This is a genomic window from Streptomyces sp. NPDC086549 (assembly GCF_044746205.1).
Lineage (GTDB): Bacteria > Actinomycetota > Actinomycetes > Streptomycetales > Streptomycetaceae > Streptomyces.
Genome location: NZ_JBIVBS010000009.1, coordinates 223,318 through 280,988, shown reverse-complemented (window position 1 = coordinate 280,988; position 57,671 = coordinate 223,318). Strand labels below are relative to the sequence as shown.

Genomic DNA, 57,671 nt, shown 5'->3' with positions numbered 1-57,671 from the left:
GTCTCCTGAAGGGACGGTGTGACCCGATGGGTGGATGAGACCCGGCGGGTGGATGAGACTCGACGGGTGGGGGGAGATCGGAGCGGATCGACGCCGCGTCACCCTTCGAGATAACGTTATCGCGAGGATAGGAGCGCGTTGCGGGAATGTGTCAAGGGCCGGTCTGATATCGGTCCACAGTTTCGACGAGGAGTTACCGGATGAGCCGAGCACGGCGTGGGGACGAAGGGCGGCCCAAGCGTCCGACGATGGTCGACGTCGCTCGCGAGGCCGGGGTGGCCCTGCGCACCGTCTCACGGGTGGTCAACGACGACCCGACGGTGGGACCGGAGTACGTCGCCAAGGTCCAGGCCGCGATCGCGGCGCTGAACTACCGTCCGGACGAGCGCGCCCGGCAGCTGCGCACCGGCGTCACCGGAACGATCGGCGCCGCGGTACGGCGGATCGCCGAGGTCAACCCGGAGCTGGCCGCCATCGAGCGGACGGCCCGCGACTCGGGGCTGACCCTCCTGGCCGCGTCCACGGACTTCGACGAGGCCAGGGAGCGCGACATCCTGATATCCATGTGCCGGCAGCGCCTCGACGGCATCATCGTCGAGCCGTTCGGCGAGAACCACGGCTATCTGCAGCCGGAGCTGGAGGCGGGCATGCCGCTGGTGGCCATGGACCGGCCGATGAGCGGTATCTCGGTGGACTGCGTCATGTCCGACAACGCCTCCGGGATCGGCATGGCGTTCCACCACCTGCACCAGCACGGGCACCGCCGCATCGCCTACATCGGCGACAGCGAGCGCGTCTTCTCCGGCCGGGAGCGCGCCGCGGCGTTCCGCGCGGCCCTGCGGGCCCACGGCGAGGCCGTGGAAGGCCTGGTGCACCCCGGCGAGATCACCGCCGAGCGGGTGGCCGCGGCGCTGGACACGGCTCTGCGGGGCGCGGATCCGGCGACCGCCCTGGTCACCGGCAACATGGACACCACACTCACGGTGCTGCGGCACCTCGGGCCGCAGGCGGCCTCCCGGCTGGCCATGGTCGGCTTCGACGAGGTGCCGCTCGCCGATCTGCTGCAGCCCGCCCTCACCGTGATCGCCCAGGAGACCTCCAAGATCGGCCGGACCGCCGTCGAGTTGCTGCGCGCACGCATCGCCGACCCCGGCCGGCCGGTGCAGACCGTGATCGTCCCGGTCACCTTGAAGGTCCGCGGATCCGGGGAGGTGCGGGCCTGATGTCCAGGTGGCATGACTTCGTGTTGGCCTCTTGATGGACACGCAGGGCACCGGGAGTCGTTCGCGATAACGTTATTTCGGTGGGCCGGTCATTCCCTTCGAATCCGGTGCCGACCCACGATGGCCGCGGCCGCTGTGAACGCCGCGTCACTCCTGGCTGAGCTGCCGCTGAAGGCTGCGCGTGAGGTGCTCCGCCATGGCTTCGGCGGCGCGGTCGGGCTTGCGGCGGAGTATCGCGCGTACGACGCGTTCGTGTTCCGCCAGCGTGGGGTCGTCGGCGCTCCCGACGCTCCCGACGCTTCTCAGGCGAAAGACGTGCAGATGGGAGTGGAGCCGCTCCACCGCATCGGCGAGCAGCGGACGTTGCGAGGTCACCGCGACCGCGTCGTGAAAGCGCTGGTCGAGACCGGCGAAGTCGCGGTAGTCCGCGTACCGCCCCGTCGGCCCCGGGTGAGTCTGCATCTCCTCCACGAGCCGCTCGATGGAGTCGAGCTGCTCCTCGGTGGCGTTGATGGCGGCGAGCGCCGCCGCTCGCGGTTCCAGGAGGAGTCGCATTTCGAAGAGCTCCTCAAGGCCCTCGCGGGTCAGCAACTCGGTCGCCCGATACCCGGAGAGCGACCTTTTCACCACAAGTCCGTCGGACTCCAGCCGGGCCAGCGCCTCACGGACGGGCGTGGGTGAGACACCCAGGGCACGCGACAGTGCTTCGATCCCGACGCGTGCGCCGGGGGCGATCTCATGGTCCATGACCATGGCCTTGATCTGCTCGTAGACGCTGTCCGAAAGGACCTGGCGACCAGGACCGGCGGATTGGCTTCGTCCATCGGACTCCGGGGCCCTGGCGGAGGAACTGTCATGCGGTGGCATCCGTTCTCCTGCTCCTGGTGCTCCGGGGTGTCGGGACCAGAGCAGTTTAACGAGGTGAGGGCCGTACTCGGCGCCGCCGATCCCGGCGGTGCCGTCAGGCGTCGGCGGCGTCAGGCACGCGCAGCCGGTAGGCGTTCACGGCCGTGCCGCCGAATACGCCGGCCCGTTCGTCCACGCTGAGCCCGGCCGTCAGAGCGCGGGCCGCATCGAGTACCTCCGCGTAGTCGGCGGCCACGGTGCACACGGGCCAGTCGGAGCCGTACATGACCCGGTCCGGCCCGAAGGCGCCGAGGACCGTCTCGGCGAAAGGACGCAGGTCGTCGACCGTCCAACCGCACCAGTCGGCCTCCGTGACGAGGCCGGACAGCTTGCAGAAGGTGTTGGGCTCGGCCGCCAGGGCTCGCAGTTCCGAAGCCCACGGTTCGAGCACGCCCGTCGCGATGGCGGGTTTGCCGACGTGATCCAGCACGAACCTGAGGCCCGGCAGACGGCGGGCCGCGGCGGTGGCCGCGGGCAGCTGGTGCGGGAGGATGACGAGGTCGTAGGCCAGGCCGGCGTCGGCCACCGCGGACAGCCCCCGCAGGACATCCTCCCGTACCAGCCACCGCGGATCGGGTTCCGACTGCACCTGGTGCCGGATGCCCGCCAGCCGGCCGCCACCGGGCAGTTCACGCAGCCGGGCCAGCGTGTCCACCACATCGGGAGCTGTCAGGTCGGTCCATCCGACCACCCCGGCGACCAGCGCGTCGGAGGCCGCCTGCGCCAGCATCTCGGGGGTCTCCTCCGGGACCGTCAGGGTCTGGACCATCACGGTCGCGCCGACTCCGGCCCGCTCGGCCTGCGGACGCAGATCCGACAGCGAGAAGGACCTGCGCAGCGGTGCGAGTTCGGGACCGGTGATCCAGCCCTGGTCCCGTACGGCCAGGTCCCACACATGGTGGTGGGCGTCGACGAGTGGCGTGTCGCTCATGCGGTTCTCTTCTCCATATCCCTCTCCCTCTCCTTCTCCGATCCGTCCTCGGTGATCAGGGCGTCACGGCATGAGGAACACCTGCTCCATCGAGGCCCACCACTCCCCCGGTGCCGCCTCCTCCACCGGCTGCTGGCAGGGTGCGGTGAGCCGCCACCAGGCCTGCGTCGCCTCGTCGGCGGCCATGCGGGCCATGTCCGCGGCCAGATCGTCACCGTGGTACTCGAAGTAGCCGAACAGCAGGTCGCCCAACAGGTGGATCGAGTAGTTCCGGACGTGGCAGTCCCGCAGTGTGTCCAGCACCGGCTGGGGTACGTCGCGGTGCAGCTCGCGATACGTCTCCAGCTGCTCCGGACGGACCCTGATCACCTGCGCCACGCGCCTCATACGATCTCCTCCTTCGCGGCCTCTGCCGAGAGCGCACGGTCGTGGATGATACGGATGATCCGGCCGCTCATCCGGTCGTAGTCGCGGTCGTTGTCGACCTCGCCGCGGATGCGGTGGTCGGCCATGACGAGCACACGGTCCGCCAGTGTGATCATCTCGGTGAGGTCGCTGCTGATCAGCAGGATCGGCAGGCCTCCGTGGGCCAGCTCCCAGAGGAGTTCATGGAAGCCGTGTTTGGTACGTACGTCGACACCCACGGTCGGCTCGTCGACGATCAGCAGCCGGGTGTCGGCCGCGAGCCATTTCGCCAGGCTCACCTTCTGCTGGTTGCCCCCGGACAGTTCACCGGCATTCTGCTCCAGCCCCGAGACACGGATGCCGAGGCGTTCGACAAGGTCCTGGGCCTCGTTCCGTTCCTCGGCGGCGGAGATGAACCCGAGGACCTTGGCAAGCTTCTTCCACACGGTGACCGTGATGTTCCGGTGGATGGGCTGTTCGAGGAAGACGCCTTCTTCCTTGCGGTTCTCGGTCAGGTAGCCGATGCCGAACTCGTGCAGCGCCTGGCGGGGGGAGGCGATCCGGGCCGACTTGCCGTGCACCCTGATCTCGCCGCCCGTCACCCGGTCGAGGCCCAGTACGGCCTTGACCAGTTCGCTGCGTCCGGCGCCGACCAGTCCGTAGAGGCCGACGATCTCTCCGGGCCGTACCTCCAGGGAGATGTCCTGGTGGCCGTCGGCGGTGGAGATCCCGTCGAGCGCGAGGACCGGGGCGGCCGTACGGTCCGGGGTGCGCGGCCGCATCTCGGTCGCCGTGTGTGCGCGGCCCACCATCAGGTTCACGATGTCGTCGTGCGTGTGGTCGGCGAGCGGTGAGGACTCCAGCACGGACCTGCCGTCGCGCAGTACGGTGACGGTGTCGCAGATCGCGAAGACCTCTTCCAGCTTGTGGCTCACGAACACGACGCAGGTGTCACGAGCCGTCAGCCGCCGGACGACGTCGAAGAGGCGCTCGGCCTCCTGCGGGGACAACGAGGCGGTCGGCTCGTCGAGCAGCAGCACCTCGCTCTCGGTGTGGAGCGCCTTCGCGATCTCCACCAACTGCTGCTGGGCCACGGACAGTTCACGGACCGGCCGGAGCGGGTCGAGGTCCAGACCCAGCTCCGCCAGACAGCGCAGGGCGGGCGCGTTCATGGCCTCCCGGTCGACGAGCCCGCGGCGCGAGGGAGGGCGCTGGAGCGTGATGTTCTCGGCCACCGAGAAGTCGGGTATGAGGTTGCGCTCCTGGTGGACGACGCCGATTCCGGTGCGCGTGGCCTCCAGCGGCGAGCGCAGGTGAACCTCCTCGCCGCGCCAGGTGAGCCGGCCGCCGTCGGGCGTGTGGACGCCGGTCAGGACCTTGATGAGGGTGGACTTCCCCGCACCGTTCTCGCCGAGCAGCGCGTGCACGGATCCGGCCGTCAGGCGCAGGCCGACGCCGTCCAGGGCGCGTACTCCGGGGAAGACCTTGGCAATCTCCCGGCCTTCGAGAAGAACGTCGCTCATCGGACACCTTTCGCGTTCGGCAGGACGTCGCTCATCCGGCACCTCCCACGTGTGGCAGGGTGGCGTCGGCCTTCGGTCCCCGGCCCGCCGGTGCCGATGGAGTACTCCCCTGCCCCGTGCGTCTCTTGCCCTTCTTCTCCACATGTGACTGGTGGATCCGGCCGCCGACCACCGTGCCGAGCACGACCAGGCCGATGAGGAAGTTCACCCAGCTCGGGTCTAGCGAGAACTGGGCGCGCGCGGCGTCGATGAGCCGCATGACGAACGCCGCCAGCACCGTGCCGAACACCGCGACGGATCCACCGTTCAGCGCGACGCCTCCGATGATCGGAGCGGCGAAGCTCGGCAGCAGCCAGTCGCCGCCGACGCTGCGGTTGACGCCGGGCAGCGACGCCGTCGCGGTCACGGCGGCGACGCCGACCAGGAGGCCGGACAGCGTGTGGGCGAGCACGATCTGCCGGTCGGTGGAGATGCCCGACAGTCGCGCCGCCAGCGGGTTGCCGCCTGCCGCGAGGAGCCGACGGCCGGCGGTCGCCCGGTACAGGAACGCGGCCAGCAGGGCCGCCGCCGCGAGCGCCGTGAGGAACACCAGGGGGAGGTTGAGCGGAGCCGCCCGGCCGAGGCGCTTGAGGGTCGGTGAGTAGCCGTCGACGGTGCGCGTGCCGGCCAGCCGGTACTGGGCTCCCAGCAGGATGGTCATCGTGCCGAGCGTGACGATGAAGCCGTTGATCCGCGTCGCCACGATGAACACACCGGTCGCCAGACCGACCACCGTCGCCGCGAGTACGCCGGCCGCGACCGCGAGCGGCGCCGGGACACCGTCGTCGGCCATCAGGACGCCCATCAGACAGGCCGTGAAGCCGCCCAGGGCACCGACCGCGAGGTTGAGCTGTCCGACGCACAGAGCGACCATCTGGGCCAGTCCGATGAGGATGGGCGTGGCCAGGTACTGCAGGAAGGTCCGTACCGACGGTCCCTGGAAGAACTCGCCCGACGAGGCCACTCCCAGGGCGAGGTATCCGGCCAGTGTCACGCACAGCAATGTCATGGTCGTGGAGCGGGACAGGCGGCGCAGGGCCGCGCCGGTACGGGCTCCGCGACCGTTGGTCGTGATCACGTGGAGCGCACCACCTTGCGATAGGACACGACGGTGCGCACCCGGTCGGCCGACAGGGCCAGCAGAAGGACGCAGCCGAGGTAGATGTTCAGGCTCTCCAGGCCGACACCGAGCAGATCCAGGCCCTTGCGGATCACGCCGACCAGCGACGTGCCCAGCAGGACGCCGAGTACGGAGACGACGCCGCCGGTGAGCAGGGTGCCGCCGAGGACCGCGCCGAGGAAAGAGGGCAGCATGAAGTCCTCGCCGATGGAGGCGCGGAACGAGCCGGTGCCTACGGCGGCCATGAAGCCGGCGAGCGCGGCGAGCAGTCCGGAGAGGGTGTGCGCGAGGATCACGCGGCGGCCCGTGGGGATGCCCGACAGCTCCGCCGCCGCCGGGTTGGCACCGGTCAGCAGCAGTTCCCGGCCCATGCGGGTGCGGCTGTACAGGAAACCGAGGCCGCCCAGGGCCAGTACCGTGAACTGGGCCAGTTGCGGGACGGCCGGGGATCCGCAGACGGGACCGACGCAGATGTCGGCGAGCGAGGTGGAGCGCAGGTCCATGAGCCCGCTCGGCTGCGTGGTGAAGGCCGCGTTCTCGGTCAGCGCCGAGTAGAGCAGGGAGACCAGTCCCAGCAGGGCGAAGTCCATGGCCAGGGTGACCACGAAGGAGCTCACGCCGGTACGGGCGATGATCCAGCCGGTCAGGGCGCCGACGGCGGCGCCCGCCAACAGGCACAGGAGCAGGCCGAGTTGGAGCGGCAGGCCGAGCTGGTCGTAGCCGAGGCCCGCGAAGAGGGCGCCGAAGGCCGCCATCCGGCCGACGGCGAGGTTCATGTGTCCCACGGAGAGGACCACCATCTGGGCGAGCGCCACCACGGTCAGCGTCGAGATGTCCCGCAACAGGGGGAACAGTACGAGCCGTTCGTCGAGGAACGCCGGCCGAAGGACGCCGAACAGCGTGGCGAGAGCGAGGGTGAGCACCAGGAGACCGAGCCGCTGGTTCACCCAGAACGGCAGCCGTTGCGCGGTCCGCGGCGCGGCATCCGCCGCGTCGGCCCGGCTGTCGTTCTCCGGTGTCACGGCGGGTGCCTTCATGCCACCCTCCTGTCGTCGATGGCGTCCATGTCCCAGTCGATCCCGATGCCCGGCACGTCCGGCGCCACCGCCCGTCCGTCACGGACCGTCAGTTCGGTACGGGTCACCGCCCTCAGCTGCGGGATGTACTCGACGAACATGCCGTTGGGCACCGCGGCGGCCAGGCTGACGTGCAGTTCCATCAGGAAGTGCGGGCAGACCATGGCGTTGTGGCTCTCCGCCGTGTGCGCGACCTTCAGCCAGGGTGTGATGCCGCCGATGCGCGCGGCGTCGACCTGGATGACGGAGGCGGCGCCCGACTCCAGGTACGAGCGGAACTGCATGGCGGAGTACAGGGACTCGCCGACGGCGACGGGAATCCTGGTCGCGGCCGCCAGGCGGGCGTGTCCGCTGACGTCATCGGCCGGGAGGGGCTCTTCGAGCCAGTACGGGCCGTGGGGTTCGAGGGCGGTCGCGAGGCGGAGTGCCGAGGAGATGGTCTGTGACTGGTTGGCGTCGGTCATGATGTGCATCGACGGGCCGACGGCCTCGCGGACGGCACGCAGCCGCTCGGCGTCCTCTGCCACGTGCGGCTTCCCCACCTTGATCTTGACGCCCGCCCATCCGGCCTTCTGTGCCTCCAGTGCCGAGCGGACCAGGTCGTCGGTGCTCAGGTGGAGCCAGCCGCCTTCGGTGTCGTAGAGCGGGACCTCCTGGCGGTGGCCGCCGGCCAGCCGCCACAGCGGTTCGCCGGCGCGCTTGCACCGCAGGTCCCACAGCGCGGTGTCCACGGCGGCGAGGGCGAGGGAGGTGATGGCTCCGGTGGTGGTGGCCCGCGTCGTGGCGAACAGCCTCTGCCACAGTGCTTCGACGTTACGGGCGTCCGCTCCGACGAGGAGAGGCAGCAGGTGCTCCCGGAGCAGGGCCAGGACGGACGACCCGCCGGTGCCGATCGTGTAGGCGTAGCCGGTTCCCCGCAGGCCGTCCGAGGTGGTGATCTCGACGAGGATCGTCTCCTGCTTGACGAAGGCCTGCACGGCGTCCGTGCGGTCCTTCTCCACCGCGATGTCGGCGAGCAGTGCCGTGGCGTTCGTGATGATGGTCATCGTGCGAGGTCCGCTTTCCGTAGTGCCGTCGGCGGTCACTTGCAGACGAGGAACGTGTCTGCGAACTGCTTCTTGAGCTGCTCGGTCTTCGCCTTCCTGGCCGAGTCGTAGGTGCCCACGTTCGCTTTGGTGACCACGAACGAGCCGGAGTCGATGATCTGGCCCGGGTCGCGCATGGTGCACTGGTGCGTCTGCAGCAGCGCCAGCGCCCAGGTCCCCACCTCGGCCTGACCCACGGGGTTCTGCACCACGGTGGCGGTGACGGAGCCGTCCTTGATCGCGCTGAGGATCTTGGCGTCGTCGTCGATGGCGACGACCTTGGCCCTGGATCCGGAGCTCTTCACCGCGTCGGCGGCGGCGACGGCGGGGTTGTAGGCGGTGGTGACGATGCCCTGGATCTGGTTGCCCTTGGCCGCGAGCAGGTCGGAGACCGCCTTCTGCGCGGTCTGCAGGTCCTTGTCGACGTCGGTGATGGTCTGCAGCAGTTTCACCTTGCCGCCGGACTCCTTCACCGCCCTGGTCACGCCCTTGATGCGCAGCTGCGTGTTGGCGTCCACGTTGTTGCCGGTGAGGTGGACGAGCGTGCCCTTGCCGCCCATGGCGTCGATCGCGGTCCTGGCCGCCTTGTAGGCGGCGACCTCCACGTCCGTGGAGAGGCAGAAGTCGGCCTTGTCGGTGCCGCCGGCCGGGCAGGAGGCGAGCGAAGCCACGGCGAAACCCTGTGACTTGAGGTCCGCGAAGGTGGTGTTGATGTCGGTGGGCGAGACCCCGAAGACGCCGAACGCGTTGTAACCGCGGGCCGCCAGCGTGGAGAGCAGGTTGTCCTGCTTCTGTTGGTCCCACTCGGAGGTCTCGTCGAAGGTCACGTCCCCGAGGCCGTACTTCTTCTTCGCTACGGCTCCAGCCGCCTTCCACGGCTGGAAGTACGGGTGGGCGCCGCCGGGCACGAGGGCCACCTTGGTGCCCGACCCATCGGCCAACTCGGCAGTGCCTGTTCCGGACTTGCCGGACGCGGGCGCCTGGGACCGAGTGCCGGGGGACGCACCGGAGGACTTGATGGTGCAGGCCGCCGAGCCCGCCATGAGCACAGCGACTGCGACGGCACCTGACAGAACGGAACGGGTCGGGGGACGCATCTCCACACTCCCCAGAATCAAATAGGAAATTGGTAGGGCGATGTTCAGTCAGACACCGCCCCCCGTCAACCCCCTGAACCACACGATCGATGACGTCCGCCCTGACACACCAGCCAAAACAGTCAGTTAACGGGCGGTCAGGCGTGCACTGAAGGCTCTGGAATCCGGTCACGCCGATCCGTCGGCCGGCCGTCATTCACTCGGATCAGGTCCGAAATCGTATAGGAAATTGTCGTCTCAGAGAGGGCCGGTACCGTCGGCCGATACGTCGTCGACCCTGATCAGGTGCAGGGACGTGCTGGACCAGTCACCTGCCGGCAGCTCGGGCCTGATCCCGTACCCGGCCAGCACGGACGCGTGATGCACGACGCCGGTGGCGGCGTCCCGGTAGCGCGCGGCGGGATCCAGGCCGGCGAGCCTGAGGGCGGGACGCGGCGTGCCGTGGCGCGGTGCCCTCTGCCACACCAGCACGAAGGCCTCCCGGCGGTCCGCGGAGGTGTACTGCACGGCGGTCGGCCCGTCGTCGACGGGACCGCGAAGCCGGTACTGGGTGCCGTGCTGGACGATGTGACGGACCTTCTTGTACTCCGCCACCAGCTCCGCGCCCTCGGCGAGTTCCTCCGGTGCCCAGCGCGCGAGGTCGCCGCCCACCGCCAGGACCCCCGCCATCGCGACGTGGAAGCGGTAACGCAACGGCACCGAACGGCCGGTGAGCTGGTTGGGCACATCCGTCACCCAGGCCGCCATCGCCCGGGCCGGGTAGATCTGGCTGAAGCCGTGCTGGATGGAGACCCGGTCCGCCGCGTCGGTGTTGTCGGACGGCCACGCCTGGTCCGTGCGGGAGAGGATGCCCAGGTCGACGCGGCCGCCGCCACCGCTGCACGTCTCGATGCGCAGCCCGGGGTGGTCCGCGCGCAGCCGGTCGATGACGCCGTAGAGATTGTGCACGTACCGCGTCCACAGCAGGTCCTGCCCGTCCTCGCGGGCAGGCCAGCCGGCCTCGCTGAAGGCACGGTTCATGTCCCACTTGAGGAAGTCGATCCCGTTGTCGGCGACCAACCGGGTCAGCCATCCGTACGCCCACTCGGCGACGTCGTCACGCGCGAAGTTGAGCACCAGCTGGTTGCGCAGTTCGGTGCGGGTGCGGTGCGGGAAGTGCAACACCCAGTCGGGGTGCGCCCGGTAGAGGTCGCTGTCCGGGTTGGCCATCTCGGGCTCCACCCACAGGCCGAAGCGCATGCCGAGCCGGTGGACCTCCTCGACGAGCGGGCCCAGCCCCTGCGGGAACCGCTCGGCGGCCGGGGTCCAGTCACCCAGTCCGGCGGTGTCGTCGCGGCGGCCCCCGAACCAGCCGTCGTCGACGACGTAGAGTTCCACCCCGAGCTTCGCGGCCCGGAACGCGAGCTCCCGCTGACCGGCCTCGTCCACCTCGAATCCGGTGGCCTCCCAGGAGTTGAACAGCACGGGGCGCGTCTCGTCCGGGTACGGGAGCACATGGTTCCGGACGTACCGGTGCCAGCCGCGGCTCGCCGCGCCGAAGCCGCCGTCGGTGTACAGGGCCGCGAAGCGCGGGGTCGCGTACTCCTCCCCGGGACCGAGTGGCAGTTCCGTTCCGTCGTGCCCCGCTCCGCCCGTGAAGGACGTCCGCCCGTCGGGCGTGCGCTGCACCACGAGGCGCCAGCTTCCGCTCCAGGCCAGGGCCGCGCTCCACACCTCGCCCCGGTCCTCGGTCGCCTCGCCTGCGTCCAGCATCAGCCACGGGTTCGCGTGGTGGCTGGTGATGCCGCGCCGGCTGGTGAGCACGGTCTCGCCGTGCGGCACCGGCTCCCGGTGCAGCAGGTCCTCCGCCGACCACTGGCCCGTGACATGACTGATCCGGTAGTCGTCGCGCAGCGGCAGGGTCCAGGCGGCCGAGTCCGCGCGCAGCAGCGCCATCGGCTGCCGCCCGGTGTTGCGCAGCACGGTCCAGCGCTCGATCACGTCCGTGCTGTCGTGGACTCGGTAGTGGAGCGTGACCGCCAGCGGGTAGTGACGGTCACGGAACTCAAGGGCGAGTTCCCTGGTTCCGGGCGCCGGCTCGCTGATCCGGTGGCCCAGGTGTGCCCACTCGAAGGCCCGGGTGCCGTCGGCGAACCGCACCCGCAGGGACGGCGCCCCGTACCGGGCCCCGCCGTCGACCGGCAACTCCTCGCCGGCCGGGGAGCGGCCCTCGAAGCTGCTGACCTCTTCTGCCGGGAGAGGTACGAGCTGACCGGCTGCGGCAAGGGTCAGCCGAGGTCCCCAGGCGAGGTGACAGGGCGCTCCCGTGGGGTCGATCCACAGCGCGTACGACGTGCGTGCAGTGGAGAGCAGCCAGACACCTGAGGTGGGGTCGAAGGAGATGACAGACATGGATCCTCACGTTTGGAGAGCGCCACACAGGAGCAGGGTGCAGCCAACCCTGCCTTTGATCAGGTGTCAACGCCCGCCTGCCGTCTGCGTTTCACAGGTTCGTCATGGTCAACTCATGCTCTTGGAAAGGAGTTTGCTTTATTTATTGACAGCGAAAAAGAACCTCCCTAAGTTTCCGGCCATGTGTCCGGCCCCCTCTCGTGAGGCGGCCCCGGCGATGACGCCGGCCGCTTCCCTGGTACTCCCCACCGTGCTCTCCCACGGTCCGCTCACTCGGACCGAGGTGGCGCGGCGCACCAGGCTCTTCCCCGCCGACGCCATCAAGGCGGTCGGTCCGCTGACGGAGCTCGGCCATCGGGTCGAGGGTGTGGAGACGGTTCACCAGCGGGCTCACCATCGTCTTGGGCAGGGGCTGAACCGCCGGCCCGACCCCCCGGTGACCTGCCACCCGGCCGCCTCTCCCCGGCGTCCCGTCCGGTAAGACGCCGATCCCCTGCCCGGAACAACGCCCGTCCCCCACCGGGTACCACCGCACGATTTTGCTCACCCCATCCCCAGGAGGCGACCCATGCGGTCATCCCCTTACAGAGCCCTGCGCGGAGCCCTCCCCGGCTTCCCGCGCCGTACCGTCAGAGCGATGATGGTCCTGGCCGTCACGGCCGGACTCGCCGCAGCGGTCCCGGCCGCCGCCACCCAGGCCATGGCCGTCGGCTCCAAGTCCACGACCACAGCCGTCACCTCGGCCGCGACCACGGCGGACGCCGGCTCCGGCATCGCGGCCAAGCCGTACATGGGCTGGTCCAGCTGGAGCATGCAGTCCTCCAAGTACCCGGGCCTGAACCCGGACGGCGACTACAGCTACCTCACCGAGGCGAACGTCCTGAAGCAGACGGACGCCCTCGCCACCACGCTGAAGAAGTACGGGTACGACCACGTCAACATCGATGCCGGTTGGTGGATGGACCGCAACTGGACGTCCGAGTTCGACCGGTACGGCCGGCAGACGCCCGACCCGGTCCGGTTCCCCGACGGGATGAAGTCGGTCGCCGACCACATCCACGCCAAGGGCCTCAAGGCCGGCATCTACCTGCCCGTCGGCCTGGAGAAGGGCGCGTACGGCGAAGGCAAGGTGCCGATCTGGAACGCTCCCGGCTGCACCACCGCGGACGTCGTCTACTCGGACCTGCGCACCACCAACGGCTGGGACAGCGCCTACAAGCTGAACTTCGACAACCCCTGCGCACAGAAGTACATCGACTCACAGGCCCAGATGCTCGCGGGCTGGGGCTACGACTTCCTGAAGCTGGACGGAGTGGGTCCGGGCTCGTTCAAGTCCGGTGACAACTACAACAACGTCGCGGACGTCGCCGCCTGGCACAAGGCCATCGGGACCACCGGGCGCCCGATCCATCTGGAGATCTCCTGGTCGCTCGACATCGGACACGCCGCCGACTGGAAGAAGTACTCCAACGGCTGGCGCATCGACACCGACGTCGAGTGCTACTGCAACACCCTGGTCACCTGGGAGAACTCGGTCAACGACCGGTGGAACGACGCCCCGGCGTGGAGCGGCAAGGCAGGCCCTGGCGGCTGGAACGACCTCGACTCGATCGACGTCGGCAACGGGGCGATGGACGGCCTCACCAAGGCCGAGCGGCAGAGCTACATGACGCTGTGGGCCATCAACAAGTCGCCGCTGTTCACCGGTGACGACCTCACCAAGCTGGACAGCTACGGTCTCTCCCTGCTGACCAACCAGGAAGTCATCGCCGTCGACCAGAGCAGCTCGCCCGTCGCCCGTCCCGTCACCCCGATGGGTGACGAGCAGGTCTGGGGATCCAGGAACCCCGACGGCACTTACACCGTGGCACTGTTCAACCTCGGCGACTCGTCGGCCTCCGTCACCGCCGACTGGGCATCCTTCGGCTTCACCGGCGCGGCCTCCGTACGCGACCTGTGGAACCACAAGAACCTCGGGACGTACAAGAACAAGATCTCCGCGACGCTGCCCGCACACGGCTCACGGCTGTTCACCGTCAAGCCCGGCGGCGCCTCACTGACAACCGCCGGTTACGAGGCCGAGTCCGCGAACAACACCCTGACCGGCAACGCCTCCGTTGCCACATGCGACTCCTGCTCCGGCGGCAAGAAGGTCGGCAACCTCTACCTCGACAGCAAGCTGGGGTTCAACGACATCACGGTACGGAAGGACGGCATCTACACCGTCAACATCCACTACGTCAGCGGCGACCCCCGCTCGGTGACCGTCTACTCCAACAGCGGTAACGGCACCCACCTCAAATTCCCCTCCACGGGCGACTGGAGCACGGTCGAGACCGTCAGCGTCCAGTTGGCCCTGAAGGCGGGCTCCAACACCATCACGTTCGACAGCGGCTGGGACTACTCGCCTGACATCGACAGGATCGACGTCCCCAAGTCCGCCTGACCCTCGGCGGGGCCCGGCAGCGACACGACCGGGCCCCGCACCCGGGAACCGCCCCCGCCCCCACACACACGGTCCCGCAGCGTCCGGGCGTGCCCACGCCCGCCGCATTCGCCCCGACATCGCCCGACGGCCCGCATCCGTCGTTCCCGCATCCGTCGTTCCCGCATCCGTCGTTCCCGCATCCGTCGTTCCCGCATCCGTCGTTCCCGCATGCGCCGTTCCCCGGACATGGAGTGCACAACGTGGACACCCAGCACACCGAATCAGGCGACAACCACCCGAGCCGCAGGGGCTTCCTCGCCCTCGCCGCCACGGCCGGCACGGCCGCCGCCCTCGGCGGTCTGCCCGCATTCACCGCCTCGGCGGCCCCCCTCCGCCCCACTTCCTCACCCCTGCTGTCCGCGGCCGCCGCCGCGAAGAACCAGCTGTGGTGGCAGGCTCCCGCCTCCCCCAACTCGATGATCCGGCAAGGTCTGCCGGTCGGGAACGGGCGTCTCGGAGCGCTCGCGAGCAACGACCCCTCCAGCGAACTGCTGACGATCACCGACGCCACCCTGTGGACCGGTGGCCTCAACGACACCCTGGAGAGCGACGGCCAGTTCCCCTACGGCCGGGACGACTTCGGCTCGCTGACCCTGCTGGCCAAGCTCACCGTCGACATCCCCGAGCACGACCTGGGCTCCGTCGACAACTACCGTCGCACCCTCGACCTGGCCCAGGGCCTCGTCAGCACTTCGTACGAGCTGTCCGGCGTCACCTACCAGCGGCAGCTCTTCGCCAGCCGCCCCGACGACGTCATCGTCCTGTACTTCTCCCAGCAGGGCGGCGGCACCTACACCGGTACCGTATCCCTCACCGGCACCCACGGCGAGTCCACCACCGCCAACCGCTCGGGGCGCTACGCGTCGTTCGGCGCCTCCTTCGCCAACGGGCTGAAGTACGGCGCCGCCGTCACGGCCCGCAGCAGCAGCGGCACCGTCGCCGTCGCCGGCACGTCGATCTCCTTCAGCAACTGCAAGGACCTCACCGTCGTCCTCAGCGGCGGCACCAACTACGCACCCGACGCTGCCGCCAAGTTCCGCGACCCGTCCGTAGACCCGGAGCGCCTGGCCCGGACCAAGGTCCTGAGCGCTGCCGGCCACTCCGCGAGCACGCTGCTGCACACCCATGTCGCCGACTTCCGCCCGGTGTTCGAGCAGCTGGACATCACCCTCGGTACGTCGTCCACGGCCCAACGCAGGCTCGACACCTGGCACCGGCTGCAGGCGCGCTACCGGGACAACGTCCCCGACCCGGAACTGGAGGCCGCCTACTTGCAGTTCGGCCGCTACCTGATGATCTCCGGGTCGCGGGGCAGCCTGCCGATGGGTCTCCAGGGCCCGTGGCTGGACGGCAACGATCCGGACTGGATGGGCGACTACCACACCGACATCAACGTCCAGATGAACTACTGGATGGCCGACCGAACGGGCTTGTCCAACTGTTTCGGCGCCTTCGCGGACTACTGCCTCGCGCAGCTGTCGTCATGGACGGACGTCACGCAGCGGCTGTTCAACACCCCCGCCAACAGGTTCCGCAACTCCAGCGGAAAGGTCGCCGGTTGGACCGTGGCCTTCTCCACCAACCCTTACGGCGGCAGCGGCTGGTGGTGGCACCCGGCCGCCAACGCCTGGCTGTGCCAGAACCTGTTCGAGCACTACGAGTTCACCCAGGACCGCGCCTACCTCGAAAGGATCTATCCCCTCATCAAGGGCGCCGTGGAGTTCTGGGAGGCACGCCTCATCACCACGACCGTCACCGATGCCTCCGGAGCCTCGCGCGAGGTCCTCATCGACGACAGCGACTGGTCCCCCGAGCACGGCCCGCAGGACGCCAAGGGCATCACCTACGTCCAGGAATCGGTGTGGAACCTCTTCGGCAACTACCACACCGCGACCCGGGTACTGGGCAAGGACACCTCCTACGGTGCGACCATCGACGGCCTGCGCAAACGCCTGTACCTGCCCGTGGTCAGCCCCAAGACCGGCTGGCTGGAGGAGTGGATGTCGCCCGACAACCTCGGCGAGACCACGCACCGTCACCTCTCCCCGCTCTTCGGCCTCTTCCCCGGCGACCGGATCCGCCCGGACGACTCCACGCCGAAGGACATCCTCGCGGGCGCCACCGCCCTCCTCACCGCCCGCGGCATGAACAGCTACGGCTGGTCCAACGCCTGGCGCAGCCTGTGCTGGGCCCGGCTGAAGAACGCGGAGAAGGCCTACCAGCTCGTCGTCAACAACCTGAAGCCTTCGTCGGGCGGCAGCAACGGCAGCGCGCCGAACCTCTTCGACATCATGGACATGGGGGAGGGCCGCGGCATCTTCCAGATCGACGCGAACTTCGGCACCCCCTCCGCGATGGTCGAAATGCTGGTCTACTCGCGGCCGGGGCACGTCGAACTGCTGCCCGCCCTGCCCGCCGCGTGGGCGGCATCCGGCTCGATATCCGGCGTCGGCGTCCGCGGTGGCTTCGTCGCCGACCTCAGGTGGAGGAACGGCAAGGTCACGCAGGTGACGCTGCGGAGTATCGGCGGCCGTGACACGACCGTCTTCGCGGGCGGCGCCTCACGGAGGGTCAGCCTCAGGCCCGGTGAGTCCGTCACCCTGGGCAACCTCGGCTGACGCCGATCCGGCAACCGCTCGGTGGGCCGAGCCCGCCGCGGACGACGAGAAGAGTGGAGAGCGAGAAGAGTGGAGAGATCGACGATGTCCCCGGAGAAGGAAGGCACGACGGCGGGTCGCCGACCGCGTCGCAGGTCCCTGCCCTCCGTGCTCGGCGCGCTGACCGGCATGGTCCTGACGGTCGTTCCGTTGAGCACCGCGAACGTGGCGAGCGCCGCCGTGTCCTCGTCGCAGAGCAAGGGCACACGGGTCAGCGCCTGGTCGCCCGGCATGACGACCGGCGGCCCGTCCTTCGACAACCAGACCATCCGGATGGTGGTGCACAGCAGCGTCGCCGGCTCGGGCGCACGCATCACCCTGTCCAACCGGTACAGCACCACCCCGCTCGACGTCAGCGCCGTGGACGTGGCCGTCCAGGCGAGCGGCGGAGAGGCGACGCGCGGCACCACTCGTAACGTCGCCTTCGGCGGCTTGCACCACGTCACGATCCCCGCCGGATCGGAGGCGGTCAGCGACGTCGTCCCGATCTCGGTCAGCGCCGGGGAGAACCTGCTCGTCAGCCTCTACGTGCCCGACACGACGGGAATGTCGACCTGGCACTCCGACGCGTTCGACACCAGCTACATCGCCTCCGGCAACCACACCGGTGACGACAGTGCCGCCGCGTTCGGCACCACCACGACCTCCTGGTACTTCCTGGCAGGGCTGGACGTCGTGTCGCCGACGGCGAGGGGCACCGTAGTCGCCTTCGGCGACTCCATCACGGACGGCTACCACTCCTCGACCGGCACCTACACCCGGTGGCCCGACTTTCTCGGCCGCCGACTGGGCTCCGGACCGGGCCCGCAGAGGCTGAGCGTCGTCGACTCCGGCATAGGCGGCAACCGGGTCCTCACGGACGTCCCCAACCTGTGGCAGGGCGTCAGCGCACTCAAGCGTTTCGGGCACGACGCCCTCGGCCGGCCGGGCGTCAAGGACGTGATCCTCTTCGAAGGAATCAACGACATCGGCAACAACGCCGGCCCCGACGGCCGGCCGCTGACCGCCCAGGATCTCATCAACGGCTACCGCACCCTGATCGGCGAGGCGCGTGCCGCCCACGTCAGAGTCATCGGCGCGACCCTGATGCCCGACCAGGGCAACGGCTACTTCACGCCTGCCGCCGAGGCGATCCGGCAGGACGTCAACCACTGGATCCGCACCAGCGGCGCCTTCGCCGGCGTCATCGACTTCGACCGGACCATGCGTGACCCCTCGAACCCGGCCGCCCTCAACCCGGCCTATGACTCAGGCGACCACATCCACCCCAATGACGAGGGCATGAAGGCGATGGCCGACGCGATCGACCTGCGGCTCCTTCGTACCTGACGCCCGCGGGCGTGCCAACCGCTGACCGGCATTGATGCCTACGTGTGCGGGTGCTTGACGTCGAGTGCGGAGGACATTGGCTGGGCCGCACGACAGGTTCTTGCCGGCCCTGCGCGTCCACCTGGTCCTGCCGGTGCGGGCGTCCCCCGCTACGAAAGTCTCACCGTCCCGGCCCTGGGTCAGCACGACGTCAGATGCCCCACTGCGGGAGACGCTGCCTTGTGGCGCACCGCCAAGGCAATTCGTGAGCGGAGCCCAGGGCCGGAACCCGCGGAACGGCCTACGGCCGGGAGGCGAGCGTGAAGTGGCTGTACCCGCCATCGTCCGTGGTCGCGGACGACGGCCCGTAGACCGTTCCTGTGTCCTTTCGCCGGCCACGTTCGACGACTACGTCGTAGTAGCGGTCAAGAGGGTCGCCGTCCACGGTGACGTACGAGAAGGGGACCGACACGTGCTTCGGCCAGATGGCGCCGTGGATGTCCCCCGGCTCTTCGGCCACGATCTCGGCACTCTCCGACCTCGCGTGAGGGGCGCGTACAGGCAGTGTCTGCGTCCAATGCCGGGTGAGGTTGCTGAGCGTCAGCACATAGCTCGTCGGATCGCTGGACCGTCGCACCACCGAGGCGGACATGGTGTCGCCCGCCGCCACCGGACGGTTGATGGGTTGCGCTCCTCCGCTGTCGTTCCCAGCGTCGATGACTTCCCACCATGCCCCGTGCGTGAGAATCTCGGCACCCGTGTTCGGATCCCTCTTGTTGCAGTTGGCGTCGGTACCGATCTGCACCAGACTTTCCGTGGGGCTGTGATCCAGGCCATCAAGTCCGACCCACATCGAGATGTGGTCGGGGTCGACGCTGTCGCCACAGGGAAAGGAGGGTTCGACCCAAGCCCCGGTAACGGCACTGTGCGCCGTGTTCCGTGGGCTGCTGGGTACGACATAGCCCGCCCAGTTGCCGTACGGCGAGCCGAGATACACGTCGTCAATCTGAACCCACGAGTCAGCACCTGGGGCGACGTAGCCGATGAAGACGGTGACGGAGGTGTTCGCACCCGAGTTGAACGCCACGTGCACGTACTGGTAGGCACCAGGCGTGCGGACCTTGCCGTAGTTCTCCTGGACCAGAGTCTTTCCGGCTTGATTCCGCGCGCCGAAATATCCTGTGGTGTAGTTGCCCGACGTCCGGACCCAGCCGTCCAGCACGTAGTTGGTATTCGACTTGACTGATACTCGCTGAGTGATCGCATTCCATTTGCGGCTGGATGTGCGAATGAATGCGTTGTTGTAGCCAGTTTTTCCCAGACCGAGATCCTGGTCGATTCCCTTGAAGCCTGGCCCTTCGGTAGACCAGGGACGGGAAACGGCCGAAGTGTACTGCTCCTCGAAGCCTGGATCGCTGATCGTCCCGAGCGGAGCTGCGGATGCGCGTCCCACCGGACCGGTCAGTACTGCCGCTACGACAACCAGCATCAAGGCCAGCGGCCACATGAGTTGTCCTCGAAATGGCCTGCCACGTAGTGCACCGAACACTCCTGAGCCCCCCACGCCGTCAGACACCCGGGCCGAAACAAGCACCCGTATGCCGCGAACCTAACGGCACAGAACGCCACCAAACCAGACCCATTCCTCAGCGCACAGGGGCCTCCCAAGGGCGCTTGCTCAACTACACACGCCCTCCGCGGCCGGGGTTCAGCTCAGCGCCGAACGACTCGTCATCAGGCCAGTGAAGTGGTCGACTCAGGCAGCTCGCCGCGGTGTCTGCGTGCGCTCGGGCACGAGGTCGACGTCGTGCAGTGGGATCACCCAGCCGTCTGGTTCTGCCACGTCTTCTCCTGCATGTCGCTGGACTGTCCCTGGATGTAGGTGAAGGCGCCCCGGTCCCGGTAATTGGGGTATGTGGCGCGGGTGGTGATCTGGGCCTGGCGGGAGGCGGTGACAAGTGCGGTCCCGTCAACGAGGAGTCGGTGGAGAGTGCCGAAGAAGTGTGTGGCCGGGTCGGGTTGTACGGGCCTCGCGGGCCGTGATCAGCCTTGTGATTGACTACCACCGTGCTGCCTGAAACTGTCTTTACCACTCAGGAGTTGCCGGCGAATGACCGTTTCGAGGCTTGGGCGGAGCGACTGGGGCGCACCCACGCGCCGATGCAGCTGAGCAGCGAGCGCACCGCGGACTACCGGGGTCACCAGCGCGTGATCGGGCTGGGCGACGTGACGGTGTGGCCCGCGACCTTCGACCACCTGGTCTTCCGCCGGACGCCCAGGCTCGTGCGGCAGTCCGACCCGGAGGTGTTCCACCTGTCCCTGCTGCGGCACGGTGACGGCGCGGCAAGCTGGGGCAGGCAGCAGGTGGCGTATCGGATCGACGACTTCCACGTGAATTGCTCGTCCCGGTCCTACGAGATATCCACCGGGCCCGACCCGGTCACCATCGTCGGGGTGGAGATCCCGCGCGCAGTCGTGGGTCTCCCGTCCGACCGGGCGGACCGGGTGGTCGGGCGCCGGATATCCGGCCGGGAGGGCATGGGCGCGCTGCTCGCGGGGCTGCTCGTGCAGCTGACCTCGGACACCTCCTCCTACCGGGCGGCCGACGCGGAGCGGCTGGGCACAGTCGTCACCGATCTCGTCACCGCCGTCTTCGCCCACGCCCTCGACGCGGAGCCGGCATTGCCGCCCGAGACGCACGCTCGCGCCCTGACCCTGCGCATCAAGTCCTTCATCCGGCGGAATCTGGGCGATCCGGAACTGACCCCCGCGAAGATCGCCGCGGCCCACCACATCTCGCGCAGCTACCTCTACCGCCTCTTCCAGGACGAGGCCCTGACGGTGGCCTCGTACATACGCGACCAGCGGCTGGCCAACGCCCGCCGGGACCTCACCGACCCCGGCCTTCACAGGCTACCGATCCACGCCGTGGCCGCCCGCTGGGGCTACTCCCGCCCCGGCGACTTCACCCGGGCCTTCCGCGCCGCGCACGGCATGGCACCCAGTGAGCTGCGGGACCAGGCGTTGCACCGAACAGCCATGGACTGTGCGCACACGGACGTGGACGCCGTGCGAACGACAACCCTCGGCGTACTCGAACATCATTGATCCCGGTCGCTCAACAGGCCCACGTGCCCGAAAGCGTGCCAGGGCCACAGGGGAGCCCTGACACGCCCAGAGCACAACGGTGCCTCGGTCGGCGGCGCCGGTCCGCCCGTGGACCGACGCCGCCGGCAGCCGTGTCCACGACCCGCGTGCCTGCGCCCGGCACCCCTGAAGGACCCGCGAAGCCAAGACGCTCACGAAGGCGCACGGCGACAGCCGGCTCAGCCTGTCGAGGCGGCGTCCTGTGCCGATTCGGCCTCCCGCGATCCGGCCCGCCTGACGTATTCGGTATCCCGCTTGCAGAAAGTGATCCCGATGGTCACCCTCGTAGGCGGCAAGGCGAATCGGGGCGAGGCGCCGGCCCATCCGTCCTGCGCTACCCGGTCGCGCGCGCGACCCTGAGCACGCATCGTCAACACCACAGGGAGCAGTGTGCCGCCTTTCGTCTACCGGATTACCAAGTACGACCCCGCCGATCGCGACGGACACGGCCACTACATCGGTGTTGAGAAGTCGACCAGCGACCACGGGCCGGTCGAGTCCGCCTACTTGCAGGCTGTCGCTGCCTTCGCAGCGGCCACGGGCATCGACCAACTGACCATTCGCGAGCCGCAGGTGGCCGGCTTCGCCCACTTCGGCCTGGAGCCGGCCGTGGAAGGCCACGGCCTGGGCGATCTCTTCCCACCCGATCTCAGCGGATTCCACGACGGCGCGGAGATCTCCCTCTCCGTCGGTCTCGAGCTGGTGCGGGCCATGCTCCGCGACAACGGCGCCTGGTGCCGTCTGGAAGCCGAGGACACGTTCGCCGTGCACGTCGGGTGGGACCAGTACGTCTACATCAGCAGCGACAAGCCCTGCGAGAGCGCCCTTGCACGCACCCGGGCACTCGGTCTCTTCCCGGAACGACTGCAGGCATCGCCCTACGAGGCGGACTTCGACGAGCCCGGCGTACAGCGACCGGCCGACGAGGACTTCTGGGGCCATTTGCGCTGGTCCATCGCGATGCGGCAGGCAGTCGTATTGGAGGAGGGGTACGTCGACAACGCCTCCCGCTGGCACCGCGTCACGCCGAACACCCTCGACACGGTACGCGCCGAGCTCACCCCTCGCGCCAAGTTGACTGTCTGGCCGGACCTCGCCTCCGACGTTCAGGCAGTTCTCGCCACGCTCCCCGACGAAGGCCTGGTCGAGCTCGTCTGGGAGGACGGGAACGGCGCGATCACCAGCACGATCGTCGACGAGACGGAGTCCCGGGCACTCGCCGTGCGGGTGGCGGGCGCCAGGGCCGCTGCCGCCCTGCCCTTGGACGTCGACTCGCGTCACCCACTGTGCACGGCTGTGATGCCCGACCGTGACGGCGTTCTGCGGGCCCGGTGGAGGACCGAACCGACCCCCAGCGACCGGGACTGGGCCTTTCTGAAGACTCTCCGCCGCGGCCAGATCGTCACCGGCACGGTCACGGTGATTGCCGACTTCGGCGTCACTTTCGTGGACATCGGCGGCTTCACCGCAATGATCAACATTCCAGAACTGTCCTGGAGGCGCATCAATCACCCGTCCGACGTCGTCACCGTCGGGCAGGAGATCTCGGCCGAGGTCCTCGACGTCGACATGGTGAGAGAGCGTGTGCCGCTGTCCTTGAAGGCACTGCAGGCGGACCCGATGCCGCAATTCATCCAGCAGGTCGGCCAGGTCGTGACCGGCGTCGTGACCGAACTCGTGCCGTTCGGCGCCTTCGTCCGGATCGAAGACCGAGAGGATGGCCTCGAAGGACTCGTACACAGCACCGAACTGTCCGAGGAACCCGTCGCCGACCCCGGGGACGTGGTCCAGGTCGGCGACCCTCTCGTCGTGAAGATCCTCGACGTCGACCCGAGCCGACGACGCATCACCCTCTCCCACCTGCGGGCTCTCGCGCACGAAGGGCCTTGACCCGGCACAGCGCCTGATCTTCCCCCCCTACGCTGCAGCGCCCGTGATCAGCGGTTGACGCAGGTGTTACCCGCTGTCGGATTGAGCAGTCCGATGACGTTCACGGTGTTGCCGCAAGCGTTCACCGGGATGGTCACCGGGGCCTGTACGACGTTGCCGGACAGCAGACCGGCCGAGCCCGTCGCGGTGCCCACGGCTCCTCCCTTGCTGTTGACGGTCAGGGTCGCGGAGGCAGGGGGATTCAGGCCGACCGTGGTGACCGCTTCAGGGCCGTTGACGTAAGTTCCCGCATTGTCAGCGGTGACGTTCACCGTCACCGTGCAGGACTTCTCTCCGGCGGCCAGGTCGCCGTCGGCCAGAGCAACGGACGAGCCTCCCGCAGCCGCGGAGACCGTGCCGTTGCCGCAGGTTGTCGATGCATTCGCGTTTGAGGCCACCTGCACACCGGCAGGCAGGTTGTCGGCGAAGCCGAAGTCGTCCTTCGCCGCCAGTTCACTGGTGTTGGTCACTGTCATGGTGAGTGTCGAGGTGCCGCCCTGGTCGATCGTGGCGGGACTGAACGCCTTGTCCAGCTGCGGAGTCGCATCCAGGATCCGGATGTTGTCGAATGCGTGGTCATTGCCGTACGCATTTCCTTGCCCATTGAGCATCTTGATGCCCAACTCGGTACCGTTGAACAGTACAGCTCTGTCGCCGGCGAACGACCCAGCCATGAGCCCACTCATTCCTCCGGGATAGGGCTTGGATTTGGGGTCGGTGCAGGGATTGATGGGAGTGGTGAAGGTCGAAATATCCGGACCGCCACCAGTCAGGTAGAATTTCAGCAGAGGGTCCTCGAAACGGCAATTGTCTGCCGCTACGTCCACCGCGAAGGTGATGTAGTGATTCGGCTTCGCGATCGGGATCGGCTGCTCGGTCCGGAACTCGACCCGGTCGACGCCAGGAGCCACAGTGTCGCTGTACGCCGACACCGCGTGATTGGTCGGCGGATTCGTCCCGCCGACCTGCCCGAGCACACTGGCCATGTCCTTCAGGTACGGCACCCACCGACAACCAGTCTGATCAGCGCCGGCCTGGTTCAGGATGATGCCGTTGCACTGTCCGTGGTCGAGCCACGGTGGGTCGGCCGTGTACGTCTCGTCGAGCGGTGGAGCACCAACGTAGTCCTCGAGGAAAGTCGGGGTCTGGCCCGCGTTTTCGAAATCCTCGACGAACACTGTGACCGGGGCCTGGGGGACTCCAGGAGTACCGGGCGCGTGAAGGGTGCTCACTCCCACCGGCAGAGCCAAGGTCTGGGCTTGAGCGGCCGCCGGAGTACTCGCGACCGTAAGTGCCACCAGGGACACCGATGCAGTACGCATACACCAGGAAAGCTTCATTGCGGAAATTGCTGCCACCTCTTTCCGAAAGATAAGTCGCCTGCATTCAAGCATGCACCCGAAAGAAGAGACGACCGGCAAGCTCGGCGATTACATCCTTCACCGCATCGGTCGAGTCTGAACGAAATATGCGAGTGTATATTTAAAGTTTCATTCGATGATGCTCAAATCCGCGCCGCGTACTGAAAAAGCATTGGCCGAATGAGGCCTCACCGCATCGCCCGCTGCTACGAAAGCCATGCCGTGGTGACCGCAGCCATGCCGTGGTGACCGCGCAGGGCGCCGCGGCGACGCCCATGAACCCTGCTGGTACGACGCCCAGTTCGGGTAGGGGGAGGGGTGGGTCGGTATCAGGGTGCGGCTCGCCGCAGGGGCCGATCACACCCCCGGCCGCGTCCAGGAATAGCCGCGGACCACCCCATGTTGCCGCGGACATGACGACAAATGCGCCGCAGCCCGAGGTGCTGCGATACACCGCCTTCTCCAGCGCCCCCGACGGCGGAAATCCCGCCGGCGTCGTTCTGGACGCCAGTGCCCTGGACGACAGCGCCATGCTGGCCATCGCCGCCGACCTCGGATACTCGGAGTCCGCGTTCCTGACCGCGCCCCCGGAGGACCTCGGCGGTCAGGAGGGACGGGCGTACACCATCCGTTACTTCAGCCCCAAGGCCGAGGTGCCGTTCTGCGGGCACGCCACCGTCGCGACCGCCATCGCGCTCGCCGAACGGATAGGCCCCGGGGAGCTGGCGTTCGCCACACGCGCCGGCACCGTGCCGGTGGAGGTGGCCGAGGAGGGCGGGACGGTCAAGGCCACACTGACCAGTGTCGAGCCGCACATCGAGGAGATCGTCGACGCCGACCTCTCTGAGGCGCTCGCCGCGCTCGGCTGGCCGGCCGCCGATCTCGACCCGGCCTTCCCGCCCCGTATCGCGTTCGCCGGCGCCCGCCACCTCGTTCTCGCGGCGGCGACGCGCGCACGCCTCGCAGATCTCGCTTACGACTTCGCGCGCCTCGAAGCGCTGATGCACCGATTGGACCTGACCACGGTCCAGTTGGTGTGGCGGGAGTCGGCCACCGTCTTCCATGTCCGTGACCCGTTCCCCGTCGGCGGCGTCGTCGAGGACCCTGCAACCGGCGCAGCGGCCGCCGCGTTCGGTGCGTACGCCCGCGAACTCGGCCTCGCCCCCGAGGACGCTGTCCTCACCCTGCATCAGGGCGAGGACCTGGGCCGCCCAGGTGTACTCACGGTGACGCTGCGGGCGGGTGACGCGCGCGTTCGTGTCAGCGGCACAGGAGCTCGCATCAACTGAAGCGCCGGCCATGACGGCAGTGCAGACACAGGGCTCCGCGCAACGCTCAGCACCTCTGGGAGCAGGGGCGAGCACGCTGGAGGTTCCGTGGACGCCACTGCCCTCCCCCGCCCCGACCGGCCGTGGTCGGCACGTGAGATCTCGGTGCGGCCGAGCCCTGCGCCGGCCGCAGCCGGGATCCATGGGTGGCACTTCACGGAGGTGCCCTACTCCGATTTGGCCTCCGAGCGAGGCAACGCGGCCGGACCAACGCCGCGGCTCACCCTCGGCTGCCTGCTCGACCCGGAGCTGCTCCGCGTGGGCCGCGGAACCCGCCTGACCTTCGGCAAGGCCGGAGAAGCCACGACCAGCTCAAGGAGCTGCGCGCCAAAGCAAGCCCTCAGCAGTAACGAAGGGTGAGCTAACGCCACATACGGTTAATCGGATGCGAAAGGCTCCCCAGAACCGGAGAAATCGCCTAAGTTATTCCGATTAGGATGGATTGGACGGATGTGGATCTACAGATCCACATCCGATCATCTTCGGCCCAGCGGGATCCCAAGCGGTGAGCGGAGGCGACAGTCGGCAGTGGTGAATACCAGAGGCGGCGGCGCGGACAACACCGGCCCGTCCATACCCCACGTCCCCCATCCGCTGCACCCACCGCAGGGCCTGCGGACCGTACAGGCCGTACGGCCCTCCGAGCGACGCAGCATGCGGATGCGGCTGCTCGACGCCGTGGACGAGGACCGGCGCGATGTCGAAGTGCTGCTGACCGCGCTCCAGCAGGCGGTAGCCGAGGTGCACGGCCTGGGTGGCATGGTGCATCTCCCGGGCGGCGGCATGAGCGGCATCCTCTACCTGGTCGCCGACAGTGGCCTGCCGGAGGCGATGACCCGGCCCTGGCTGATCATCCCGGTACGGGGCACGGCGCCGCCCAGCAGGGCCGCCCGCAACGACACCATCACCTGGCAGCCCGACCTGGCCCCGCCCGACCCGGTTCCGGGCCGGGACCCCGCCGCCCTGTGGCCTGCCAGGCTCCCCACCGGCATCGGTCACCTGTCCGTCCCCATTGCGAGCGGTGGCTGGCGACGCGGCGCGCTCTCCGTCCTGTTCGCCCCGGGTGCCGAACCCGGCGCGGCGGAGCGCGCGTTTCTGAACGAGGTGGCGACCTGGATGTCCGGGAGGCTCAGGTCGTCCGGGATCCTCAATCCGTCCCCCACCCTGCTGCGGGCCCTGGAGAACGGGCCAGGACCGCGGGAGGCCGCCCCCCAGTGGGACCTGGAGGGGGTGCCCTCCGTCACGTACACCTGGGACCTGCGCACCGGCGAGCTGACCTCCGACCGGCCCGTCGAGGAGGTGCTGGCCGGCATCGATCCGGAGGTGATGAGCGGCGGCATCGAGGCATGGGCCGAACTGATCCACCCGGACGACCTGCCTGGAGCGGTAGCCGGCTTCGACACGGGCATCCAGCTGCGCGGCGGCTTCCAGAACGAGTACCGGATCCGGCGCCAGGACGGCACATACCTCTGGATCGAGGCCAGTGCCCGGACGATCACGGACGAAGAGGGGACGCCGGTCAAGGTGATCGGCACCCTCTCGGACAGCAGCGAAACACACGCCGCCGCCGAGTCGGTGGGGCAGGCGCTGCGACACATGAGCGACGGCTTCGTCTCCCTGGACAGGGACTGGCGCATCGGATTCCTCAATCAGGCCGCCGAGCGGCTCTTCGGCGCCGCGGGAGACGTGGCCGGAGCCCTGCTCTGGAACATTCCCGCGGTACGTGCCATGCCGGGGCTGGAGCCACGGTGCAGGGCCACGGTGGCCGAGGGCCAGCCGGCCGGATTCGACGTACCTGGGCCAGACGGGACGTCCTGGTACCACCTGCGGCTCGTGCCGGTACCGGAAGGCCTCACGCTCTACATCACCGACACCACCGAGCGGCATCTGCGGGAGGCCGAGCGGGCCGCCGCGGAGCGGTCGGCCGCGGAGCGGTCGGCCCTGGTGCAGCGGATCACTCGGGAACTGGCCGAGGCTGTCACGGCCCAGGATGTGATGGCGGCGGTGGCCGACGGCGTGATGACACCCCTCGGGGCCACCGGGCTCGTCATGCTCGGCGTGGTCGGCGACCGGCTGACCGTGGTGGGCTCCCGGGGATATTCGGAGCGCTTCACCCGACTGCTGGACGGGCAGTGGACGGTGAGGGACACCGCGAACCCGGTGGGGGACGCCCTGCGCACCCGCACCCCCCTCTTCATCTCCTCCCCTGAGGAGTTCCTGAAGCGTTACCCGAGGACCAAGACCCTGATCCGGGAGGGCGGCAAGCAGACGTGGGCCTTTCTGCCGCTGGCGGTATCAGGGCGCGGGATCGGTGCGGCGGTGATCTCGTTCGGCCGATCGCGGGTGCTGGGCGATGACGAACGAACGCTGCTGACCGCGCTCAGCGGACTGATCGCGCAGGCCCTGGAGCGGGCCGGACTCTACGACGAGGCGACGACCCGGGCCCGTACCCTCCAGCGCAGCCTGCTGCCGCAGGCACTGCCCGAGCTGCCCGAGGTGACGACGGCGGCGCGCTACCAGCCGGCCAAGCAGGGAGCCGACGTCGGCGGCGACTGGTACGACGTGATCCCGCTCTCCGCGGCCCGGGTGGCGCTCGTGATCGGCGACGTCATGGGGCACGGCATGGCCGAGGCCGCCACCATGGGCGCGCTCCGCACCGCCGTCCGCACCCTCTCGGAGCTGGAGCTGCCGCCCGACGAAATCCTCGGCCACCTCAACGACATCGTCGGCGAGCTGGGCACCGATGCCTTCGCAACCTGCCTGTACGGCATCTACGACCCGGTGACCCGACGTCTGTCGTACGCCAGCGCCGGTCAGCCGCCCCCGGCGGTGGCCCACCCCGACGGCACCGTCACCTTCCTGTCCATGACCCCGGACCCGCCACTGGGGGTGGCCGCTCCGCCCTTCGAAACCCTCGAGACCCTGCTGCCCGCCGACAGCCTGCTAGCCCTCTACAGCGACGGCCTGGTCGAGAGCAAGGACAGGGATGTCACCACCGGCATGAGCCGCCTCGCCGAGCTCCTCTTCCAGTCCGTGAACGCCATGCCGGCCCCACCGGCGGACGCTTCCGACCTGGACGCCCTCTGCGCCTCCCTCACCTCCGCTCTCCTGCCCGCCCACGGTGCACTGATCGACGACGCCGCCCTGCTGCTGGCCAGCACCCACCCACTGGACGCGGCGAACGTCGCCGAGTGGGCATTGCCGGAGGACCCGGTGGCGGCAGGCCAGGCCCGCGACCTGGTCCGCGCTCAGCTCGCCGACTGGGACCTGACCGACGAGGACCTGGTCATGACCACCGAACTCCTGGTCAGCGAGCTGGTCGGGAACGTCGTCCGGCACGCCTGCGGCCCCATCCGGCTACGCATGCTCCGCAGTCGCGCACTGATCTGCGAGGTCTCCGACGCCAGCCTGACCACGCCGCACATCCGCCACACCTCCGCCACCGACGAGGGCGGCCGCGGCCTGCAGCTCATCTCCGCACTCTGCCAGCGCTGGGGCACCCGCCACACCCGCACCGGCAAGTCCATCTGGACCGAACAGCCCCTCCCCACCACCTCAGTTTGACCTTTGCCCTCGCACGCCACCCAGGCGTGCTGACGACCCCGACTCCCGGACTTTTTACGACGGTAAGCACGCGGTGCAGCGCCCTGAGGATCGTGTCATCCTGGCGCGGTGCTTTTCAGTGACCACGTGAACAGTGTCGAACTCCGCCCGCTGCGGTATGAGTTCGCTGCGGTCCGGGGCAACCTTAACGACGACAACTGGCTGGTCATCGGCGGCGCGGTGACAACTCCCGAGGGCAGCTGGTCCTTTGCCGATCCATCGCTGCTGACCCACGAAGCCCGCCAGGTCACCGCTTGGCTGCGCGGGGTTGCCGCGGGGACAGTGACCATCACCCAACCCGATACCGAAGGCTATGTGTCCCCGGACACATGGTTCAACGAGCCGGTCCTGGCCTTCAGCCTCGCCGACCGAAGCGAAGCCGGGGCGGTGATTCGCCTGCACCTGTCCCTTGAGGCGAGGCCCCCATGGCAGCAGGGAGATCACAAGCCGAGCATCTACCAGTACTTCGTGAAGGTGCATGTGGATACGGCCGCGCTGCTTCACGCGGCTGACGAGTGGGATCTTGCTCTGGCCACCTTCCCCACGCGCTGATGACTGACGTCACCATGGGGAAGACTTCGGTGCTCACATTCCAGTTGGCACCCGTGCGCTCGCCTCAGCCTTCTCGCCGCGCGCACCTCTCGGTCAGAGATCCCGGCCCGGTCGAGATCCGGGCAGACGCGGCACCCTCGGCTCGGACTTTCCGACGACAGCGAGGGCCGCGCTGCCCGGGCCCCACAGCGGATCGACGATCGTCTGGGAACGGCGGCCATGGAAGCACACGGCCAGACCCCACCAACTGTCATGACGCGACACCCTTTGTGACCACCCACGGCCGGATGCGCACTCCATGCCGTGTTCGGGGCAGTCACCGCGCGCCAGGGTCGGCCGACCGCCTACGGGGCTTCATGAGGAGCATCCACGAGCGATTCGGCTGCCGAGACCGACTGGTCGTCGCGGATGGGCAGGGCCACCGTTTCATCCACCGGTCCCCGCAAGTCCACCATGAAACCGGCGTGCTCCAGCGCTTCGGCGCCCTGCGCGGTCACCATGGCGAGCGCGAGCCGCTCGGAGACGGTCTCCACGACAACGGCCTCGGTCTCGTTCACGGCCGCGGTCAACTCGGGCAGGCCCAGGCCGTTCGGCAACTCGATCCTCGTCCGGAGCACAGGACGGTTTTCCAGCGCTGCGAGAGCGAACACCGGGTGGGCAGCCGTACGCGTCCCCGCCTCCCGTGCGAACGCGCGCTCCTCGGCATCCTCGCCCACGAAGACACAGTCGTCGGCCGCCGCTCCCCCCGTGCTCGCGACCGCCTGGTCGAAGATCACGCGACTGTCCTTCGCACCCCAGTGCACAAGCGTCTCGTCCGTGAAACGGCCGGGGAACGCCTCGTGCAGCGCGGCTTCTACCCGTGCGGCGGCACCATCGCCCGGCCCGGGGTTGGAGATGATGCCCTTGCGCACCGCGTGGAGGGCGTCGAGCACGGCCATGACACGCGGTCGGGGCTGAAGTGTCAGCGAGCTGTCGGGGTGCACATGGGCATCCGCCAGGGTCGCCCCGATGTCGAAGAAGATCACAGGCATGTGAAGTGCTTCCCCACGGTGGACGCTTTCGAGTCGCAACCACCTGGGTGAAAGGACCCTACGATGCGAACTGCCACTCGGCGCTCTTCCGGCCTCCGCCCGCGATCGCCTTCCCGCTCTGCCCGGTCCGGTGGCGTCAGCGTCGTCCGACCGGAGCGGTCGTACAAGACCCGCCAGGCGACCCAAGGCTGCCTCGGCAAGGCCGCCTCCACCATCGCCCGCAGGGCTGGACAGCAGCGGCCGGGACGCGATCCGGATCCGCCCAGGGGGCAGGTGTCACGTTCCGCGGGTGCGCTGGGCGGAGGCAAGTTCCCGCATCAGACAAGGGTGTAGCGGATGGTCTGCGCATGGATCAGGCCGTCACGGAAGACGAAGGTGTCCACGCCGTCCTCAACTCGCCCGTTGGGACTGGTTGCAGACCACTCCAAGAACAGCACGTCGCCGGCGAACTGTGGCTTGAGCTGCCAGTCGGCGTCGGGCAGGTCCGCCAGCAGGGTTCCGATCACCTGCTTGACGCCTTGCCTGCCGTGCAGAACTCCGGTGGGAGTGATGAGTACGGCGTCTTCGGCGTAGTTGAGACTGATGCTGTCGAGGTCTCCTGTGCCCAGCCGCCTGCCGTGGTCGGCGAAGACCTGCTCGGGCGTGCGCGATGACGTGGAAGACGTGGCCATGGTGAGCTCCTTGGCGAGTGTTGTGGTGTGAGTGGCCCGCGATCTTCAGTACGACCCTCTCGCGAATGTGCCCTTATTGGGAGCGTTCGCAACATTTACGCGAGGGTCGGGACCTGCCGGGATCGAGCCGACGCCCTGCGGGCTCTCGCGTGCGCCGTCCGACCGACGCCCCAATAATTGCACACGACGGCAAATGCATACTACCTATACCATCGCTTGCAACTATTAGCGCCTACAACTATTGTCTTCGCGCGTAACCGCCACGCGCAACCACCTGGAAGGCCCCTTGGTTCCTCCCGGTCGCCGCACCGCGCACTCACAGCAAGGAAGATCCACGCATGACCACTTCGGTCCCCACCATCACACTCAACAACGGCGCCAGGATCCCGCAGCTCGGCTTCGGCGTCTTCCAGGTCCCCGACGCCGAGACCACCGAAGCGGTGACCTCCGCGCTCGATGCCGGCTACCGCTCCATCGACACGGCCGCGATCTACGCCAACGAGGTCGGCGTCGGCAAGGCGCTCGCGGCCTCTGACATCGAACGCGGCGAACTCTTCATCACCACCAAGCTGTGGAACGCCGACCAGGGCTACGACGCCACCCTCACCGCCTTCGACGCCAGTCTGGCCAAGCTCGGCCTGGAATACATCGACCTGTACCTGATCCACTGGCCCACCCCGGCCCGCGACCTGTACCGGGAGTCGTGGAAGGCGATCGAGAAGCTGGTGAGCGACGGCCTGGTCCGCACCGCCGGCGTCTCCAACTTCCAGCCCGCCCACCTTCGCCGGCTGCTGGAAAGCGCCTCGCTCGTCCCGGCTGTGAACCAGATCGAGCTGCACCCCGGTCTCCAGCAGAACGAGCTGCGCGCCCTGCACGCTGAGCTCGGCATCGCCACCGAGGCCTGGAGCCCGCTCGCCCAGGGCGCCGTCCTCGGCGACGACGCGATCACCAGCATCGCCGCACACCACGGCAAGTCCCCCGCTCAGGTCGTCCTGCGCTGGCACCTCCAGCTCGGCAACATCGTGATCCCCAAGTCCGTCACCCCAACCCGCATCGGGGAGAACATCGACGTCTTCGGCTTCGCTCTCACCGACGACGAGATGGCCGCCATCGCCGCGCTCGACCGCGGCCTGCGCACCGGACCCGACCCCGACACCCTCAACTGACGCCATCTGAACGGCCCATGCGGGGCGGTGGACCGCCGCCCCGCGCAGTTGCTCCGGCTCGGGCGGGCCCAGGACGGCAGGTCCTGCCCGCACGGGTCCCCGGAGTCCGGCCCATCGGCATGCCGTCCGTGCCGGGCCACCAGCCTCGTGTGTACTGTCACGCCGCTGCCCAAAGCCACCCGGGCAGCAGTTGCGGCCGGGGGCACCCGCGTCGCAGCGGCCGAAGTTCGCTGTCGGGACCGGTCACGGCAGGATGGAGTCGACGTATCCGCCGTCCACCCGAAGGGCACCACCGGTGGTGGCCGAGGCCTGGTCCGAACTGAGGTACACGACCATGTGGGCGATCTCCTCCGGTTCGATCAGGCGCTGCAGCAACGACTGCGGCCGGTGCTCACGCATAAAGACGCGCTGGGCCTTGTCCCAGGGCAGGTCGCGGTCGACGAGTTCGTAGACGAAGTCCTCGACGCCTCCCGTGTGGGTGGGGCCGGCGATCACGGAGTTCACCGTGACGCCTGTGCCGGCGGCCTGTTTGGCGAAGCCACGGCTCACCGCGAGCAGCGCGGTCTTCGACATGCCGTAGTGGATCATCTCTGCGGGGATGACGACCGCCGAGTCGCTGGCGATGTACTGGATGCGCCCCCACCCGCGTTCGGTCATTCCCGGCAGGTACAGGCGGGTCAGCCGTACGGCGGCCAGTACGTTCACCTCGAAGTAGCGCCGCCACTCCTCGTCGGTGATCTGGAGGGGGTCTTCGGCGCCGAAGATCCCCAGGTTGTTGACGAGGATGTCAACCTGCGGCAGGGCTTCTGCCGCTCGACGGGCGCCCTCTTCGCTTGTCACGTCTGCCGCGACCGGGAAGAGATCGGCCTCGGGTACCTGCCGTGCCAATCGGGCGATGCTGTCGTCCACGCGCTGCGAGGTCCGGCCGTTGACTCCCACCCGAGCCCCGGCACGGGCCAGGCCGACGGCGATCGCCGCACCGATGCCCTGTGTGGAGCCGGTGACCAGCGCCGTGCGGCCTCTCAGATCGATCTGCATCTCGTCACACCCCTTTCGTGCATGTGTCTCCGCTCAGGTACCCATGTCGGCACCACGGCACAAAGGGTTCAGGCCTTCAGCGCCTGGATGGCCGCATCGGCGAATGAGTGGAAGCGGTGTGCGCCCTGGCTCTCGTCGCGGTGGACTCACGTGTCGCCGACGGCCACGGGGCACCGGCCCGACCGGCGGCACTGCCAGGGTTTCGGGTCGATCACGCCGGCGCCGGCGCGGCGGACGCCCTCCTGGTCGGCCGCCTGGCGGATGGGGTCCTTGACCGCGTCGCGCTGATCCTGCTCGCAGTCATTGAGGTGCGGGGGACAACCGGACGCGCGCTCGACGGCATCGCTCTTGGGCCACAGGTTGTCGAGCAGTGCGGCCACGTGGTCCGCTGCGCCGGCCGGCCGCCGGTAGACGCGTTCACAGCCTGTCGCCCAGTCCCGCAGCGGGTCCTTCAGCTCTTTCGCCGGCTTGCCCGCCTCGGAGGAGGAGACCACGACCAGCATCGGGTGCAGGTGCGCGATCCGCTCCACTGCCTTCCTGCGCCATGTGTCGCACGCCTGGTGCGTCCGCTGGTTGTTGGGGTGCGGGTCGCTGTCGGATGTCTTGACAGGCGCGCTGCACAAGTGCAGTGTTCGGCAACGTTGTCATAAGCGCTGGCAACGTTGTCATCCTTCTGGTCCCCGGCCGTGCCGTTCCTTGAACTCCCCTGATCGGAGCCGTTGTTCATGTCGGATCAGCCCCCTTCGCCCACCCGTCGTGCCGTTCTGTCCGCCGGCTCCACGCTGCTCGCCGGCTTCGGGCTCGGCATGGGCCCGCTCTCCACGACGGCGGCGGCCGGAACCGGACGGCCGGGCCAGGGTGCTCTCCCGGCCGAACTCGCCGCCCACCGGCCGGTGTCGGTGTCCTCCACCGACTACGCGCCCACGCCCGCGGAGTTCGCCGTGGACGGCCTCGGCATCACCGGGGTCCGGGGCACGGGATGGCGCGCCGCGGCCGGTGACCCGCAGTGGATCTCCGTGGATCTCCAGGCCCTGTGCGAGGTCGAGTCGCTGCGGCTCGTCTTCGAGGCGACCGTGGACGACCCGCCGTTCACCGAATCACCGAACGGCAGCCCGCGGGACAACACCACCGGGCAGGAGATCCTTTCCAGTTGCGCGGTCGCCTTCGTCGTCGAGACCTCGCGCGACAACCGGTCGTGGACCTCCGTGTACCACACCGACTCCGGCACGGGCGGGGTCATGGAGGTCGCCCTGGCCGAGCCCGTGACCGCGCGCTGGGTGCGTATGACGGTGCACAAGCGCTCCAACTCCAACCCGCTGGGCCTCAACGGCCTCCAGGTCTACGGCACCTGCCGCACCCGGCGGCCCTCGGTCACCGGCTGGACGGAATGGGGCTCCCGGCACCGCACGCCCGAACCCCTCCATGTGGCCGCGGACGGCACCGTCCCGCTGGAGTCCGGCTGGGACCTGACCATGGACGACTGGGCCGGCGCGGACGGCGCCGCACTGTCCGGGACCTCGGTGGACACTAGCCGGTGGCTGCCGGCGACCGTCCCCGGCACCGTGCTGTCCTCCCTCGTGGACCAGGGGCACCTGCCCGACCCGGTGGCCGGGTTGAACAACCTCCATGTCCCCGAGGCCCTGTCTCGGCACGCCTGGTGGTACCGGCGCCAGTTCCGCCTGCCGAAGGGGATCCGCGCAGGTGCGGGCCGGCACATATGGCTGGAGTTCGACGGCGTCAACCACAAGGCCGACGTCTGGCTCAACGGCAGCCAGGTCGGTACCCTCACCTTCCCCTTCGCCCGGGCCGCCTACGACGTCACGAAACAGCTGGCCGACGGCGACCAGACTCTCGCCGTGAAGATCTCCCCGATGCCGTTCCCTGGCAGTCCCGGGGACAAGGGCGCGGCCGGACTGGCGTTCGTGGACGCGGGCGCGAACATGATGAACCGCAACTCGCCGACGTACCTGGCCGCTTCGGGCTGGGACTGGATGCCGGCGCTACGGGACCGTGCGGCCGGCATCTGGAACCACGTCCGGCTGCGCTCCACCGGCGCGGTGGTGATCGGCGACCCTCGGGTGGACACCCGGCTGCCCGACCTGCCCGACACACGCACGGCGGAGCTGACCCTCGTGGTCCCGGTGCGCAACGCCGACACCGAGGCCAGACGTGTCACCGTCACCGCCGCCTTCGGAGACGTACGGGTGACACAGACGGTGGCCGTGCCCGGGGGCGACAGCACCGATGTCACCTTCACCCCTGCCGATCACCCCCAACTGCGGCTCCACGAGCCCAGGTTGTGGTGGCCCAATGGCTACGGCGAGCCGGCCCTGCACAGCCTGACGCTCACGGCCTCCGTGGCGGGCGAGGTGAGCGACCGGCGCACGACCCGCTTCGGGATACGCCAGTTCGGCTACGAGTACGAGGTGCCGCTGACCTTCCAGTCCGGCAGCGACGCGTACGCACAGACCGTGGACTTCACACGGCAGAAGGCACGGTACATACGGATCATGTGCCGTACGCGCGCCACGAACTGGGGCTCGTCCCTGTGGAGCCTGGCCGTGCTGGACAGCTCCGTGCCGACGACAGACCTGGCCCTGCGCAGGACGGCGACCGCTTCCTCCGTCGACGACCCCGCGCACCAGCCGGTCAACGCCACCGACGGCGACGCCGGCACCCGCTGGTCCTCGGCCTACCAGGACGACCAGTGGATCCAGGTCGACCTGGACTCCTCGGTGTCGTTCGACCGCGTCGTCATCACCTGGGAACAGGCGTACGCACAGACGTACACCGTCCAGGTCTCCGACAACGGCACCGACTGGACCGACGTGCGGAGCGTCGACAACACGGCGGCCCCACTCCCGTTCCACACTGCTGGGGCCGCGAGTCTGCAGAGCGCCGGGTTCACGGCGGCGACGGCCCGGTACGTCCGGGTGTTCTGCCGTACCCGGGCGACCAGTTGGGGATCCTCGCTGTGGAGCCTGTCCGTTGTGGACAGCACCTCACCGGGCACCGACCTGGCGCTGCGCAGGACGGCCACAGCGTCCTCGGAGAGCGACGGGACCCGGGCCGGACACGCGGTGGACGGGAACGCCGACACCCGCTGGTCCTCGGCCTACGAGGACAACCAGTGGATCCAGGTCGACCTGGGCTCGTCGGTGCGGTTCGACCGGGTGCTGCTCCTGTGGGAGCAGGCCTACGCCAGGACATACACGATCCAGGTGTCCGACAACGGCTCCGACTGGACGGACGTCAAGTCCGTCGACAACTCCACCGTGCCGCTCAAAGTCACCGTCAACGGCGTCCGGGTGTTCTGCCGCGGCGGCAACTGGGGCTGGGACGAGCTGCTGCGGCGCATGCCCGCCGCGCGCATGGACGCGGCGGTGCGGATGCACCGGGACATGAACTTCACCATGATCCGCAACTGGGTGGGCAGCAGCAACCGCGAGGAGTTCTACGCCAGTTGCGACGAGCACGGGCTGCTGGTGTGGAACGACTTCCCCAACGCCTGGGCCATGGACCCGCCGGACCACCAGGCCTTCCTCGACCTGGCCCGGGACACCGTGCGACGCTACCGCATCCACCCGAGCGTGGTCGTGTGGTGTGGAGCCAACGAGGGCAATCCCCCGGGTCCGGTCGACGAGGGCATGCGGGCCGCGGTCCAGTCGCAGGCGCCCGATCTGCTCTACCAGAACAACTCGGCCGGCGGGATCGTCTCCGGCGGCGGCCCCTACGGCTGGGTGGAGCCGGAGCGCTACTACGCCGCCTCCACCTACGGCAGCGGGAGCTTCGGTTTCCACACCGAGATCGGCATGCCGGTCGTGTCCACCGCGGAGACGATGCGCCGCCTCGTGGGCGACGAGCCCGAGTGGCCCATCGGCGGGGCGTGGTACCACCACGACTGGAGCACGCGCGGGAATCAGGCACCGCAGAACTACCGGACGGCCATCGAATCGCGGCTGGGCACGGCGACGGACCTGGACGACTTCTGCCGCAAGGCGCAGTTCGTCAACTACGAGAACCACCGCGCGATGTTCGAGGCCTGGAACGCCCGGCTCTGGGACGACGCCGGCGGACTGATGCTGTGGATGTCGCACCCCGCCTGGTACAGCACGGTGTGGCAGACCTACGACTACGACTTCGACGTCAACGGCGCCTATTACGGTGCCCGCAAGGCTGCCGAGCCCGTCCACGTGCAGGCCTCCCCGGTCGACGGTCGAGTGATCGCCGTCAACCACACCCCGCAACCCATCGGCGGCGCCGCCGTGGTGGCCCGGTGGTTCGACCTGGCCGGCCACCAGCTCGTACCCGAGCAGCGCGCGTCCGTCGACATGGCGCCCTCCTCCACCACAACGGCGTTCACCGCGCACGGGCCGGACCGCCTGCCCGACTTCCACCTGCTGCGACTGCGTCTCACCGATGCGCGCGGTTCACTGCTCTCGGAGAACACGTATTGGCGCTATCGCGATCCTGAGGCCATGCAAGCGCTGAACAGGGCTCAGCGGGCGCGGATCTCCGTCGGCATCACCGAGGTGCACAGGCGTCCGGGCAGCGCACGCCACGAGGTGACCGCACAGGTGGCCAACCGTGGATCGGCGGTCGCGGCCATGCTCCGCCTCTCGCTCCTCGACGCCCGGTCCGGCCAGCGGGTGCTGCCCGCGCTCTACAGCGACAACTACTTCTGGCTGCTTCCCGGAGAGTCACGCACGATCACGGCCTCCTGGCCGGCCGACGTGGTGACGTCACGGCCGGCGTTGCGCGTCGAGGGATACAACGTGCCCGAGAGCGTGAGCCGGTCGTAATGTCGGCACAGGGCCCTGCCACGGAGCGATCCCGGCCCGGTCGATCCGGTCCCACGTCTCCTTCTGCCGGACGGTCATGGCGTGCCAGTGCAACCCGCCCGGCCGTGCCGTGGCCCGGAATACGTACGGGGCCGGCCTGAGACCGGGCCGGGAGAAGCTGCCCGTGCCGTAGCACATACCCCGTTGCTGCCGCCCAGGCCACCGCGCCGCACCACCGCTGTCCGGGGCGATGCAGCATCATCTGCCGTCGCAAGCTGCATCTGCCTCGCAAAACTGCCGGAAGTCCGCGTTCACCGTGGCGAACCCTCCCTGCCGGAGGTAGCTCTCCCGTTCCTGCTACCGGTTCACGACCTCAAAACGGATCGGGCGCCCGATGGTCTCGGCGATCAGTTCGGCCTGTCGCCGATACGACAGGATTTCGGGGCCGTTGAGGGTGTAAGCCCGTCCACGGTGCCCGTCCTCCAGCAGGGCCCGGACGGCGACGTCGGCGCTGCCTGCTCAAGTCCAGTGCCTGACGCCACCTGCCTCTGACGCTGACCACCTGGCTGGTCATCCGCGGTCTCAGTCTCGTGGCCCACGGTGTGAGGGGGGCGCAACTGAATCTCCCACGTGGCCTAACAGGGCGGAAACCGGCCGATACAGCCGTCGGACTAGCTTCGTGATTATGAAGGTGTGGACGCCAATACGGCTGACGCTCGACAGGCTCGGCACGACCGCGAAGGTCGGCTTGGGCAAGCGCAGTTCAAGACGCCGGAGCAGCCGGACGTCTCACGACCGTCGGCCGATCCCTGGCTGGCGAAGCATCAGGGGCCGTGTGGCGGTGGTCATCACCATCCCGATCTGCCTGCTGTTGACCGTGGCCGGGCTCGCCGTGCACGGCAGCGCTGAAGCCCTCAGCGACGCGCGGACGACCCGTTCCGAGGTTGGCCTCAGCCTGCGGATCCAGGCTCTCGTGCACCAACTACAGCGAGAACGCGGCCTCACCAATGGCCTGTTAGGGGGAGAGGAGGAGTTCCGCTCGCAGCTGGATGCCACCCGCGAGCGCGTTGACAGGGCGTTACGCGACATGCGCCGCGAAAGCGCCGTCGAGGAAGTCGTCCAGCAGCGCTTGCAGCATCTTGACGACATCCGGGCCGCTGCGGACACCGACACAGCGGACCGGGCGGCGACCCTGACCTTCTACACCACTGCCGTCGACGCCCTCAACGCTGTCGACCCGGTAGCGGAGAGCCCGACCGGCACCGACCGCCAACTCCGAGACGGGCTTTCGGCATTGCACGAAATGGCCACGGCCAAGGAGTCGATCGCCCTCGAACGCGGCTTCCTCAGCGGTGTGTTCGCTCAGGGTGGCTTTCACGGCCGCGAATACCTCACCTTCACCGAGATACGTGCCACCCGCGTCGCCGCCCTCGCCCGATTCCGGCACACCGCCACCGCCCCTCAGCGTGCGGCCCTGAAGAAGGCCTTCGGCACTCGGGACGCCGAACGCGCCACTGCCTCCGAGAACCGGGCGGAAGGTGCCGCCGACGGCTCCGCGCTGCGCGTGGACCCCAGCGCCTGGTGGGATGCGATGACCGCACTCGTCGACGATCTGTACGCCGTCCAGCAGTTGGTGGGTGACGACGCAAGGAACCGGGCCGACCGACTCAGCCACGACGCCGAGGTCAGCCTCACCGCCTATCTCGTTGCGGGAGCGTTCATGGCCGCCCTCGTCGCGGGCCTCGCCGCCTTTGCCTCCCGTTCCCTCACCCGCCCGCTCGGAGCGCTCGCCGAGGCCGCTCACCACGTGGCGCGACACCGGCTGCCGGCAACCGTCGCCCGTATCCAGCACTCCCCGCAGGACCATGTCGGGCTCCTCCCGCCGGCTGACGCGCCGGACAACCCCGACTCACGGCTGCTGGGTGGCGCAGCGGAGATCGCCGAGGTCGCGGCGTCCCTGCACCAGGTGGAACACACCGCCGTCCAGCTGGCTGCCCAGCAGGCCGGCCTGCGCCGGAACACCACCGAATCGCTCGCCAATCTCGGCCGCCGCAACCAGAACCTCGTGCGTCGTCAGCTCGGCCTCATCACCCGCCTGGAGCGCAAGGAACTTGACCCGGACGCCCTCGCGGAGCTCTTCGAGCTCGACCACCTCGCCACCCGTATGCGACGCAACGCGGAGAATCTTCTGGTCCTGGCCGGCCAGAATCCGCCGCGGCCCTCGGCAGCACCCGCCGACGGCCTGGAAGTCGTCCAGTCCGCCGTCGCCGAAGTCGAGCACTACCGGCGGGTCCTGATCGCGTCCGTGGAGCCCGTGCGGGTGCGCGGGCACGCCGTCGCCGACATCGCCCACCTGCTTGCCGAACTCATCGACAACGGGCTGACTTTCTCGCCACCGAACGAACCCGTCGAGGTGCACGGCTGGTACGACACCGGGGACGACACGTACTGCTTCGCTGTCGTCGACCACGGCGTCGGGATGTCCGAAGCCGACAAGGAACGTGCCAACGCCCGCCTCGCCGACGCCGGCGAGGAGGCCTTCCTCGCCGCGCCCACCCGGTTCCTCGGCCACCTCGTCGTCGGCCGACTCGCCCACCGCCTCGGTGAAGGCACCCAAGTCAACCTTTTCGACACCACCGGCGGCGGACTGTCCGCACTCCTTGCCCTCCCCGGGCGCCTGCTCGCCCCCGTGGACGGCCCGTCCACCCCGCCCATGCCCGCCAGGCCCGCTGTCTCCACCCTGCTCAACGGCTTCCGAGCAGGTGTTGCCCGTGCCGAGGCTCAAAGCACACAAGGAGCGTCATCGTGACCACCGCCGTCCAGAATTTCGGCTGGCTCATCTCGGAGTTCGTACGCACCGCCGACGGTGTCACCGATGCGGTCGCCGTCTCCTCCGACGGCCTGCTCATGGCCGCCTCGGACAGTCTCGGTCGAGATCGCGCCGATCACCTCGCCGCCGTCGTCTCCGGCATCACCAGCCTCGCCCAGAACGCGGCAACGGCACACGGCTTCCGCGGCATGAAGCTCGTCATGATCGAAATGCTCGGGGGCTTCCTCATGGTCGGACGCATCCGCGACGGCAGCTGCCTCGGCGTCCTCGCCGCCGAGGGGTGCGACATCGGCCTGGTCGGATATGAAATGGCCGTGCTGGCCGACCGCGCCGGCGAACTGCTCACCCCGCAGCTGGTACGCGAACTCAACTCCACTCCCCTGGCGCCGGCATAGCTGAAAGCACGCCCTCGCCCGCTTCCTCCCGGCCGCCGGCCCTTCGAACGCGCCACTGCCGACATCGATGAGTTGCCCCCCCCGAATGCTGCAATCCGACGTGGGAACCAAGTTCATCGCCGGCGTGATCGTTGTCATCGGCCGCTGCCTTGCTGGGCAGCGGCCGATGACGGGGCAGTCCCGGACTTCATCGCCGTCGAAATCCACGAGCCATTCGGGTGGGGTCCGGGCAGGATGTGCCCGTGAACCATGTCCAGTACGGGCTCGCCGTCAATCCGTCTCTGCCGTCCGAGCTGGTCGACCGGCTGATCGCGATCGCGGACGCCGATCTCGGCTCGGAGCTTGCCGATCGGACGGACCTCAGCCGTGCGCAGGTGATCGCGCTGGCAGCGCGGGGCGAGGAGATCGCCGTGCGGCTGGCGTACGAGGGCCGGCTGACCGCCGCTGACGTTGATCCCGTGACAGAGCCGTACGCCGCGCTCGCCCTGCTCGACGAGGGGGCCGGCCGACCGGAGTGGGCACGCCTTCTCGCAGCACATCCGATCCCCGAGCGCCGGGAGAAGCTGGCCGCCTGCCCCTCTCTGCCCTCCGATGTGGTGGAGACGCTCGCCGCCGACCCGGATGTACGGGTCGTCGCGGAGCTCGCGCTGTGGACGACGCCTGAGGTGGCCGCCCGGCTCGCGGCGCATCCGCATGCCGAGGTCCGCCGCGCGGTGGCGGCCAACGAGGCGACGCCACCGACCGTACTGGCAATGCTGATCACCGGCGAGGGGCTCCCTCCGGCTCGACGGTGTCTGGTCTGCGACCGCGAGGAGACGCCGTTCGTGCACGATCCGCACTGCCCGCGGACCGACTGCGACCTGTCCCCAGGTGCCGCCTGCGACGGCTCCCACCAGTCCACCGTGCACGAGACGCAGCACATGGCACTGCTCAACCCCGCCACACCCATCGACGCCGCCGTCCGCCTCGCCGGCCATCCCTCGATGCTGCTGCGCAGCGCACTCGCGGCCCGGCCCGACCTGCCGTCGCCGGTCTGCGGACAGCTCGCCGAGGATCCCCTCCCCGGGGTTCGGGCCGCACTGGCCGGAAATCCCGCGATCGACGACGCCCTGATCCGCGCACTGGCCGCGGACCGGGGCCACGACGTGCAGCGCAGGCTGGCACACAATCCAAATGTGCCGCTCGACGTGCTCACCCGTCTGGCGGGCGTCACCAGGATCGGCCCGACCCTGCTGCCACGGATCGCCGCCGCCTCTCCGGCAGAGATCGCGGAGCTGGCCGAGTCGCCGAATCCGACCGTGCGGATGCTCCTGGCCGCACGACGCGATCTGCCGGCCGACATCCGTGGCGCGCTGGCCGCCGACCCCGACGCCAAAGTGGTCAAGTCCGTCGCACCGCACCCGGGCCTTCCCGAAACCGAGTTGCGTGCCATGGTCGCCCGGCACGGAGTCCAAGTGGTAGCCAAGGTGGCGGCCAACCCGGACGCCTCCCCCGCCCTGTTGGAAGACCTGACCCGCCATGAACCGCCGGTGCAGAAGGTCTTCCGCGAGGTCGCCCGGCATCGCAACGCGACGGCCCCGGCATTGCTGGCCTGCCTTGCGGACAGGCGGGCCAGGACCATAGCCGCTGGTCATCCGGCTCTGCCGCCGCCGGTCATCACCGAACTGCTCACCGACAACGACTCGCAGGTGGTCGAAGCCGCCGCGGCCAACCCGTCGCTGCCACCGGCCATGATGACGGAGCTGATGCCCTGGTAGGACTCCGTTTGGGTCTTCTTGCCGGGCCTGTCCGGGAGCATGTCGGGTGTGCGGACGCGCAGGAGGTGAACGCAACCGGATGCAACGGCCTCGCGTTCAGGCGGAGGCGCCGAGGCCGGTCTCGCCGTCCACCAGGGTGAGGATGTCGGCCTCGCTGTTCCTGTCCGTCAGCAGCACATGTCGCCCGCACGGCACGGGCCGCTTCCAGGGCGCGGGACGCTGCCACAGGCGTCGGCCGTGCCGCAGGGCGACGAGCCGGCCCCCAAAGCCCCGGCCGGGCAGGCGCGCGTAGACGTGGTCGCCCGCCACGGTGAGGCAGCCGTGGTGCTCACTGCCGCCGTATCCGAGGATCCAACGCGGCAGGGGGCGCGGCAAGCCTCCATGGTCGCGGTCCGCCCGGCCGGTCCACAGCCGCCCGGCGCCGTCGACGGCGTACAGCCACCCGTCCGCCACCGCGAAGCTCTCGTCGAGGGCGAGGCCGCCTGCCCAGAGCCGGTGCCGGACGGGCCGTTGCGGTGCGGCCAGGGGCCGGACGCGCCGCACGTGCGACAGCCACGTGCCGAACCAGACCGTCTCGCCCAGGTCGACGACCCTGAGGAAGGGGGTGTTGAGCCGGCGTCTGAGCCGCTGCGCGCCCACGGACTCGCCCGTCGCCGGGGACAGCCAGTGCAGCCGGCGGTCGGTACGGGAGTGCACGAAAACCAGCGTGGGCTGCATGTCGTCGGGACGCCAGGGCGCTAGGAGCGTCGAATCACCGAGGTCGCGGCGCCACAGCAGTCGGCCTGTGCGCAGGTCGAAGCCGTGGACCTGCGCGGCCGCGTCCCGCAACGCCCAGGCGCGCACCTCACGTTCCTCGCCGCGGACGACGAGGACGGGACCGGCCGTCGGGAGCCGGCCGTGCATGACGAACGGGCGCCGCCACAGCGTGCGCCCGCTCGCGACGTCGTAACCGCTGAGCAGGTGACAGCCCGACGCTCCGCGTCCCATGTGCCGTACCACCAGGGTGCGACCATCGCTCACGTGATCGTAGTAGCTGTTGAGGGGGCGGTGGTGCAGTACGGAGCCGGACCCGGTCTCCAGAACGGTGAGCTGCGCCCTGCGCGCCTGCGGCGGTTCGCGCCACGGGATCTCGACCGCCAGCACGATCACATGGCGGTCGGTCACGGTGACGGCGGCGGGTTTCGAGGTGTAGGGGTCGTGGCCGTGGATCGGGCCGCGCCAGAGCACCTCGCCGCTGTCACGGTCCAGTGCGGCGAGTTGGCCGCCCACCGGAAGAAACACCCGCGGTCCGGCGACGACGGGCGGCGACAGACTCCACACCGGCGCGGTCAGCGACCACAGTCCTGTGTCGGCCTCGATGGCGACCCGTATCGGCATCCGGTCCTGGATCACCCGGTTCCCCCTCCGAAGCGACGCCGCGGCACCGGACATGCTGCCCATGACCGGACCTCGCCACGCCACCGGTGCGATGAGCTGCGCGGACACCGCGCGGGCAGCCGCGTGACATCCCGGCCGGCGTGACAGCCCCCGCGGAGCACGCAGCTCGGAGAGAGGCTCGGCACACCACCGCAGGTCGCGTTCTCGGGCGCCGTGGAGCACGGTGCGGACCCGGGTGTTCCGGTGGTTCCGGGCGGGCATCGGGAAGGCGGAGGGACCCGGGAGGGGAGGGGGACGGGTGAAGGACGTGGTCGCCGGGGCGTTTCGCGGACTCGGGGTGGGCCGCAGTGCCGCGAAGTGGATGTCGCGCCTGCTGCAGGGTGAGGTGACCGACAGCGTGTGCCGTCTGCTGCCCGGAGCGGCGGGCGTCCGCACGGGCGCAGGGCGGTGGCTGACGATGGCGTCGTTCGCGCTGCCGCCCGCTATCGGCCCGCTCGCGACGCAACTGGTGCCCGCCGTCGACAAGAACCGCGCGCACGCGGCGGCTCTCCCGACCGTGCTGATGCTGGGCATCGGCAAGGGGCTGCTGGACCGGCCCGGCGCGGGCGCGCCCGCGCCGCTCGCTCCGGCACCCGCGCTGCACGGAGCGCGCAGGGAGGCGGAAGCGCTGGTGCAGGGCGAGCTGGGCACGTACCTGGAGGAAGAGCGGGCCCGTGCCATCAGGGCGCGGCTGGGGCAGTTCATGCGCGAGGCCATGGGGAACACCGACGGGGTGGACTGGGGCGGCTGGACGATGCTCGCGGCGCTCGAGGCCATGCGGCAGCACGGTGATGTGCTGCCCGAGCCGGGGCGCCAGGAACAGTCACCCGGGGCCCGGATGGCGGGCCGGTCGTTCCGGCTGGGCAGGGCACTGGCCTACGCGGTCGCGCTCGACCTCATCGCGTACGCGGAGGCGTACGGGGGTAGGGGCGGCGCGCCGTGAGCGGGGCTTCGGCGTCGCCGGCCGGTTCGGCCGCGGCGGCCTGCCGTCTCCGCGATTCGGGGTGACGCCGTGCTGTGGGAACTGGCGGTGCTGTGGGGAGCTCTGTTCTGTCTGCTCTGCTGGTCTGTCCCGGACCGCCAGGTCGACACCCGCACCTGTTTGCGCGGGACGGCAGCCGGGGCCGTGCTCTGCGCGTCGGCGTATCCCCGGGTGCTCGACGCCGACGGGCGCCCCTGGGCGGCGGCCACCGCGGCCGGGGCGCTGGTGTGCGCCGGGTGCGCGGCCCTGTGGCGACACCTGCGGGTGGCCAGGCGGCAGCGCGCCGACCCTCTGTACCGGCCGGAGGAGGCCGAACGGGCAGGTGAGGCGGGCCGAGGGCTCCTGGACCAGTACGACCGCGACGGCGACGTGGCCGCCCTGAACCGGGGCGTCGACGTGCTCCGGACCGCCGTGCGGCAGAGCGCCGGGCACGCCTTGCACGCCGTCCACGCCGGCAATCTGGTTCAGGCGCTGTACAGCAGGTACGAACGGCTGGGCGACCTCGACGATCTGGAAGAGGCGGTCGCCATCGGCCGGCAAGCTGCGCGGGCCGTGGCCGGCGATCCGTGCCGGCCCACCCTGTTGTCCGCGTTGTGCACCGCGCTGCGCTTGCGCCACGACCACCTGGGCGACCTCGCGGACCTGGACGAGGCGGTCGCCGCGGGTCAGGAGGCGGTGGACGCCGTCCCCGAGCGTGACCCCGACCGGTCCCACTGCCTCGGTGAACTGAGCGTCGCCCACTACAGCCGATTCGTTCGCACCGACCACCGCAAGGACCTCGCCGCCGCCGTCCTGTACCGGGAGGAGGCCCTGTGGGCTGCCGCCGAGCGCGCTCCTGCCCAGCCGCTCCACCTGGTCAACCTGTGCCACCTGCTGGCCGAACAGGCGCGGGAGACCGGCAGCCTGGCGAACCTGGAGCGCGCCGTGGCCGTCGGCCGGCAGGCCGTCGAGCTCACTCCCGCGGGACACCGTTGGCACGCGTCCGCCCGGACCAACCTCACCCTCGCCCTGCGCCTGCGCCACGCCCGGCTGCCCAGTGCGCAGGACCTGGACGAAGGCCAGCGGTTGTGCGAGGAGGCGATGGCCGGGCTGCCCGCCGGCCACCCGGTGCGGCCGCGGGTCCTGGCCAACCTGCTGATGGTCCTGCGTGCCCGCCGCGAGGCGCTGGGGACGGCACCGCAGAGTGCACCGCACAGTGCCGACCTCGACCGGGCGCTGCTGCTGGGCCGGGAGGCGGCGGCGAGCCAGGAGGCGGGACCGTCGATCCAGGTCGCGGTGGGCCTGGCGTGGGGCGACCTCGCGGCATCGGTGGGTGAGTACGCCCAGGCGGTCGAGGCGTTCGAGCACGTGATCGATCTGCTCCCCCACCTGGCGGCGCGCGATCTGCGGCGCACGGACCAGGAGTACCGCCTGGGCCGATGGAACGGCGTAGCCGCGGCGGCCGCGTCCTGCGCCGTCGCCGCCGGGCGGCCCGACAAGGCGGTGCTGCTGCTGGAGAAGGGGCGCGGCGTGCTGCTCGGGCGGGGGCTGGAGGCGCGCGCGGACCTCACGCGCCTGCGCGCCCGCCACCCCGGCCTGGCCCGGGAACTCGCCGAGGTGCGCGAGGCGCTGGAGGGCGTCACCGAACTCCGTTCACGGCCGGGCGAGCCGCCGGGCGGCCCGGCGTCCTCCGACGGCCCCCGCGCACCCGACCCGGCCGCCGGGGCAACCGGCCGGGAGCGGCTCCGCGCGTCCCACCGCGCCCTGCTCGCACGATGGGATGCGCTCGGGGAACGGATCCGCCACGAGGACGGATTCGCCGACTTCGGGCGGGCACCGGACCTGGACGACCTGCTCGCCCAGTCGCACCAGGGACCGGTCGTCTGTCTCAACGTCAGCAGAATCGCCTCCCAGGCGATCGCGCTCACCGGATCCGGTGTCCGGGTGGTGCCGCTGCCCGCGGCCACCGCGGAGGACACCGTGCGGCACATCATGACGTTCGAGGACGTACTGCGCTCCCGGCACCTTCGGGAAGAGGGGCAACGCTCCATCGCCGAGGTGCTGGAGTGGCTGTGGGACGCGATCGCCGGACCGGTACTGGAGGCACTGGACCTCGCGCGGCCGGTTCCCGGCGGGCCCTGGCCGCGGGTGTGGTGGGTCCCCACCGGCATCCTGTCGTTCCTGCCCGTGCACGCGGCCGGGTATCACGGCACCCGTGACGACCCGGAACCGCGCACGGTGCTGGACCGGGTCGTCTCGTCCTACGCCCCCACCGTGCGGGCCCTGGCGGCTGCCCGCGCCAGGCCCCCCGCCCCGGGCCCGCCGCGCCCCCTGGCCGTGGCCGTACCGGGCGAGCCCGGCACGGCCACGGCACTGCGTCACGCCCGCGCCGAGACCGACCTGGTGGGGCGCCTGTTCCCGGGCTCACGGACACTCATCGGCGAGCAGGCCACGCGGGAGCGGGTGCTGGCCGAACTGCCCCGCCGTTCATGGGTGCACTTCGCCTGCCACGGCGTGACGGACCTGGACGAGCCGTCGCACAGCAAACTGCTGCTGTACGGCCACGACCGCGGCGCCCACGCCGATGTCCTGTCGGTCGAGGACATCTCCCGGCTGGACCTGAGCGGCGCGGAACTGGCCTATCTGTCCGCCTGCGACACGGCCCACCCCAGCCTCCGGCTGCCGGACGAGGCGATCCATCTGGCCTCTGCCTTCCAGCTCGCCGGGTTCCCGCAGGTCCTGGCCGCCCTGTGGCCGAGCCATGATCGCGTGGCGTCCGGCTTCGTCGAGGAGGTGTACCGGCGGCTGGCGTCCACCCCGCCTGGTGACAATCGGCCCGACGGGGCTTCGGCGGCGCATCACGCGACGCGTGCGGCGCGCCGGGCCTACCCGAACTTCCCCGGGTTGTGGGCCGGTTACGTTCACGTGGGTGTTTGATCCGCCTCGGCACCGCCGGTGTCGGAGTCGTCCCGCGGTACCGGCGGCGCCACGGCTGCCGGTCCGAAAGGCGCCCGGGCCGGCTCGGCGACCCGGTCGTTCGGGGTGTAGCCACGGAACCCGTCCGGATCGGCCAGCAACTCCCTTTCCTGCGGCGTCAGTTCGGTCACTTCGGGACGGGGCGTCCCGTCTGCGGCCCTCTCGGTCACTCCCTTGCCCTCGCTTCCTGCGGCGGCGGGTCGAGCAGTTCCAGTACGTCGGTGTCTTCGGCACGGATGTGCAGTCCGGCGGAATGATCGATCCGGTGTGCGAAGCTGCCGTCGGGGTTCAACCGCCAAGCCGACTCCAGGAACAGTGCCGGCGGCTCCGGAAACGACGTGGCGTACGAGCGGGAGCCGTACCAACCACCGGCCCACGACCCGTCCTTCAGCCGTACGCGCACGAAGCACGAGCCGCGGGAGCGGAACATGTGGTCCCAGGCAGTGGGTGTGTCCCGGTAACGGGCGCGCAGCCTGCGGCGCTGCCACCATGAAACACCCGCCGCGGCGGCGGCCGGCACGACGAAGAACAGCAGCAGCCCGGTCAGCCCGGCGAGCCGCGGCCGCTGGAGCAGCCCTTGCCACCCGCTGTCCCCGCCATCGCCACGCGCCAGCCGCAGCAACTGAGGGCCCGCCAGGACCGCGTAGAGCGAATCCAGCACGACGGACGACACCAGCGCACGCAACACCCGCTCCCCGAGGTCGCGTTCACTCGGCAGCGGCCCCCGGAACCGCTCACGCATGAACTGGTACACGGCTCCGGGCAGCACGGCAACGACCAGCAGGGCCAGCTGAAGCACCGTCGAGGGCGCCTGTCCCATTCCCCCGCCTCCGTGCCGCCGTTGCCCTGCCCGCCGGTCCGTCGCACGGCTGCGCACACCACCGTACGAACCTCAGGGGAACGTGCCCAGATCCGGACAAGGGACAAACGTATCGCTGGTGGATGCAGGATGACGGCGCCCGGCGCACTCGGGTCCGCAGTGGCCGCCCTGGGTGCCCCTGGTTGGCTTCCGCAGGTCACAACGGAGGTTCGTCCGGCCGGTGATCGCGCTCCTCGGGCATCCCCGCGTAGGCGCGCATCGCCTCGCGCCGCTGGGGCAGACCCCACACGCGGACGACTGCCCAGAAGTTCGCCCACCTCCAGGTGTCCGTGTCCAGCGAGCCGAGTGTGCGTATCAGCCGCTGTTGCCGCTCGTCCAGCTCGTCGAACTCCGGGAGGCCGTCCGGGCCCGGCTCCCCGAAGGCCAGCCGCAGGGCTGCCGCGGCAACGGGGAAGGAGGCCGGTCCGGAGGTCGCGGACAGGCCGTCGGTCACGGCGTCCAGGGCCTCCTCCGGGAACCGATCGGCCAGCAGGGTGAGCGAGGTCGCGGCGTACCCGCGCACGTCGCCCTCGTGGAACAGGACCCCGGGCTCGGGCGGTACGGCCTCGGCGGCAGCCAGCTCGGCGAGCACCCCGGCGCTCACGGCCCGCTCGGCGCCGGTGGCGCCCAGCCGAGCGAGGGCGGTCGCCGAGGCCCACCGTACGACCGGCTCCCCTGCCGTGAGGAACGGCGTCAGCCGCCCCACGAGCCCGGCGTCGCCCAACAGTCCGGCGGACACCAGCGCGGTGGCCACGACCGCCGGCTCCGTCTCGCCGTCGAGCACGCCCAGCAGCCGCGGCAGCGTGTCCTCGGCCTCCTCGGGGAACCAGGCCAGCAGGTAGGCGGTCGCGGCGCGTACGGCCGGATCGTCGTCGCCCAACAACTCGCACAGGGCGGGAAGCTCGCCCCGCACCGCATCGTAGGCACCCAGTTCGGCTCCCGCAGCCGCCAGTTGCCGCTCGTGGTCGAACATCGCGCGCCGCATCTCGCGCACCCGGCGCTCGCCCTCGTCGGTCGCCGCCTCCACCCAGGCGTCGTACTCGGCGCGTATGTCCTCCGGGTTCCGCGCCCGGAACTCCGCCAGCTCGCGCCGCCAGCCCGCGATGTCCAGGCCGACGGGCAGATGCGCCTCGTCGTAGCCGATGGCGAGCGCCGCCAGCAGTTCCAGGTGCTCGTTGCGGTCGGGCAGCGAGACGTCGGCCGCCATGCGGGCCAGGAAGGGCACCGCGGCGGCCGAGGCCGGGTAGCGGCTGCCCTGGTGGAAGATGTTGCCGTACAGGGCGTGCAGGGCCTTGCTGCGCGCTTGCGCGTCGTCGGCGCACAGGGCGCGCAGTTGCCCGGGCACGTCGTCGGCTGGTCCGTACGCGTGCTCCAGTTCCGCCCAGTCGATCGCGTCCAGACCGGCCAGGGGTTCGTTGATCTCTGTCACGTTCCGCAACGTGTCACACGGCACTGACAGTCGGTCCGATCGGCCCACCGCCACCCGGACCTTCGCGGGCTGTCATCACCCCGGCCCGCCTGTCGGCGACGGGCCGGCGTGCTCCGGGCACTCCCGCGTGACGGACAGATCTTCACCTCCCCCGTCGGCCACGCGAGCGGCTTGCCCCGGTCATTTCGCGTATGCGCAGGTCGCTCTGCGGTTGCTAGCGCACCGACTGCGGCTCGGCTGCCGGGGCCGCTTCCTCGTCGAAGGTCATCTCCGGTGGAGCCTTCCGGAAGCCCTTGGTGAGGAAGACGAGGTAGCAGACCCCGACGGCCAGCCAGGCGAGGCCGAGGGTGAGGGCCTTGCTGTCGAGGTGGAACAGCAGCCACACATCGACGACAGCGCCGATCGCGGGCAGCAGGACGTAGGACCACAGGGCGGGACGCCGGCCTGCGCGGCGCTCGCGGATGTAGGTGGCGATGACGGAGAGGTTGACGAAGGTGAAGGCGGTGAAGGCGCCGAAGTTGATGAAGGACGTGGACGTAGCGACGTTCAGACGCAGCGCGATCAGGCCGACAGCGCCGGCGAGGAGGATGTTCAGGGCGGGGGTGTGGTACTTGGGGTGGATTCTTCCGAAGATCTTCCGGGGCAGTACCGAGTCGCGGCCCATCGCGTAGAGCAGTCGTGACGTGCTGGCCTGCGCGGCGATTCCGGAGGCGAACTGCGCGACGATCAGGCCGGCCAGGAACAGGGAGGAGAACAGGTCGCCGCCGATGTCCTTGGCGATCTCGAACGCGGCGGAGCTGGGATCGGTGAACGTGTACCCGGGGTGCGCCAGCTGCGTCGCGTAGGCGACCACGATGAAGATGCCGCCGCCGAGCAGCGCGGTGAGCAGGATGGCTCGGGGAATGGTGCGCTGCGGCTCGATGGTCTCCTCGGTCAACGTGGTGACCGCGTCGAATCCGAGGAAGGAGTAGGCGGCGATGGCGGCCCCGGCGGAGATGCCCGCGAAGCTGGTCGCGTGGTTGGCGAACGGTGTGACGCTGACGAGTCCCTGCGCTCCCTGGTGCTGGAAGACGTGCCGCAGGCACAGCAGAGCGAAGATCCCGACGACCAGGACCTGGAAGACCATCAGCAGGTCGTTCACCCGCTCCGCCGTCTTGATGCCTCTGATGTTGAGCGCGGTGGTGACCGTTATGAACGCGATGATCCACACCCAGAACGGGACGGAGGGGAACTCGGCCTGGAGATAGGCCCCGCCGATGAGCCAGATGACCATGGGCAGGAAGAAGTAGTCCAGCAGGGTGGCCCAGCCGACGAGGAATCCGATCCTCGAGTCGATGGAGCGCCGCACATAGGTGTAGGACGACCCGGCGACGGGGTGGGCCGCGGCCATCTTTCCGTAGCTGTGGGCGGTGAAGAGCATGGCGCCCAGCGCCAGCAGGTAGGCCGTCGGGACAGAGCCGTGGGTGCTGTCGGCGACGACGCCGTAGGTGCCCAGCACGATGATCGGGGCCATGTAGGCGAGCCCGAAGAGCACGACGGATCTGAGCGTCAGGCTGCGGGTGAGCGCGGGAGCGGGATTGGACATGGTGGTTCCTTGTGCCGTGGGGACGGGGAAGGGAGCAGATCAGCGGTCGGCGATCCGCCAGCGGCGGGGGTCGAGGCGGCCGTCGTAGAGCGGAAGGTCGAGGGGGACGTCGGTATCGGTGAACTGGTCCCACATGCGGTTGAGACCGGCGGTACCGAAGGCGCGTACGCGGGTGACGTCGTCCAGGTCGAGAACGTCGGTCAGCACGGCCGGCCCGGAGTCCGACGACTGGACGCGGATGCGCCCTTCGGGATCGACCACCACACTGCGTCCGGTGCCGATCGGGCCCGCGGTGTTCACGCTGACGACGTACACCTGGTTGACGATGGCGTTGGCCTGGGCGATGACGAGTTCCTGGGCCCGGTCCACGGATGTGGTCATGACCGGATTGATGATCACCTCGGCTCCCATCCAGGCCAGGTGACGGGCCACCTCCGGGAACCAGGCGTCGTAGCAGATCGCGAAACCTATGCGCCCGATCTCCGGGAGGTCCGCGACGACGAAGCGGTCTCCGGGGACATACGGCTCGAAGGGCCGCCACGGGAAGATCTTGCGGTAGTGGGCGACGAGCTGCCCTTGCGGGGAGAAGGCGAGGGCGGTGTTGAAGAGCTCGCCGCCCTCACCGCGCTCGCACACGGTGCCCGGGAGCAGCCATATGCCCAGGTCACCCGCGAGCTCGGCCAGCTGCTTCACACGTGGGCCGTCGAGCGGCTCCGCCGCGGCCTGCAGCTGGTTTTCCGACTGGACGGCCGGGCCGTCGATGCCGCACAGGTGCAGCTCCGGGTAGACGATCAGGCGGGTCTGCGGGAAGCGCGCCAGCACGCCCTCGACGTCTTCGGTGAATCCGGACAGAGGGTCCGTGGCCAGGCGGGGAGGAGCCTGTACCAGAGCGATGGGGAGGGGTCGGGACATGCGCAAGAAATTAACTCAAAATGAGCTGTTAAACAATGGTCTCATTATGATCAGTTTTAGTGGCGGATACACTGGGGCATGGCTGGCACCCCGAACGGATCCGCACCGGCAGGCACCCCGGAGACCGCTCTCGCCCTCAACTCGCCCAAGCTGAACGGCATTCGCAGACTCACCGCGTTGGACACGGTGCGCGCCCGTATCGCCATGGCAGTCGATCTCGGACTGCTCTCCCCCGGGGAGCGGCTGCCGCAGACCGATGCCATCGCCCAGGCCCTGGACGTCGGTGAGATCACCGTGCGCCGTGCGCTCAGCTCCCTGTGCTCGGACGGCGTCCTGGAGCGCAAGCGTGGCCGTAACGGCGGCACCCTGGTGGCCGAGCAGCCGACCCGGGGGGTCGTCGACGCGGCCGAGGCCTATCGCGGGCAGACCGCCGAGGTGCACCGTCTGATCGACGAAAGAGTCGTCATGGAGTGCGGGATCGCTCATCTCGCGACCCGCAGCGCAACCGCCTCAGTCCTCGACGAACTCCAGCGGCTCGTCGCAGCCATGGACCGGACGGAAAGCTGGGCGGAGTTCCACTCCTGCGACGAACGGTTCCACCTCACCCTGGCCCGCGCCACCGGCCTCGACGCGACGGTGGAGAGCTACGGCACCGTCCTGCGCAAGCTCTACGAGTACTACCTCCCCTACCCCCTCGCCGCCCTGCGCGAGTCCAACAACGAGCACCGGGCACTGGTGGAAGCGGTACGCGCGGGCGACGCGGCACAAGCGGCGGACATTGCCTACCGTCACGTGGAGACACTGCACCGCACGATGTTCGTCGGACTGATGAGCTGAGCCGTGGAGCCGGTGCGCACCGTGGGAACGGACCGCACGAGCACGGTGGCGCCCTGACGCAAAGTGACGCCACCGGACGTTTCAGACCTCGGTGCACCAGGCCATGGCCGGCTTGGACGGGCTGCCGACGCGGGTGGCGGCGCTGCGGTCGAAGGCCGAACGGCTGGTCGCGCGCGGCTGGACGGCCGAGCCGGCGCCGGACCGCAGCACGCTCGCACGGGGCATGAGCGAACGAGGCTCCCGATACAGCCGCCATCAGCCCAGATCGGGGCCGGCCGGTGGCGGGCCTCGGCCACCTGCGCAAGCAGAAGCCGGGCTGCGGTGCGGGCGCCCAGGTCCGCGGCGGAGATCATTTGCCGGGGCAGCGCTTGGTGCACTGTCGTCCCGATGAAGAAGCTGGGGCTCATGAAAGGAAGCGAAGGCATGGAGACAGCGAGGCTGGTGCTGCGAAGGTTCAGACCGGAAGACGCTCCGGCATTGGCGGCGTACAGGTCGGCTCCAGAGGTGAGCCGGTATCAGTCCTGGCAAGCGCCGGTGTCGACGGAGGAGGCGGAGAGGCTCGTGGCCTCGTTCTCGGCCACAGACCCAAGGTATCCGGGGTGGTTCCAGTACGCCGTCGAACTGCGGGACGCCCCTGGTCTGATCGGCGATGTCGGAGTGTGCCGCACCGAGGACGGGCGTCAGGCAGAGCTGGGGTTCACGTTCGGGCCGGCGTTCCAGGGGCGTGGGTACGCCACCGAGGCGGTGGCGCGAGTGGTGGAGTTCTTGCTGGTGGAGGAGGGGCTTCACCGCGTCTCGGCCAACTGCGACGGGCGCAATGTCCGCTCGGCGAGTCTGCTGGAGCGGGTCGGTTTCCGCCGTGAGGGTCATCTCGTCCAGAGCACCTGGATGAAGGGTGAGTGGACCGACGACATCCTGTTCGGGCTGCTTGCTTCGCAGTACCGGGCCGCGAGGGACGGTTACGGCCGATAGCGCTGCGCGCAATGATCACGTTGCCAGGGCGCGACGGCAGGGACAACGCACAGCCCACGTGGGTCAGGGTCACATGGCCCCGGCTCCGTCGGTGGGGAGCTCATCCGCGCGCTCGCCCGTGACCAGATAGACCAGGCGCCGGGCAACCGACACCGCATGATCGGCGAACCGCTCGTAGTAGCGGCCGACCAGCGTGACGTCCACGGCGGTCTCCACCCCGTGCTGCCATCGGTCGTCCATCAGATGCTGGAAGATCGTGCGGTGGAGTTCGTCCATGCGCTCGTCGTCCTGTTCCATCTGAAGTGCCGCCTTCACGTCCTGGGTGATGATCACTTCAGCGGCCTGTGCCATCAGGCGCTGCGCGACCTGGCCCATCTCCAGAATCGTGCGGCGCAGATCACGCGGCACCGCGCGCTGGGGATGGCGCATCCGGGCCAGCTTGGCCACGTGCTCGGCCAGGTCGCCCGACCTCTCCAGGTCGGCGCTCATGCGCAGCGAGGTCACCACGACCCGCAGGTCCGTGGCCACCGGCTGCTGCCGCGCCAGCACCGTGATCGCCCGGTTCTCCAGCTCCCGCTGGAGTCCGTCGATCTTCTCGTCGGCTGAGATCACGCTCTCGGCAAGCTTCAGATCGGCATCCAGGAGAGCGGTCGTGGCCAGGCCGATGGCCGAGCCGACCAGGTTCGCCATCTCCACCAGGCCGTCACTGATCGCAGCCAGCTCCTCGTGATAGGCCTCCCTCATCGCACTCTCACCCTCCCGTCTCGTCTTCGACCGTCTTCCCAAGTGCCAGGCTCGCACATCTCCACCGTGGGATCCCGCTCACCCGCCACCGGAATCGCGTTCTGGAGGCGGAGGCGGGACAGCGCGGGCCAGTCCGCCCCAGCCGTGCCCTGACCAGCACTTCTCCGACACTCCGAGACCCCGTCCCACTGCTGTGGTGATCGGCGACGCGCATAGTAGAACCGGAGAGGGGGCCAGTGGAGAGGAACGGGAGAGCGCCTGTGACCACACCACCGATCGACTACGAGGCGCTGTTCGCGGCCACCCCGAGCCCGTACCTGGTGCTGGGCCCCGATCTGCTGATCCTCGACGTCAACGCGGCGTACTGCTGGGCGACCGGCCGCACGCGGAACGACCTGATCGGGCAGTACCTCTTCGACGCGTTCCCCGACAACCCGGCAGACCCCGACGCCGACGGCACGCGCAACCTCAGTGCCTCCCTGCACCGGGTCCTGCACTCAAGGCAGCCGGACACGATGGCGGTGCAGAAGTACGACATCCCCGTACCCGACCAGCCCGGGGTGTTCGAGGAACGGTGGTGGTCCCCGATCAACACCCCCGTGCTCGGGCCGGACGACCAGGTGGTGTGGATCATCCACCGGGTGGAGGACGTCACCGAGTTCGTGCTCTCCCATGCCACCCGCGCGCAGCCGGGCCAGGCACTCGGCGAGCGCGAAGCCATGGAGGCCGAACTGTATGCGCGGGCCCGGGAACTCCAACTGGTCAATGAGCAGCTGCGGCAGGCCCACGCCCGGGAACGGAAGGTCGCCGTCACCCTCCAGGAGGCGATGATGCAGTCGCCCGACCTGGCCCATCACCCGAACGTCGCAGTGCGCTACCTGCCCGCGGCCAAAGGGCTCAACGTGTGCGGCGACTGGTACGACGTGGTCGACCTGCCCGACGACCGTATCTCCGTCGCCGTGGGCGACGTGGTCGGCCACGGCCTGGAGGCCGCCGCGGCCATGGGCATGCTCCGCAGCGCGCTGTCCGCCGCCATCCGCGCCCTGCTCGAGCCGGCCAGGGCGATGGAAGTCCTGGGCCTGTACGCGCGCTCGGTCGAAGGAGCCCTGGCCACCACCGCCGTCAAGGCCGTCATCAACACC

At 69.5% G+C, this 57,671-nt stretch carries 42 protein-coding genes (1 of these 42 running past the window's edge); 19 read left to right on the top strand and 23 right to left on the bottom strand.

What is annotated here, in order from left to right; all coding sequences use genetic code 11:
* The first annotated feature begins 200 nt into the window (after positions 1-200).
* On the top strand, positions 201-1,223 hold the full coding sequence (locus ACIPSA_RS27680) for a LacI family DNA-binding transcriptional regulator (protein WP_402639102.1): 1,023 nt from the start codon (positions 201-203) through the stop codon (positions 1,221-1,223).
* Positions 1,224-1,370: 147 nt separating this feature from the next.
* Here ACIPSA_RS27680 and ACIPSA_RS27675 read toward each other — a convergent pair whose 3' ends face one another.
* The 9 genes from ACIPSA_RS27675 to ACIPSA_RS27635 all read right to left on the bottom strand — a co-directional run bounded on the left by ACIPSA_RS27675 (position 1,371) and on the right by ACIPSA_RS27635 (position 11,796).
* Entirely contained in the window at positions 1,371-2,090 is a 720-nt protein-coding gene (locus ACIPSA_RS27675) for a GntR family transcriptional regulator (RefSeq protein WP_402639100.1), read from the bottom strand.
* A gap of 94 nt (positions 2,091-2,184) precedes the next feature.
* Positions 2,185-3,060 (bottom strand): amidohydrolase family protein, encoded by an 876-nt coding sequence (locus ACIPSA_RS27670; RefSeq protein ID WP_402639097.1) that lies wholly within the window; start codon positions 3,058-3,060, stop codon positions 2,185-2,187.
* A 63-nt stretch (positions 3,061-3,123) separates the two neighbouring features.
* On the bottom strand, positions 3,124-3,447 hold the full coding sequence (locus ACIPSA_RS27665; RefSeq protein ID WP_402639095.1) for an L-rhamnose mutarotase: 324 nt from the start codon (positions 3,445-3,447) through the stop codon (positions 3,124-3,126).
* Positions 3,444-4,988 (bottom strand): sugar ABC transporter ATP-binding protein, encoded by a 1,545-nt coding sequence (locus ACIPSA_RS27660; RefSeq protein WP_402639093.1) that lies wholly within the window; start codon positions 4,986-4,988, stop codon positions 3,444-3,446. Before ACIPSA_RS27660 ends, ACIPSA_RS27665 begins: the two co-directional genes overlap by 4 nt.
* A gap of 31 nt (positions 4,989-5,019) precedes the next feature.
* Positions 5,020-6,105, bottom strand: a complete 1,086-nt coding sequence (locus tag ACIPSA_RS27655) for an ABC transporter permease (protein ID WP_402639091.1) — start codon at positions 6,103-6,105, stop codon at positions 5,020-5,022.
* Entirely contained in the window at positions 6,102-7,184 is a 1,083-nt protein-coding gene (locus tag ACIPSA_RS27650; protein ID WP_402639088.1) for an ABC transporter permease, read from the bottom strand. The genes ACIPSA_RS27655 and ACIPSA_RS27650 overlap by 4 nt, the downstream gene beginning before the upstream one ends.
* On the bottom strand, positions 7,181-8,269 hold the full coding sequence (locus ACIPSA_RS27645; protein WP_402639086.1) for a mandelate racemase/muconate lactonizing enzyme family protein: 1,089 nt from the start codon (positions 8,267-8,269) through the stop codon (positions 7,181-7,183). Before ACIPSA_RS27645 ends, ACIPSA_RS27650 begins: the two co-directional genes overlap by 4 nt.
* Positions 8,270-8,304: 35 nt before the next feature.
* Positions 8,305-9,405 carry a sugar ABC transporter substrate-binding protein gene (locus ACIPSA_RS27640; protein WP_402639084.1) on the bottom strand — a complete coding sequence of 367 codons (1,101 nt, stop codon included), beginning with the start codon at positions 9,403-9,405 and terminating at the stop codon, positions 8,305-8,307.
* Positions 9,406-9,642: 237 nt separating this feature from the next.
* A complete protein-coding gene (locus tag ACIPSA_RS27635) occupies positions 9,643-11,796 on the bottom strand; it encodes an alpha-galactosidase (protein WP_402639082.1) in 2,154 nt (717 codons plus the stop codon).
* Positions 11,797-12,364: 568 nt separating this feature from the next.
* Here ACIPSA_RS27635 and ACIPSA_RS27630 point away from each other — a divergent pair.
* From ACIPSA_RS27630 to ACIPSA_RS27620, 3 genes are all read left to right on the top strand, one after another.
* Entirely contained in the window at positions 12,365-14,242 is a 1,878-nt protein-coding gene (locus ACIPSA_RS27630) for an alpha-galactosidase D (RefSeq protein ID WP_402639080.1), read from the top strand.
* A 242-nt stretch (positions 14,243-14,484) separates the two neighbouring features.
* Positions 14,485-16,902: a glycosyl hydrolase family 95 catalytic domain-containing protein gene (locus tag ACIPSA_RS27625; RefSeq protein WP_402639078.1), complete on the top strand. Its 2,418-nt coding sequence runs from the start codon at positions 14,485-14,487 to the stop codon at positions 16,900-16,902.
* An 84-nt stretch (positions 16,903-16,986) separates the two neighbouring features.
* Entirely contained in the window at positions 16,987-18,270 is a 1,284-nt protein-coding gene (locus ACIPSA_RS27620; RefSeq protein ID WP_402639076.1) for an SGNH/GDSL hydrolase family protein, read from the top strand.
* Positions 18,271-18,550: 280 nt separating this feature from the next.
* Here the strand turns inward: ACIPSA_RS27620 and ACIPSA_RS27615 are convergent, their stop codons facing one another.
* Entirely contained in the window at positions 18,551-19,756 is a 1,206-nt protein-coding gene (locus ACIPSA_RS27615) for a G1 family glutamic endopeptidase (RefSeq protein ID WP_402639073.1), read from the bottom strand.
* Between the two features lie 560 nt (positions 19,757-20,316).
* On the opposite strand from ACIPSA_RS27615, the gene ACIPSA_RS27610 reads away from it, so the two are divergent.
* Both ACIPSA_RS27610 and ACIPSA_RS27605 read left to right on the top strand, forming a co-directional pair.
* Entirely contained in the window at positions 20,317-21,357 is a 1,041-nt protein-coding gene (locus tag ACIPSA_RS27610) for a helix-turn-helix domain-containing protein (protein WP_402639071.1), read from the top strand.
* Between the two features lie 429 nt (positions 21,358-21,786).
* Entirely contained in the window at positions 21,787-23,286 is a 1,500-nt protein-coding gene (locus ACIPSA_RS27605; RefSeq protein ID WP_402639070.1) for a S1 RNA-binding domain-containing protein, read from the top strand.
* Positions 23,287-23,333: 47 nt separating this feature from the next.
* Here ACIPSA_RS27605 and ACIPSA_RS27600 read toward each other — a convergent pair whose 3' ends face one another.
* Positions 23,334-24,503 (bottom strand): chaplin family protein, encoded by a 1,170-nt coding sequence (locus ACIPSA_RS27600; protein ID WP_402639068.1) that lies wholly within the window; start codon positions 24,501-24,503, stop codon positions 23,334-23,336.
* Positions 24,504-25,099: 596 nt separating this feature from the next.
* Here ACIPSA_RS27600 and ACIPSA_RS27595 point away from each other — a divergent pair.
* The 3 genes from ACIPSA_RS27595 to ACIPSA_RS27585 all read left to right on the top strand — a co-directional run bounded on the left by ACIPSA_RS27595 (position 25,100) and on the right by ACIPSA_RS27585 (position 30,169).
* A complete protein-coding gene (locus ACIPSA_RS27595; protein ID WP_402639066.1) occupies positions 25,100-25,975 on the top strand; it encodes a PhzF family phenazine biosynthesis protein in 876 nt (291 codons plus the stop codon).
* A gap of 570 nt (positions 25,976-26,545) precedes the next feature.
* Positions 26,546-29,578 (top strand): SpoIIE family protein phosphatase, encoded by a 3,033-nt coding sequence (locus tag ACIPSA_RS27590; RefSeq protein ID WP_402639064.1) that lies wholly within the window; start codon positions 26,546-26,548, stop codon positions 29,576-29,578.
* A gap of 126 nt (positions 29,579-29,704) precedes the next feature.
* Complete coding sequence (locus ACIPSA_RS27585; protein ID WP_402639061.1) at positions 29,705-30,169, top strand: hypothetical protein; 465 nt, start codon at positions 29,705-29,707, stop codon at positions 30,167-30,169.
* 344 nt (positions 30,170-30,513) lie between these two features.
* Here ACIPSA_RS27585 and ACIPSA_RS27580 read toward each other — a convergent pair whose 3' ends face one another.
* On the bottom strand, positions 30,514-31,107 hold the full coding sequence (locus ACIPSA_RS27580) for an HAD family hydrolase (RefSeq protein WP_402639059.1): 594 nt from the start codon (positions 31,105-31,107) through the stop codon (positions 30,514-30,516).
* Between the two features lie 410 nt (positions 31,108-31,517).
* Entirely contained in the window at positions 31,518-31,871 is a 354-nt protein-coding gene (locus ACIPSA_RS27575) for a nuclear transport factor 2 family protein (protein ID WP_402639058.1), read from the bottom strand.
* 338 nt (positions 31,872-32,209) lie between these two features.
* Between ACIPSA_RS27575 and ACIPSA_RS27570 the strand changes: the two genes are divergently transcribed.
* On the top strand, positions 32,210-33,037 hold the full coding sequence (locus tag ACIPSA_RS27570; RefSeq protein ID WP_402639055.1) for an aldo/keto reductase: 828 nt from the start codon (positions 32,210-32,212) through the stop codon (positions 33,035-33,037).
* 243 nt (positions 33,038-33,280) lie between these two features.
* Here ACIPSA_RS27570 and ACIPSA_RS27565 read toward each other — a convergent pair whose 3' ends face one another.
* Both ACIPSA_RS27565 and ACIPSA_RS27560 read right to left on the bottom strand, forming a co-directional pair.
* Positions 33,281-34,075 (bottom strand): SDR family NAD(P)-dependent oxidoreductase, encoded by a 795-nt coding sequence (locus ACIPSA_RS27565; RefSeq protein WP_402639053.1) that lies wholly within the window; start codon positions 34,073-34,075, stop codon positions 33,281-33,283.
* 146 nt (positions 34,076-34,221) lie between these two features.
* Complete coding sequence (locus ACIPSA_RS27560) at positions 34,222-34,698, bottom strand: hypothetical protein (protein WP_402639051.1); 477 nt, start codon at positions 34,696-34,698, stop codon at positions 34,222-34,224.
* A 102-nt stretch (positions 34,699-34,800) separates the two neighbouring features.
* On the opposite strand from ACIPSA_RS27560, the gene ACIPSA_RS27555 reads away from it, so the two are divergent.
* The 4 genes from ACIPSA_RS27555 (at position 34,801) to ACIPSA_RS27540 (ending at position 43,838) form a co-directional block, all read left to right on the top strand.
* Positions 34,801-38,877, top strand: coding sequence for a discoidin domain-containing protein (locus tag ACIPSA_RS27555; RefSeq protein WP_402639049.1), 4,077 nt, complete (start codon positions 34,801-34,803; stop codon positions 38,875-38,877).
* Positions 38,878-39,541: 664 nt separating this feature from the next.
* Positions 39,542-41,665 (top strand): nitrate- and nitrite sensing domain-containing protein, encoded by a 2,124-nt coding sequence (locus tag ACIPSA_RS27550; RefSeq protein WP_402639048.1) that lies wholly within the window; start codon positions 39,542-39,544, stop codon positions 41,663-41,665.
* Positions 41,662-42,081, top strand: coding sequence for a roadblock/LC7 domain-containing protein (locus ACIPSA_RS27545; protein WP_402639046.1), 420 nt, complete (start codon positions 41,662-41,664; stop codon positions 42,079-42,081). Before ACIPSA_RS27550 ends, ACIPSA_RS27545 begins: the two co-directional genes overlap by 4 nt.
* 242 nt (positions 42,082-42,323) lie before the next feature.
* Positions 42,324-43,838, top strand: coding sequence for a hypothetical protein (locus ACIPSA_RS27540; protein WP_402639044.1), 1,515 nt, complete (start codon positions 42,324-42,326; stop codon positions 43,836-43,838).
* Between the two features lie 96 nt (positions 43,839-43,934).
* Here ACIPSA_RS27540 and ACIPSA_RS27535 read toward each other — a convergent pair whose 3' ends face one another.
* The gene (locus tag ACIPSA_RS27535; protein WP_402639041.1) at positions 43,935-45,278 is read right to left on the bottom strand and encodes a PQQ-binding-like beta-propeller repeat protein; all 1,344 of its coding nucleotides are present in this window, start codon (positions 45,276-45,278) and stop codon (positions 43,935-43,937) included.
* Positions 45,279-45,513: 235 nt separating this feature from the next.
* Here ACIPSA_RS27535 and ACIPSA_RS27530 point away from each other — a divergent pair, with 235 nt between their 5' ends.
* A complete protein-coding gene (locus ACIPSA_RS27530; RefSeq protein ID WP_402639039.1) occupies positions 45,514-46,197 on the top strand; it encodes a hypothetical protein in 684 nt (227 codons plus the stop codon).
* Positions 46,198-46,266: 69 nt separating this feature from the next.
* A complete protein-coding gene (locus tag ACIPSA_RS27525; RefSeq protein ID WP_402639037.1) occupies positions 46,267-49,152 on the top strand; it encodes a CHAT domain-containing protein in 2,886 nt (961 codons plus the stop codon).
* On the opposite strand, the gene ACIPSA_RS27520 is transcribed toward ACIPSA_RS27525, so the two are convergent.
* The 5 genes from ACIPSA_RS27520 to ACIPSA_RS27500 all read right to left on the bottom strand — a co-directional run bounded on the left by ACIPSA_RS27520 (position 49,137) and on the right by ACIPSA_RS27500 (position 53,976).
* Complete coding sequence (locus tag ACIPSA_RS27520; protein WP_402639035.1) at positions 49,137-49,322, bottom strand: hypothetical protein; 186 nt, start codon at positions 49,320-49,322, stop codon at positions 49,137-49,139. The two genes, ACIPSA_RS27525 and ACIPSA_RS27520, sit on opposite strands and share 16 nt — an antisense overlap.
* 35 nt (positions 49,323-49,357) lie before the next feature.
* Positions 49,358-50,011, bottom strand: a complete 654-nt coding sequence (locus ACIPSA_RS27515) for a DUF6338 family protein (RefSeq protein ID WP_402639033.1) — start codon at positions 50,009-50,011, stop codon at positions 49,358-49,360.
* 196 nt (positions 50,012-50,207) lie between these two features.
* Complete coding sequence (locus tag ACIPSA_RS27510) at positions 50,208-51,479, bottom strand: HEAT repeat domain-containing protein (RefSeq protein WP_402639030.1); 1,272 nt, start codon at positions 51,477-51,479, stop codon at positions 50,208-50,210.
* A gap of 214 nt (positions 51,480-51,693) precedes the next feature.
* A complete protein-coding gene (locus ACIPSA_RS27505) occupies positions 51,694-53,064 on the bottom strand; it encodes an APC family permease (RefSeq protein ID WP_402639028.1) in 1,371 nt (456 codons plus the stop codon).
* 39 nt (positions 53,065-53,103) lie between these two features.
* A complete protein-coding gene (locus ACIPSA_RS27500) occupies positions 53,104-53,976 on the bottom strand; it encodes a carbon-nitrogen hydrolase family protein (protein ID WP_402639026.1) in 873 nt (290 codons plus the stop codon).
* Between the two features lie 78 nt (positions 53,977-54,054).
* Here ACIPSA_RS27500 and ACIPSA_RS27495 point away from each other — a divergent pair, with 78 nt between their 5' ends.
* Complete coding sequence (locus tag ACIPSA_RS27495; protein WP_402639024.1) at positions 54,055-54,813, top strand: FadR/GntR family transcriptional regulator; 759 nt, start codon at positions 54,055-54,057, stop codon at positions 54,811-54,813.
* 81 nt (positions 54,814-54,894) lie between these two features.
* On the opposite strand, the gene ACIPSA_RS27490 is transcribed toward ACIPSA_RS27495, so the two are convergent.
* Positions 54,895-55,038, bottom strand: a complete 144-nt coding sequence (locus tag ACIPSA_RS27490; RefSeq protein WP_402639022.1) for a hypothetical protein — start codon at positions 55,036-55,038, stop codon at positions 54,895-54,897.
* Between the two features lie 162 nt (positions 55,039-55,200).
* Between ACIPSA_RS27490 and ACIPSA_RS27485 the strand changes: the two genes are divergently transcribed.
* The gene (locus tag ACIPSA_RS27485; RefSeq protein ID WP_402639019.1) at positions 55,201-55,785 is read left to right on the top strand and encodes a GNAT family N-acetyltransferase; all 585 of its coding nucleotides are present in this window, start codon (positions 55,201-55,203) and stop codon (positions 55,783-55,785) included.
* 69 nt (positions 55,786-55,854) lie between these two features.
* On the opposite strand, the gene phoU is transcribed toward ACIPSA_RS27485, so the two are convergent.
* Positions 55,855-56,529, bottom strand: coding sequence for a phosphate signaling complex protein PhoU (phoU, locus tag ACIPSA_RS27480; protein WP_402639017.1), 675 nt, complete (start codon positions 56,527-56,529; stop codon positions 55,855-55,857).
* 260 nt (positions 56,530-56,789) lie between these two features.
* Between phoU and ACIPSA_RS27475 the strand changes: the two genes are divergently transcribed.
* A protein-coding gene (locus tag ACIPSA_RS27475; protein ID WP_402639015.1) for a PP2C family protein-serine/threonine phosphatase crosses the window boundary here: on the top strand, positions 56,790-57,671 show its 5' portion. 360 nt of this gene lie beyond the right edge of the window; 882 of the gene's 1,242 nt are visible here — the first part of the coding sequence; its start codon is at positions 56,790-56,792; its stop codon lies off the right edge, out of view.

Coding starts and splice junctions, on each gene's coding strand:
- ACIPSA_RS27680 (WP_402639102.1), top strand. CDS start 201: ATGAGCCGAGCACGGCGTGGGGACGAAGGGCGGCCCAAGCGTCCGACG.
- ACIPSA_RS27675 (WP_402639100.1), bottom strand. CDS start 2,090: ATGCCACCGCATGACAGTTCCTCCGCCAGGGCCCCGGAGTCCGATGGA.
- ACIPSA_RS27670 (WP_402639097.1), bottom strand. CDS start 3,060: ATGAGCGACACGCCACTCGTCGACGCCCACCACCATGTGTGGGACCTG.
- ACIPSA_RS27665 (WP_402639095.1), bottom strand. CDS start 3,447: ATGAGGCGCGTGGCGCAGGTGATCAGGGTCCGTCCGGAGCAGCTGGAG.
- ACIPSA_RS27660 (WP_402639093.1), bottom strand. CDS start 4,988: ATGAGCGACGTTCTTCTCGAAGGCCGGGAGATTGCCAAGGTCTTCCCC.
- ACIPSA_RS27650 (WP_402639088.1), bottom strand. CDS start 7,184: ATGAAGGCACCCGCCGTGACACCGGAGAACGACAGCCGGGCCGACGCG.
- ACIPSA_RS27645 (WP_402639086.1), bottom strand. CDS start 8,269: ATGACCATCATCACGAACGCCACGGCACTGCTCGCCGACATCGCGGTG.
- ACIPSA_RS27640 (WP_402639084.1), bottom strand. CDS start 9,405: ATGCGTCCCCCGACCCGTTCCGTTCTGTCAGGTGCCGTCGCAGTCGCT.
- ACIPSA_RS27635 (WP_402639082.1), bottom strand. CDS start 11,796: ATGTCTGTCATCTCCTTCGACCCCACCTCAGGTGTCTGGCTGCTCTCC.
- ACIPSA_RS27630 (WP_402639080.1), top strand. CDS start 12,365: ATGCGGTCATCCCCTTACAGAGCCCTGCGCGGAGCCCTCCCCGGCTTC.
- ACIPSA_RS27620 (WP_402639076.1), top strand. CDS start 16,987: ATGTCCCCGGAGAAGGAAGGCACGACGGCGGGTCGCCGACCGCGTCGC.
- ACIPSA_RS27615 (WP_402639073.1), bottom strand. CDS start 19,756: ATGTGGCCGCTGGCCTTGATGCTGGTTGTCGTAGCGGCAGTACTGACC.
- ACIPSA_RS27595 (WP_402639066.1), top strand. CDS start 25,100: ATGACGACAAATGCGCCGCAGCCCGAGGTGCTGCGATACACCGCCTTC.
- ACIPSA_RS27580 (WP_402639059.1), bottom strand. CDS start 31,107: ATGGCCGTGCTCGACGCCCTCCACGCGGTGCGCAAGGGCATCATCTCC.
- ACIPSA_RS27575 (WP_402639058.1), bottom strand. CDS start 31,871: ATGGCCACGTCTTCCACGTCATCGCGCACGCCCGAGCAGGTCTTCGCC.
- ACIPSA_RS27570 (WP_402639055.1), top strand. CDS start 32,210: ATGACCACTTCGGTCCCCACCATCACACTCAACAACGGCGCCAGGATC.
- ACIPSA_RS27565 (WP_402639053.1), bottom strand. CDS start 34,075: ATGCAGATCGATCTGAGAGGCCGCACGGCGCTGGTCACCGGCTCCACA.
- ACIPSA_RS27555 (WP_402639049.1), top strand. CDS start 34,801: ATGTCGGATCAGCCCCCTTCGCCCACCCGTCGTGCCGTTCTGTCCGCC.
- ACIPSA_RS27550 (WP_402639048.1), top strand. CDS start 39,542: ATGAAGGTGTGGACGCCAATACGGCTGACGCTCGACAGGCTCGGCACG.
- ACIPSA_RS27535 (WP_402639041.1), bottom strand. CDS start 45,278: ATGGGCAGCATGTCCGGTGCCGCGGCGTCGCTTCGGAGGGGGAACCGG.
- ACIPSA_RS27515 (WP_402639033.1), bottom strand. CDS start 50,011: ATGGGACAGGCGCCCTCGACGGTGCTTCAGCTGGCCCTGCTGGTCGTT.
- ACIPSA_RS27505 (WP_402639028.1), bottom strand. CDS start 53,064: ATGTCCAATCCCGCTCCCGCGCTCACCCGCAGCCTGACGCTCAGATCC.
- ACIPSA_RS27500 (WP_402639026.1), bottom strand. CDS start 53,976: ATGTCCCGACCCCTCCCCATCGCTCTGGTACAGGCTCCTCCCCGCCTG.
- ACIPSA_RS27495 (WP_402639024.1), top strand. CDS start 54,055: ATGGCTGGCACCCCGAACGGATCCGCACCGGCAGGCACCCCGGAGACC.
- ACIPSA_RS27490 (WP_402639022.1), bottom strand. CDS start 55,038: ATGCCCCGTGCGAGCGTGCTGCGGTCCGGCGCCGGCTCGGCCGTCCAG.
- ACIPSA_RS27485 (WP_402639019.1), top strand. CDS start 55,201: ATGAAGAAGCTGGGGCTCATGAAAGGAAGCGAAGGCATGGAGACAGCG.
- phoU (WP_402639017.1), bottom strand. CDS start 56,529: ATGAGGGAGGCCTATCACGAGGAGCTGGCTGCGATCAGTGACGGCCTG.